Annotated in this window: 49 protein-coding genes and 5 pseudogenes (2 of these 54 only partly in view); 26 read left to right on the top strand and 28 right to left on the bottom strand. The window is 55.8% G+C overall.

Annotated features, from left to right (window positions below; all coding sequences use genetic code 11):
* Positions 1-176: the 5' portion of a hypothetical protein gene (locus ACO07T_RS20100; RefSeq protein WP_422050885.1), read on the bottom strand. 166 nt of this gene lie to the left of the window's left edge; 176 of the gene's 342 nt are visible here — the first part of the coding sequence; it begins with the start codon at positions 174-176; its stop codon lies beyond the left edge, outside the window.
* Between the two features lie 347 nt (positions 177-523).
* Entirely contained in the window at positions 524-853 is a 330-nt protein-coding gene (locus ACO07T_RS20095; RefSeq protein WP_422050884.1) for a hypothetical protein, read from the bottom strand.
* 363 nt (positions 854-1,216) lie between these two features.
* Here ACO07T_RS20095 and ACO07T_RS20090 point away from each other — a divergent pair.
* Positions 1,217-1,924: pseudogene (locus ACO07T_RS20090) on the top strand (IS6 family transposase).
* Positions 1,925-1,983: 59 nt separating this feature from the next.
* Here the strand turns inward: ACO07T_RS20090 and ACO07T_RS20085 are convergent.
* The 5 genes from ACO07T_RS20085 to ACO07T_RS20065 form a co-directional block, all read right to left on the bottom strand.
* A complete protein-coding gene (locus tag ACO07T_RS20085) occupies positions 1,984-3,630 on the bottom strand; it encodes an ABC transporter ATP-binding protein (RefSeq protein ID WP_422050883.1) in 1,647 nt (548 codons plus the stop codon).
* Between the two features lie 3 nt (positions 3,631-3,633).
* Positions 3,634-4,692: an ABC transporter permease gene (locus tag ACO07T_RS20080; RefSeq protein WP_422050882.1), complete on the bottom strand. Its 1,059-nt coding sequence runs from the start codon at positions 4,690-4,692 to the stop codon at positions 3,634-3,636.
* Between the two features lie 12 nt (positions 4,693-4,704).
* Positions 4,705-5,658, bottom strand: a complete 954-nt coding sequence (locus ACO07T_RS20075; protein ID WP_422050881.1) for an ABC transporter permease — start codon at positions 5,656-5,658, stop codon at positions 4,705-4,707.
* Between the two features lie 159 nt (positions 5,659-5,817).
* Complete coding sequence (locus ACO07T_RS20070) at positions 5,818-7,401, bottom strand: ABC transporter substrate-binding protein (RefSeq protein WP_422050880.1); 1,584 nt, start codon at positions 7,399-7,401, stop codon at positions 5,818-5,820.
* A gap of 543 nt (positions 7,402-7,944) precedes the next feature.
* Positions 7,945-8,934, bottom strand: a complete 990-nt coding sequence (locus tag ACO07T_RS20065; protein ID WP_422050879.1) for a GlxA family transcriptional regulator — start codon at positions 8,932-8,934, stop codon at positions 7,945-7,947.
* Between the two features lie 114 nt (positions 8,935-9,048).
* Between ACO07T_RS20065 and ACO07T_RS20060 the strand changes: the two genes are divergently transcribed.
* Genes ACO07T_RS20060 through ACO07T_RS20045 form a run of 4 tightly spaced genes read left to right on the top strand, consistent with a single transcriptional unit; the run spans position 9,049 to position 14,119 of the window.
* Positions 9,049-10,299: a sarcosine oxidase subunit beta family protein gene (locus tag ACO07T_RS20060; protein WP_422050878.1), complete on the top strand. Its 1,251-nt coding sequence runs from the start codon at positions 9,049-9,051 to the stop codon at positions 10,297-10,299.
* Between the two features lie 16 nt (positions 10,300-10,315).
* Complete coding sequence (locus ACO07T_RS20055; protein ID WP_422050877.1) at positions 10,316-10,597, top strand: sarcosine oxidase subunit delta; 282 nt, start codon at positions 10,316-10,318, stop codon at positions 10,595-10,597.
* A complete protein-coding gene (locus ACO07T_RS20050) occupies positions 10,594-13,548 on the top strand; it encodes a sarcosine oxidase subunit alpha family protein (protein ID WP_422050876.1) in 2,955 nt (984 codons plus the stop codon). The genes ACO07T_RS20055 and ACO07T_RS20050 overlap by 4 nt, the downstream gene beginning before the upstream one ends.
* Positions 13,541-14,119, top strand: a complete 579-nt coding sequence (locus ACO07T_RS20045; RefSeq protein WP_422050875.1) for a sarcosine oxidase subunit gamma — start codon at positions 13,541-13,543, stop codon at positions 14,117-14,119. Before ACO07T_RS20050 ends, ACO07T_RS20045 begins: the two co-directional genes overlap by 8 nt.
* A gap of 157 nt (positions 14,120-14,276) precedes the next feature.
* On the opposite strand, the gene ACO07T_RS20040 is transcribed toward ACO07T_RS20045, so the two are convergent.
* Complete coding sequence (locus tag ACO07T_RS20040) at positions 14,277-15,158, bottom strand: LysR family transcriptional regulator (RefSeq protein ID WP_422050874.1); 882 nt, start codon at positions 15,156-15,158, stop codon at positions 14,277-14,279.
* Positions 15,159-15,374: 216 nt separating this feature from the next.
* Here ACO07T_RS20040 and ACO07T_RS20035 point away from each other — a divergent pair, with 216 nt between their 5' ends.
* The 5 genes from ACO07T_RS20035 to thrC all read left to right on the top strand — a co-directional run bounded on the left by ACO07T_RS20035 (position 15,375) and on the right by thrC (position 23,582).
* On the top strand, positions 15,375-16,934 hold the full coding sequence (locus ACO07T_RS20035) for a trimethylamine methyltransferase family protein (RefSeq protein WP_422050873.1): 1,560 nt from the start codon (positions 15,375-15,377) through the stop codon (positions 16,932-16,934).
* A 171-nt stretch (positions 16,935-17,105) separates the two neighbouring features.
* On the top strand, positions 17,106-19,556 hold the full coding sequence (locus tag ACO07T_RS20030; RefSeq protein WP_422050872.1) for a GcvT family protein: 2,451 nt from the start codon (positions 17,106-17,108) through the stop codon (positions 19,554-19,556).
* A gap of 16 nt (positions 19,557-19,572) precedes the next feature.
* Complete coding sequence (locus ACO07T_RS20025; RefSeq protein ID WP_422050871.1) at positions 19,573-20,571, top strand: GlxA family transcriptional regulator; 999 nt, start codon at positions 19,573-19,575, stop codon at positions 20,569-20,571.
* Between the two features lie 195 nt (positions 20,572-20,766).
* The gene (gene dddP, locus ACO07T_RS20020) at positions 20,767-22,110 is read left to right on the top strand and encodes a dimethylsulfonioproprionate lyase DddP (RefSeq protein ID WP_422050870.1); all 1,344 of its coding nucleotides are present in this window, start codon (positions 20,767-20,769) and stop codon (positions 22,108-22,110) included.
* Positions 22,111-22,148: 38 nt separating this feature from the next.
* Positions 22,149-23,582: a threonine synthase gene (gene thrC / locus ACO07T_RS20015; protein WP_422050869.1), complete on the top strand. Its 1,434-nt coding sequence runs from the start codon at positions 22,149-22,151 to the stop codon at positions 23,580-23,582.
* A gap of 67 nt (positions 23,583-23,649) precedes the next feature.
* Here thrC and ACO07T_RS20010 read toward each other — a convergent pair.
* Positions 23,650-23,916 (bottom strand): annotated as a pseudogene (locus tag ACO07T_RS20010) (transposase); the annotation flags it as partial.
* 56 nt (positions 23,917-23,972) lie between these two features.
* On the opposite strand from ACO07T_RS20010, the pseudogene ACO07T_RS20005 reads away from it, so the two are divergent.
* A pseudogene (locus ACO07T_RS20005) lies at positions 23,973-24,686 on the top strand (IS6 family transposase).
* Between the two features lie 218 nt (positions 24,687-24,904).
* On the opposite strand, the gene ACO07T_RS20000 reads toward ACO07T_RS20005, so the two are convergent.
* From ACO07T_RS20000 to ACO07T_RS19965, 8 genes are all read right to left on the bottom strand, one after another.
* Complete coding sequence (locus ACO07T_RS20000) at positions 24,905-25,621, bottom strand: HAD family hydrolase (RefSeq protein WP_422050868.1); 717 nt, start codon at positions 25,619-25,621, stop codon at positions 24,905-24,907.
* On the bottom strand, positions 25,618-26,607 hold the full coding sequence (locus tag ACO07T_RS19995; RefSeq protein WP_422050867.1) for a quinone oxidoreductase family protein: 990 nt from the start codon (positions 26,605-26,607) through the stop codon (positions 25,618-25,620). Before ACO07T_RS19995 ends, ACO07T_RS20000 begins: the two co-directional genes overlap by 4 nt.
* A 30-nt stretch (positions 26,608-26,637) precedes the next feature.
* Complete coding sequence (locus ACO07T_RS19990) at positions 26,638-27,291, bottom strand: DsbA family oxidoreductase (RefSeq protein ID WP_422050866.1); 654 nt, start codon at positions 27,289-27,291, stop codon at positions 26,638-26,640.
* Positions 27,292-27,295: 4 nt separating this feature from the next.
* The gene (locus tag ACO07T_RS19985; RefSeq protein ID WP_422050865.1) at positions 27,296-28,252 is read right to left on the bottom strand and encodes an ion transporter; all 957 of its coding nucleotides are present in this window, start codon (positions 28,250-28,252) and stop codon (positions 27,296-27,298) included.
* A 71-nt stretch (positions 28,253-28,323) separates the two neighbouring features.
* Positions 28,324-29,349, bottom strand: coding sequence for a low temperature requirement protein A (locus ACO07T_RS19980; RefSeq protein WP_422050864.1), 1,026 nt, complete (start codon positions 29,347-29,349; stop codon positions 28,324-28,326).
* Positions 29,350-29,492: 143 nt separating this feature from the next.
* Entirely contained in the window at positions 29,493-30,077 is a 585-nt protein-coding gene (locus tag ACO07T_RS19975) for a carboxymuconolactone decarboxylase family protein (RefSeq protein WP_422050863.1), read from the bottom strand.
* A gap of 3 nt (positions 30,078-30,080) precedes the next feature.
* A complete protein-coding gene (locus ACO07T_RS19970) occupies positions 30,081-30,797 on the bottom strand; it encodes a glutathione S-transferase family protein (RefSeq protein WP_422050862.1) in 717 nt (238 codons plus the stop codon).
* Positions 30,784-31,392, bottom strand: a complete 609-nt coding sequence (locus ACO07T_RS19965; protein ID WP_422050861.1) for an NAD(P)H-dependent oxidoreductase — start codon at positions 31,390-31,392, stop codon at positions 30,784-30,786. The genes ACO07T_RS19970 and ACO07T_RS19965 overlap by 14 nt, the downstream gene beginning before the upstream one ends.
* Positions 31,393-31,522: 130 nt before the next feature.
* Here ACO07T_RS19965 and ACO07T_RS19960 point away from each other — a divergent pair, with 130 nt between their 5' ends.
* Complete coding sequence (locus ACO07T_RS19960) at positions 31,523-31,897, top strand: winged helix-turn-helix transcriptional regulator (protein ID WP_321830648.1); 375 nt, start codon at positions 31,523-31,525, stop codon at positions 31,895-31,897.
* Complete coding sequence (locus tag ACO07T_RS19955) at positions 31,890-32,759, top strand: hypothetical protein (protein WP_422050860.1); 870 nt, start codon at positions 31,890-31,892, stop codon at positions 32,757-32,759. Before ACO07T_RS19960 ends, ACO07T_RS19955 begins: the two co-directional genes overlap by 8 nt.
* Before the next feature lie 570 nt (positions 32,760-33,329).
* Here ACO07T_RS19955 and ACO07T_RS19950 read toward each other — a convergent pair.
* Positions 33,330-33,962: a tyrosine-type recombinase/integrase gene (locus ACO07T_RS19950; protein WP_422050859.1), complete on the bottom strand. Its 633-nt coding sequence runs from the start codon at positions 33,960-33,962 to the stop codon at positions 33,330-33,332.
* A 487-nt stretch (positions 33,963-34,449) separates the two neighbouring features.
* Here ACO07T_RS19950 and ACO07T_RS19945 point away from each other — a divergent pair, with 487 nt between their 5' ends.
* The 6 genes from ACO07T_RS19945 (at position 34,450) to ACO07T_RS19920 (ending at position 40,171) form a co-directional block, all read left to right on the top strand.
* Positions 34,450-34,713: a hypothetical protein gene (locus ACO07T_RS19945; protein ID WP_422050858.1), complete on the top strand. Its 264-nt coding sequence runs from the start codon at positions 34,450-34,452 to the stop codon at positions 34,711-34,713.
* A 436-nt stretch (positions 34,714-35,149) separates the two neighbouring features.
* On the top strand, positions 35,150-35,866 hold the full coding sequence (locus ACO07T_RS19940) for a hypothetical protein (protein ID WP_422050857.1): 717 nt from the start codon (positions 35,150-35,152) through the stop codon (positions 35,864-35,866).
* Positions 35,850-36,203 carry a hypothetical protein gene (locus tag ACO07T_RS19935; protein ID WP_422050856.1) on the top strand — a complete coding sequence of 118 codons (354 nt, stop codon included), beginning with the start codon at positions 35,850-35,852 and terminating at the stop codon, positions 36,201-36,203. Before ACO07T_RS19940 ends, ACO07T_RS19935 begins: the two co-directional genes overlap by 17 nt.
* 155 nt (positions 36,204-36,358) lie before the next feature.
* Positions 36,359-37,360, top strand: a complete 1,002-nt coding sequence (locus tag ACO07T_RS19930) for a hypothetical protein (protein WP_422050855.1) — start codon at positions 36,359-36,361, stop codon at positions 37,358-37,360.
* Positions 37,360-39,762, top strand: a complete 2,403-nt coding sequence (locus ACO07T_RS19925) for a hypothetical protein (protein WP_422050854.1) — start codon at positions 37,360-37,362, stop codon at positions 39,760-39,762. The genes ACO07T_RS19930 and ACO07T_RS19925 overlap by 1 nt, the downstream gene beginning before the upstream one ends.
* A 232-nt stretch (positions 39,763-39,994) precedes the next feature.
* Positions 39,995-40,171 (top strand): hypothetical protein, encoded by a 177-nt coding sequence (locus ACO07T_RS19920; protein WP_422050853.1) that lies wholly within the window; start codon positions 39,995-39,997, stop codon positions 40,169-40,171.
* A gap of 52 nt (positions 40,172-40,223) precedes the next feature.
* On the opposite strand, the gene ACO07T_RS19915 is transcribed toward ACO07T_RS19920, so the two are convergent.
* The 6 genes and pseudogenes from ACO07T_RS19915 to ACO07T_RS19890 all read right to left on the bottom strand — a co-directional run bounded on the left by ACO07T_RS19915 (position 40,224) and on the right by ACO07T_RS19890 (position 47,216).
* Positions 40,224-41,320 (bottom strand): IS3 family transposase gene (locus ACO07T_RS19915; protein WP_422050852.1). Its coding sequence is split into 2 segments (ribosomal slippage): positions 40,224-41,071 and positions 41,071-41,320, totalling 1,098 coding nucleotides; the frame shifts between segments, so codons are not numbered across the junction.
* Between the two features lie 205 nt (positions 41,321-41,525).
* On the bottom strand, positions 41,526-43,079 hold the full coding sequence (locus ACO07T_RS19910; protein WP_422050851.1) for a trimethylamine methyltransferase family protein: 1,554 nt from the start codon (positions 43,077-43,079) through the stop codon (positions 41,526-41,528).
* A 99-nt stretch (positions 43,080-43,178) separates the two neighbouring features.
* On the bottom strand, positions 43,179-44,117 hold the full coding sequence (locus ACO07T_RS19905) for a GlxA family transcriptional regulator (protein ID WP_422050850.1): 939 nt from the start codon (positions 44,115-44,117) through the stop codon (positions 43,179-43,181).
* 97 nt (positions 44,118-44,214) lie between these two features.
* A complete protein-coding gene (gene proX / locus ACO07T_RS19900; protein WP_422050849.1) occupies positions 44,215-45,174 on the bottom strand; it encodes a glycine betaine/L-proline ABC transporter substrate-binding protein ProX in 960 nt (319 codons plus the stop codon).
* 20 nt (positions 45,175-45,194) lie between these two features.
* On the bottom strand, positions 45,195-46,133 hold the full coding sequence (locus ACO07T_RS19895) for an ABC transporter permease (protein WP_422050848.1): 939 nt from the start codon (positions 46,131-46,133) through the stop codon (positions 45,195-45,197).
* Positions 46,134-46,143: 10 nt separating this feature from the next.
* Positions 46,144-47,216, bottom strand: a pseudogene (locus ACO07T_RS19890) (quaternary amine ABC transporter ATP-binding protein).
* 166 nt (positions 47,217-47,382) lie between these two features.
* Here ACO07T_RS19890 and ACO07T_RS19885 point away from each other — a divergent pair.
* From ACO07T_RS19885 to ACO07T_RS19870, 4 genes are read left to right on the top strand one after another with little or no spacing between them, the layout of a single operon-like run.
* Complete coding sequence (locus ACO07T_RS19885) at positions 47,383-48,093, top strand: GntR family transcriptional regulator (protein WP_422050847.1); 711 nt, start codon at positions 47,383-47,385, stop codon at positions 48,091-48,093.
* 7 nt (positions 48,094-48,100) lie between these two features.
* Positions 48,101-49,024, top strand: coding sequence for a dihydrodipicolinate synthase family protein (locus tag ACO07T_RS19880; RefSeq protein WP_422050846.1), 924 nt, complete (start codon positions 48,101-48,103; stop codon positions 49,022-49,024).
* Complete coding sequence (locus tag ACO07T_RS19875) at positions 49,021-50,517, top strand: aldehyde dehydrogenase (protein ID WP_422050845.1); 1,497 nt, start codon at positions 49,021-49,023, stop codon at positions 50,515-50,517. Before ACO07T_RS19880 ends, ACO07T_RS19875 begins: the two co-directional genes overlap by 4 nt.
* Positions 50,514-51,854 (top strand): NAD(P)/FAD-dependent oxidoreductase, encoded by a 1,341-nt coding sequence (locus tag ACO07T_RS19870; RefSeq protein ID WP_422050844.1) that lies wholly within the window; start codon positions 50,514-50,516, stop codon positions 51,852-51,854. The genes ACO07T_RS19875 and ACO07T_RS19870 overlap by 4 nt, the downstream gene beginning before the upstream one ends.
* A gap of 64 nt (positions 51,855-51,918) precedes the next feature.
* Here ACO07T_RS19870 and ACO07T_RS19865 read toward each other — a convergent pair whose 3' ends face one another.
* The 4 genes from ACO07T_RS19865 to ACO07T_RS19850 form a co-directional block, all read right to left on the bottom strand.
* Positions 51,919-52,653, bottom strand: coding sequence for an SDR family NAD(P)-dependent oxidoreductase (locus ACO07T_RS19865; protein WP_422050843.1), 735 nt, complete (start codon positions 52,651-52,653; stop codon positions 51,919-51,921).
* A complete protein-coding gene (locus tag ACO07T_RS19860) occupies positions 52,650-53,384 on the bottom strand; it encodes an SDR family NAD(P)-dependent oxidoreductase (RefSeq protein ID WP_422050842.1) in 735 nt (244 codons plus the stop codon). The genes ACO07T_RS19865 and ACO07T_RS19860 overlap by 4 nt, the downstream gene beginning before the upstream one ends.
* A gap of 13 nt (positions 53,385-53,397) precedes the next feature.
* Positions 53,398-54,537 carry a mandelate racemase/muconate lactonizing enzyme family protein gene (locus ACO07T_RS19855; RefSeq protein ID WP_422050841.1) on the bottom strand — a complete coding sequence of 380 codons (1,140 nt, stop codon included), beginning with the start codon at positions 54,535-54,537 and terminating at the stop codon, positions 53,398-53,400.
* Between the two features lie 225 nt (positions 54,538-54,762).
* A complete protein-coding gene (locus ACO07T_RS19850; protein ID WP_422050840.1) occupies positions 54,763-55,044 on the bottom strand; it encodes a hypothetical protein in 282 nt (93 codons plus the stop codon).
* A 367-nt stretch (positions 55,045-55,411) separates the two neighbouring features.
* Here ACO07T_RS19850 and ACO07T_RS19845 point away from each other — a divergent pair.
* From ACO07T_RS19845 to ACO07T_RS19835, 3 genes and pseudogenes are all read left to right on the top strand, one after another.
* Positions 55,412-55,962, top strand: a pseudogene (locus tag ACO07T_RS19845) (IS3 family transposase); the annotation flags it as partial.
* A gap of 240 nt (positions 55,963-56,202) precedes the next feature.
* Complete coding sequence (locus ACO07T_RS19840; protein WP_422050839.1) at positions 56,203-57,159, top strand: glycosyltransferase family 2 protein; 957 nt, start codon at positions 56,203-56,205, stop codon at positions 57,157-57,159.
* Positions 57,159-57,671 carry the 5' portion of a serine O-acetyltransferase gene (locus tag ACO07T_RS19835; RefSeq protein ID WP_422050838.1) on the top strand. Its footprint extends 30 nt past the window's final position, so only the first 513 of its 543 coding nucleotides appear in the window; it begins with the start codon at positions 57,159-57,161; the stop codon falls past the right edge of the window. Before ACO07T_RS19840 ends, ACO07T_RS19835 begins: the two co-directional genes overlap by 1 nt.

The following is a 57,671-nucleotide window of genomic DNA, read 5'->3' as shown; positions in this document are numbered from 1 at the left end:
ACGGGGCCGAAGCTAACGATGATCTGGTTCAGCACCACATCGTTGAGAACGCGCACGCCCTCGGCCTGATTCAACCGCTCGGCAATGCGCGCGGCGATACCGCAATGGCGCGCCACCTGATCACGCACGCCTTGCCGCCCCAGCGACCGCAGCACTGCCCAAGTGGGTAGTGCCACGCCACTCCCGACGGCCTGTATTGGCATGAACCGGACTTTGCCGACCTTCGATTTCGGCCTCTCGCTGATGCAGCATGATTTTGCCCTCGCGGAACGCCCTTCGCTGCGACACAGCGCATGTCGTCGCAGCAGCCGTTCAAAGGCGTCAATCTGGCCTGTACCGAGACCACACTTCCGCTGCTGGCAGAGCCGACCATCGAGACGCGGACGAAGCTGCCATTCGCTGCAAGCGCTAATTCTTGGCCGCCGACGGGAAGGCTCTGCAAAGGTGGACGGAGAGCAGACGTTCTCTGCAGTTCACGTGAAGGCACGCTTTGTGCGTAAAGTCGACTGAACTAATTCAACTTTCAGTTTTTCTCAGCCAAATTGTCCGTCGCAACAACGGTTTCGAAGTACTCGACCTTCAAGTCAAACGATTTGAGGAGTTTCTGCGTGCTTGGCTTGACCACGGCATCATCAAAATCTCCTTTCTCGAAATGCCCCGCAGAAGCGAGGTCAGACCAAAGGCTCGTAACCACAAGTTCGTTGTGTTGACCGTTCACTTTGACCGCAAGGGCAGCCCCTAAATGTCCTGGAAGCTGCGCCATCTCGGCGAACGTCGTTCGTTTTAAGTGATCAGCATATTGCTCCAAGACGTCATCAGTTCCTGCCACTGCTCGCCACCAACGGATAATCATATTGTCCTCGTTTTATTTTTTCTGTCGCCGCCAACACCGCTGTTGGTTCAAGCCGACGCGTACTTGTCGCCAACTTCAGCGCGCACCGGGTGGGTGTCATAAAAGATCGACAAAGACGCAAACTTGCCACTTTCAGAAAACTTGAAGTAGTCGACGCCCTGAAAGACGATTTGGTCTCCACTTTTGAGCGTCCAGTCATACTCAAAATGAGCTGCGGCACTATCTCCGTTTTCGCCAAGGAGAACGTCAAAAACCGTAAGTTTGTTTGCGAAAGAAGCGCTCCCCAGTTTCGCAAAGAAATCTGCAGGGTCTTGTCAGAAGAACCCGGCTTGAAGCGCGAAGGCGCAAAACTAACGTCGAGCAATGACGAACAAATCCCCATTTCGCTACTTCAAAACCAGCCCTGAGATCATCCGCTTGGCTGTGATGATGTACATTCGGTTTCCTCTGTCGCTCAGGAATGTCGAAGATCTGCTACACGAACGCGGCATCGACGTGAGCTATTAGTCCGTTCGGTTTTGGTGGCAACGGTTCGGTCCCAAATTCGCATCGGAAATTCGCAAGAGATGATCTCAGTCGATGCGTTGCCACTCAAATTGGAAATGGCATCTGGACGAAATGTTCGTGAAGATCAACGGCGAGCGGTACTACCTTTGGCGGGCCGTTGATCATGAGGGTGAGGTCCTAGAAAGCTATGTGACGAAGACGCGAGATAGGAAGGCAGCATTGAAATTTCTCAAGAAATCAATGCGGCGTCACGGTCGGCCAGGCACACTGGTAACCGACAAACTCCGCTCTTACGGTGCCGCGATGAGGGTAATTGGCAACGCGGATAGGCAGGAAACTGGCCGCTGGGTGAACAATCGCGCAGAGAATTCTCATCTGCCATTTCGACGAAGAGAGAGGGCGATGCTGCGCTTCCGACGATTGCGAAGTCTGCAGAAGTTCGCATCTGTCCACGCCTCTGTTCTCAACCTCTTCAATTCGGAGCGCAGTCTCTATTCCAGACAACATTTCAAACTGAACCGCGTCGCCGCTCTGGCCGAGTGGCGCCAACTTTGTGCTGATTAAGGGGCAGAAATTCTGTCCTAGCTGAGGCTAGTTCGAATTCGTCTGACAGCACCGCGGGATCAATTGCCGGACGACAGATCCCCCACATCGCCGCGGGTTTCCAGAAGCTGGGTCAGCCAGTTCGGATCCATCTCGGGCACCGAGCTGAGAAGCAGGTCGGTATAGGGGTGGTGCGGTGGTTTGAACATCTGGGTCTTCGGCCCCTGTTCCACCACTCGGCCCTGTTGCATCACCACCACCTCGTCGGCAATCGACCGCACGGTCGCCAGATCATGGGTGATGAACATGTAGGACAGGTTCAGCTCTTTCTGCAGCTGGTCCAGAAGCCGCAGGATCCCCTCGGCCACCAGTTGGTCCAGCGCCGATGTGACCTCGTCGCAGATGATGAACTCCGGGTTGGCGGCCAGCGCGCGGGCAATGCCGATCCGTTGTTTCTGCCCGCCGGAAAGTTCGCCCGGGAAGCGGTCGTAATATTTCGACGGCTCCAGCTCGATCAGATCGAGCAGCTCATCCACCCGCGCCTTCAGCTTGCCGCCTGACAGGCCGGAATAAAACGCGGCGGGGCGGCCGATGATCTCGGAAATCCGCTGGCGCGGGTTCAGCGCGGTGTCGGCCATCTGATAAATCATCTGCGCATGTTGCAGCTGTTCGCGGTCGCGGTTGCGGAAGCTGGGGGACAGGGGCTCGCCCTTGAACAGGACCTCGCCTGACATCGGTTCCAACAACCCGGTGATCACCCGCGCCGTGGTCGATTTGCCCGATCCGCTTTCGCCCACCACGGCCACGGTCATGCCCTCGTAAATGTCGAAAGACACGTCATGCAGCACCTGCACATTGCCGTATCCCGCATCCACATTCTTGACCGAAATCACCGGTTTGGTGTCATCCGTGGGGCGCGGCCGTTCTTCACGGCGGAAATTGCGCACGGCCCAAAGCGATTTGGTGTACTCCTCTTTCGGATTGGACAGCATCTCCTCGGTCGGCGCTTCCTCGACCTCGTCCCCTTTCAAGAGCACTTTGATCTTATCCGCCATCTGCGCCACCACCGCGAGGTCATGGGTGATGTAGATCGCCGCCGTGTCAAACTGTTCGACAATATCGCGGATCGCCGCCAGCACCTCGATCTGGGTGGTTACATCCAGCGCGGTGGTCGGTTCGTCAAAGATAATCAGATCCGGGCGGCAGGACATGGCCATGGCGGTCATCGCGCGCTGCAACTGCCCGCCTGAGACCTGATGTGGATAGCGAAAGCCGATCTCGTCGGGGTTGGGCAGGCGCAGGCGGTTGTAAAGATCCACCCCATCCGCCATCGCCTCTTCCTTGGTGGCGGTTTTGTAATGCAGCGGGGCCTCGATATGCTGGTCGATCAACTTGTGCGCCGGGTTGAAACTGGCCGCCGCCGATTGCGCCACATAGGCGATCCGCCCGCCGCGCAGAGCGCGCAGGTCGGCGCGCGAAGCATTGGTCAGCTCCATCCCGTCAAATTCGACTGACCCGCCAGAGATCCGGCAGCCAGCGCGGCAGAACCCCATCGCGCCCAGACCCAGAGTGGATTTGCCCGCGCCACTTTCCCCAATCAGGCCAACCACTTCGCCCTTTTTCAGGTCCAGATTCACACCGTGAATGATCTCATGCCATTCGATCCCGTCATGGGCCTCGATGCGCAGGTCGCGGATCTTCAGAAGGTTTCCGTCTTTCTTGCTCATGTCTTACTCCTTCAGACCCGAGGACCGGTGCAGCATCCAGTCGACCACAAAGTTCACCGACACGGTCAGCAGCGAGATCGCGGCGGCCGGAATCAGCGGGGTAAATTCACCAAATGAGATCATGGTGGCGTTTTCGCGCACCATCGACCCCCAGTCGGCAGTGGGCGGTTGGATGCCAAGGCCAAGGAACGAAAGGCCCGCCACCAGCAGGAACACGAAGCAGAACTCCAGTCCAAATTCGGCCACCAAGGGCGCGGTGGTGTTTGGCAGCACGTCACGGCGCACGATATACCAGGGTCGTTCGCCGCGCAGCTTGGACGCTTCGACGTAATCCATCACCACCACATTGCCGGCAACCGCGCGGGTCAGGCGATAGACGCGGGGCGAATAGATCACGGCGATCACCACCACAATCACCAGGATGCCGGTGCCAAAGATCGACAGCATCAGAAGCGAGAAGATCAGCGACGGGATCGACATCAGAAGGTCCGCCGAGCGGCCGAGGATCTGGTCCATATACCCCCCTGATACCGCGGCAAACAGCCCGGCCAGCGCACCGGCCACAAAGGCGAGGATGGTCGCGGCCAGGGCAATGCCCACCGAGTTGCGTGCACCAAACACCAAGCGCGAGAACATGTCGCGGCCCAGTTGGTCTGCGCCCAGCAGCATGTTTTCATCCGCGGGCGCAAAGGCCGAGGCGATCACTTCTGCTTCGCCATAGGGCGCAATCCACGGGGCAAAAATCCCGGCCACGGCATAAAGCAGCACCATCAGCATCCCGAATGACGCGGTCAGCGGCGCCTTGCGGATTTCCCGCGCCCCGTCTTCCGACAGGATCAGGGCCAGGATTTCGCGGAAGGCAAAGGATGCCAGCGCTGCGACGATCAGAATGCCCACAAGCTTGATGAAGAACCAGGCGCCATCCGCCCCGCCAAACAGCAGGAACAGCACAGTGAGCGCGGTCACCAGACCGGCATACATGGTCAGGGTGCGGTGTTTCAGATAGGCCCCGGCGGCGGACGCGGCAACCATGGCGGCGATGATCAGGGTCAGATACAACATGTCATCTCCTCCTTATTTCGGGTGCCGCAGACGCGGGTTGGTCATGATGGTCAGAACATCCGCTGCGAGATTGAGCAGGATGAAGGTGGCCGCGAAGATCAGACAGCTGGCCTGCACAATCGGGAAATCGCGTTTCGACACTGCGTCGACCAGCAGCTGGCCAATGCCCGGATAGACAAACACCACCTCGATCAGCACCACGCCGGTGATCAGATAGGCCAGGTTCAGCGCCACCACGTTGAAGATCGGCGCCAGCGCATTGGGCAGCGCGTGGCGGATCACCACCTTGGCGGGCGGGGCGCCTTTCAGACGAGCCATCTCGATATAAGGCGAGGCCAGCAGGTTGATGATCGCAGCGCGCGTCATCCGCATCATATGCGCGGTCACCACCAGCACCAGCGTCAGCGCGGGCAGGAAGGCGATCCGCAGATATTCCCCGAAGGACACCGTGTCGCTCAGCCGGGCGATGGCCGGGAAATAGGGGTTCTTCACCGCCAGATAGAGGATCAGGATATAGCCCAGAAAAAACTCAGGCGAGGAAATGGTCAAAAGCGTGCCCACATTGGCCAGACGGTCAAACAGCGTGTTGCGCAGCAGCGCCGTGGCCACCCCCAACGCAATCGCCAAAGGCACAGCAATCGCGGCGGCATAAAGCGCCAGGTAAAGCGTCTTGAGGAAGCGTTCGCCAATCGCGGATCCCACGTCCTGTCCCGAGGCAAGCGACTGGCCGAAATCGCCGATCAGCGCCGATCCGAGCCAGTCGAAATAGCGCACGATCGCGGGCCGGTCGAGGCCGAGCTTTTCTTCCAGCGCGGTGACGGTTTCGGGGGTTGCGGCCTGGCCGAGAATGGCCTCGGCAGGGCTGCCGGGCAAAAGCTCCACCGCAAAAAAGATCAGGATGGACACGGCAAGCAGTGTCAGGGCGCCAAGCCCCAACCGTTTGCCGATGATGGTGAATATGGACATGACGCTTCCTTATGCGTTGAAGACATCGGGGTGGCTTGAATGATCACCGGGGCGATCCAGAGCAGGCAGCTGTCGGCTCTGAGACAGGAGACAGAGCGCCCAAATATCCCCCCACGGCACGCGCGGGGGGATAGATTGGCGTTCATCGCGAGGTCGCGATTATGCGAACCACCAGCGGCTCGGACCACGGGCGCCGTCAAGCTCCCAGCTGGCCGCCACATTTTCACCGCGCATGACATTGGCGCGGCGCGCGTAGACGAAGTTGTTGAACATCGGGATGACGGTGCCGCCGTCATCTTTCGCCAGCATCGCCATTTCGCCATACATCTCGGTGCGCAGCCCGTCATCCAACTCGGATTTCGCCTGCAGGAGCAGCTCGTTGAAGCGCTCGTTCTGCCAGCGGCTTTCGTTCCAGGCAGCATCGGACTTGTAGGCCAGCGAGTACATCACATCCGGGGTCGGACGGGCGCCCCAGGACACGGCGCAGAAAGGTTTCTTCAGCCAGACATCCGAGTAGTAGCCATCGTTCGGCTCGCGCACGACTTCCATGTTGATGCCGGCCGCCTTGGCCTGTTCGGCATACAGCACCGCCATGTCCACAGCGCCTGCAAACACCGAATCCGCCGTCGACAGGCTGATGTTCAACCCGTCATGACCGGCCTTTTTCAGCAGCGAACGGGCCTGATCAGGGTCATATTCATGCTGCTCCAGCTCGGTGTAATAGGGCATCGCGGGCGAGACATGGAAGTCATTGCCCTTGGTGGCTGCGCCAAAGGCGATCTTCTCGATGATCTCGTCGCGGTTGATCGCCAGTTTCAGCGCCTTGCGCACGTCGACATTGTCAAACGGTGCGGTGTCGCAATGCATCGGCATGGTGATCGCTGCGGCCGAGGGGATGTTCTCGATCACGATGTTCGGGTTGCGCTGCAGAAGCGCCATGGTCTTGGTCTCAATCAGCGACACCGCGTCCACTTCGCCGGTCATCAGCGCGGTCTGGCGCGCGTTCGGGTCGTTCAGCACCAGCATCTCGATCTTGTCGAAATAGGCGCCTTCGCCGTGCCAGCCATCGTGGCGATCCAGCTTCCAGCCTTCACCAAACTTGCCTTCGGTGATTTTGTACGGGCCGGACCCGTCACCCGATTGCCAATCAATGCCACCATCCTTGGCCGGGCAGATCGCGAAGTGATAGTCGGTCATCAGCCAGGGCAGGTCAGCATTGCCGCTGTCCGTGGTGATTACAACCACATCGTCACCCTGCGCCTCGATATTGGTCACGGTGCTGAGCAGCGATTTCGCGGCTGAAGTGCTGGCCTCACCACGATGGTGGTTCAGTGACGCCACGACGTCATTGGCCGTCACCTTGCCACCCGAGTGGAAGCTGGCGTTCGGGTTCAGTTTGAAGGTCCAGACCGAGGCATCCTCGTTGCCCGACCATTCCAGCGCCAGATCACCGCCCAGCGAACCGCCCGCCTCGATCATGGTCAGATACGACCGGTACTGGTGCGCCAGATAGATCATCTGGCGGGTGGTGTAGGTGCCCGGATCGTGGCTGTCCGAAGTGTTCCCGTCATGAATGCCGAAGCGGAATGTGCCTCCGCGCTTGGGCGTGTTGGCATATGCCGAGCCTGCCATTGCACCAATGCTGGTGCCGGCGATGCCCAATGCGGTTGCGGATTTCAGAAAGCCGCGGCGGCTTACACCACCGGCGCCGATCAGTCCGCCGTTGCTTTTGAGTTCAGTCATGAATTTCCTCCTGTTGAGCGATGTTCTTGGCCTCTTTGGGCCATTATTTTTCGTATTTCTTGTCCCGTTTCGACTGTGTCGATGGATCGGTTCCAGATCCGCGCGCGGCTAATCTGGTTTTGTATGGTCCTCTAACAGCTTCCAGCCTTCCGAGATTTGTGGGATCTAACCAGTCGCTTTCCGACACGAACTTTTCCGTTTGCGACACTCCCTCTCGTTACAACGTGTGCGACATATCGAAATGCCACCGGTAGACGCGTGAAAATGCACTGTACTTTCAAAACCGCACGAGCCTCCCCAGCTTAACCGGTACCCGCTATGTCTAGGATACGGTGGATCGAGATTGGGAAACAAGAGACCGAAGCCTGCAGAGATTGCCTTGAAGTTACGGCAGGCTGAAGTTCCGATGGTGCACGACTGTCATTGACCTTTCGTACCGTTGATAGAATCTTGTTTGGAATCTGCCGCGTAGCTTGAACATCTGATCTTGTTCGCGCGGTGGTTAAGCTGTTCAGGATGTCGTCAAGATTTTTCGGCCCTGCGTCAATTTTCTGACGCTATGGTAGTGGATCGAGATCTCGCAGAAAGACGGCGGGCGGCACTTGGGGATATGCCGTGAGCTCTTTTGTAGGCAGAGCCAAAATGCGCGGCATTTGCAAAACCACAAGTTAGGGCAATATCAGTAAGGGGCAGGCGTGTCTTCTTTAAGAGGTCGTCGGATTTGCCCAAACGCAGACCCAGATAAGCCTGTTTGGGCGTTTTGCCGACGTCATCTATGAAACGCCGATGCAAGTGTCTGTTGCTAATACCAGCAAGGCGCGCAATTTGAGGAATGCTTAGCGGTGCCGCGAGATGGTTTTCCATTAGTTCCAGCGCCGTTCTCACCGAAATATGTAGGCCGCGGTACTCGATTGAAAGCATATCACCGGCATGTGTCCGTTGCTGATCTTCAGCGCGCCTTACGCCAGTGTAGATAAACCACTCGCTAACTTGGCGCGCCAGTTCTGCACCATGTTGAGACCGGATAAGAGCATGCATCATGTCCAATGGCGCGACGCCACCGGCACAGCTAATGCGATCCCGATCGATAACATAAAGCCGCCGCTCCATCAGGAATTCATCTGAAATTGCCTGCAGCTCTTCAAAATGTTCCCAGTGCACAGTGAAGCGCCGGTTTTTCATCAGCCCAGCTTTGGCCAAAAGCACGCTGCCACCGGAAATACCGCCAAGCACCAGGCCGTGTTGCGCGGCGTTTCGTAACAAAGTCAAATAGGCGGGATCATGAACGGAAAAGGGATCGCCACCGGCAACAATAAAGAGCGCGTCGAGAGAACGGATGTGATCACTTGCTGGTTGCGTCTCGAAGCCGCCTCCTACTGAGGACGCGACCCATCCACCCTTCAGCGATAAGTAGGTTACTTGGAACAGAGACTTCTTTGCCAAAAGATTTGCCGCGCGCAGAGGTTCCACCGTGTTGCAGCAGCACATCAACGCAAAATTGTCGATTAATAGAATGCCAATTCTCTCAAGCATGCCGGGAATCTCGCTCGCTTTGGCTAAATTTCGTCCATTTATGGCAAACTATGAAAAGATGGGAGGCGCAAATTGCGCCAATTTACCGGCTAAACGGCGAATTGGAGAAGCGACGTGCGATATTCGGGCCTGCGGATCATCAAAGAAGCACTGACCGGTCACAAAGGGTGGAAGCCAGCCTGGCGCGATGTGGCCCCCCAGGATCAGTATGATTTTGTGATTGTGGGCGGCGGCGGACATGGGCTTGCAACAGCCCACTACCTGTCCAAGGTTTATCGCAAGTCGCGCATCGCTGTGCTTGAGAAGGGTTGGATTGGTGGCGGCAATGTTGGACGAAACACGACCATCGTGCGCTCGAACTACCTGCTGCCTGGCAATGAACCTTTTTATGAGTTTTCGCTGAAGCTCTGGGAAGGTCTGGAGCAGGACCTGAACTACAATGCGATGGTCAGCCAGCGCGGCATTATGAACCTGTTTCACACCGATGAACAACGAGATGCTTATCGGAGACGCGGTAACTCGATCATCCTGCATGGTGCAGATGCTGAGCTGCTTGAGCAGGATCAATTGCGCAAGGAAGCGCCATACCTGAACTTTGATCATGCCCGCTTTCCAATCAAAGGCGCCTTGATACAGCGCAGGGCGGGTACGGTACGACACGATGCTGTTGCCTGGGGCTATGCGCGTTCGGCGGATATGAATGGCGTCGACATTATTCAAAACTGCGAGGTGACTGGTTTCAGAATCGAGGGCGGTAAGATGCAGGGTGTAGAGACCACCCGTGGATATATTGGCGCAGACAAGGTTGGTGTTGCTGTTGCCGGGTCTTCGAGCAAAGTCATGTCTTATGCAGGTATGCGACTGCCCATCGAGAGCCACATGCTTCAGGCCTTTGTTTCAGAAGGTTTGAAGCCGGTTATTCCGGGAGTCATCACCTTTGGCGCAGGTCACTTCTACATTAGCCAGTCCGATAAGGGGGGACTGGTTTTTGGTGGCAGCATTGACGGTTATAATAGCTACGCCCAACGCGGAAACCTGCCTATCGTGGAAGAGGTCTGCGAAGAGGGCGTTGCCATCCTTCCGATGATTGGCCGCGCGCGGATGTTGCGCAGTTGGGGTGGCATTATGGACATGTCGATGGATGGTTCTCCTTTCATCGACAAGACCCATATCGAGGGGCTCTATTTCAATGGCGGCTGGTGCTATGGCGGTTTCAAGGCGACGCCAGCCTCTGGCTATGCATTCGCACACTTGCTTGCGACTGACACTCCTCACGATATTGCGACGGCGTATCGTTTGGACCGTTTCAAAACGGGCCGCCCGATTGACGAAAGCGGTTCCGGCGCCCAGCCGAACCTGCATTGATCGAAGGACCACAGACATGTTGATACCGCATCCTTTGCTTGGTCTGCGCGATGTCCAGGAATTCGTTTACCTTGGCGACGCGTCCTTGATGGATCGCCCCGACTGGCAAGCCGAACATGCTGCCGAAGCTTTCCATGACTATACCTATTTGCGAGACAACCCGGCAGGCGAACACCGCGAACTCTGGTTCCATGAACAGGGGGATCGCTCGTGGCTGGTTGTTACCCGCGATACGCGCACCCATGAAATACTGAAGGCTGAATTGGCTCGCCCGCGCCGCGAAGGAGAACGCGCATGACCCAGAGGAACCGTGTGAATGGCGGCCAACTGGATCGCTCCAAGACACTCAATTTCACCTTTGATGGTAAATCCTATCAGGGTTTTGAAGGCGATACGCTCGCCTCTGCCCTGCTGGCCAACGGTGTGCGTCTGATGGGCCGCAGTTTTAAATACCATCGCCCGCGCGGAGTGATCACATCGGGCTCCGAGGAGCCAAACGCATTGGTGCATCTTCGTAACGGCGCGCATCAGGAACCCAACACGCGCGCCACAGTGGCCGAACTTTATAATGGTCTGACCGCTACCTCACAAAACCGATTTCCTTCGTTGGCTTTCGACGCTCTGGGGGTGAATGACTGGTTCTCTAGTTTCCTAACCGCAGGATTTTATTATAAAACCTTCATGTGGCCTGCGGCGTTCTGGGAAAAGATTTATGAGCCGATCATCCGAAATGCGGCCGGGTTGGGCGCATTGTCGAAAGAAGCCGACCCAGATGCTTATGACAAAGGCACTCGCTATTGCGATCTATTGATCATTGGCGCAGGTCCTGCAGGGCTGGCAGCCGCACTGACAGCCGGCCGGGCGGGATCCCGGGTTATTCTGGCGGATGAAGATTTTGCCATGGGTGGTCGTCTGAACTCGGAAACGGGTTTGCTGACAGAGGTGTCGGGGCAGGAGTGGGTTGCTGCCACTCTGGCAGAGCTGCAAAGCTTGCCAAACGTGCGACTGATGACCCGCACCACAGTTTACGGGGCCTATGATCACGGGGTTTACGGCGCAGTTCAGCGTAATGGCGATCATCTTGCCGCCCCTCATGCGGATCTACCGCGTCAGACCCTATGGCGGATCTATTCCAAAAAAGCCATTGTTTGCGCAGGTGCTACCGAGCGTCCGATCGCTTTTGAAAACAACGACCGTCCGGGCATCATGCTGGCGGGGGCGTTGCGCGCCTATGCGAACCGATGGGCTGTTCTCGCAGACAAAACAGTGGCGGTGTTTACAAACAACGATGATGGTCACCGGACAGCTGTTGACCTAATGGCCATAGGCGCCAATGTCGTGGCGGTTGTTGATACAAGATCTGAGGCGCCAAAACTGGGCGAATATCCGCTCTTTGCTGGTGCTCGGGTGATCAACACCAAGGGGCGTCTTGGGTTGAAATCCATCGATATCCGTCAGTCCGACGGCACCGTTATATCCATCGCTTGCGGCGCATTGGGCGTGTCGGGTGGCTGGAACCCGACTTTGGGCCTGACATGCCATCAGCGCGGCCGCCCGGAATGGCGAGAAGATATCGCGAGTTTTGTTCCCGCAGGCGACTTGCCCGTTGGGCAGTCAGTTGCTGGCGCTGCAAATGGTCAGTTTTCAACCCATGGTGCGCTTATGACCGGGGCTGAAGCAGCTGTGAAAGCGCTTTCTGATCTCGACATCGTTGCCAAGCCAGCCGGACTGCCTAAGGCTGAAGACGCGCCGATTACGCTGCAGCCATTCTGGTATGTAGGGAAAGGCAATGGGCGTGGCTGGCTTGATTTTCAGAACGACGTAACCGTGAAGGATGTGAAACTGGCCCACCAAGAGGGGTTCCGGTCAGTTGAACATCTCAAGCGCTACACAACACTTGGTATGGCAACTGATCAGGGCAAATTGTCCAACTTGGGCGGTCTTGCAGTCATGGCGGAACTCACCGGCAAAACCATTCCGGAAACCGGCACAACGATCTTCCGTCCACCCTATACTCCAGTTCCCATTGGTGCCCTCGCAGGACGGCATCGTGATGAAGAGTTTCGTCCTACTCGCCTTACACCAAGCCACGATTGGGCCACTGAACAAGGCGCGGTTTTTGTCGAAGCAGGTGCGTGGTTGCGTGCGCAGTACTTCCTGCGCGAAGGTGAAACGCATTGGCGTCAAGCCACGGACAGGGAAGCGCTGGCCGTGCGTAAATCCGTCGGGGTTTGCGATGTGACGACGCTGGGCAAAGTGGATGTGCAGGGTAAGGATGCCGCCGAGTTCCTGAACCTGATCTATTGCAATGGTTTTGCCAAATTACCGGTGGGAAAATGCCGGTACGGATTGATGCTGCGCGAAGATGGGTATGCCATGGACGACGGCACTGCAGCACGTCTTGCGGATGGGCATTTCGTTGTGACCACCACAACGGCAAATGCGGTAAGTGTTTACCGCCACATGGAATTTGTCCGCCAATGCCTGCGGCCAGATCTGGATGTGCATTTGATATCCACGACCGATGCCTGGGCGCAATTTGCGGTAGCGGGGCCAAACTCCCGCAAGCTGTTGCAGAAGATTGTTGATGCAGATGTAGACATCAGCAACGAGGCTTTCCCATTCATGGCCTGTGCAAAAATTACCATCTGTGGTGGCATTCCTGCGCGATTGTTCCGGATCTCATTCTCGGGCGAATTGGCATATGAAATTGCCGTTCCGACGCCTTATGGCGACAGTTTGGTGCGGGTTCTGATGGAAGCGGGCGAAGAATTTGACGTCACTCCATATGGCACCGAGGCGCTGGGTGTGCTGCGGATCGAAAAGGGTCACGGGACCGGCAATGAGTTGAACGGTCAGACGTCCGCGCATCACCTTGGCATGGGGCGCATGATCTCGTCTAAGAAGGACAGCATCGGCACTGTGCTTAGCCGCCGCGAAGGACTTTCAGAAGACAATGGTATCCGCCTTGTCGGTCTCGAAGTGATGGGCCCAGAAGACCTGGAAGCGGGCAGTCATTTGTTCACGTCGGTGGCAGAACAGATTGTCGCAAATGATCAGGGTTGGATCTCGTCCGTCTGCTATTCGCCCCATTTGGAAAAATCCATTGGGCTAGGCTTTTTGACAGAAGGCTCTGCCCGCATGGGCGAAATCATCGACGTAGCGAACCCGCTGCAGGGCAGCACCCTGCGCGCCAAAGTCGTCAGTGCACATTTCATCGATCCAGAGGGGGAACGTCTCCGTGCCTGATTTCCAATTGATTGCCAAACCGGCCTGTTCACCAGACGCCGACAGCCAGTTCGGCGAATATGCGGTACTTGAAGTTCCGCTGGCCATCGTTTCTGTTGCCGCGTTCGACCTTAGCAATGGGGAAGCATTGCTTTCCAAGTTTCTGGGGGTCGAGCTGCCTGAAGTTGCCAAATGGGTCGAAAACGGGTCTCGGAGTGCCTTATGGGTAGGGCCGGGCCAATGGTTTGTCACAAGCGACGAGAGCGAGCATGCAACATTGTTCAATAGCCTCTCAAATGCAGTCGGCGAGGAAGCAGCGGTCACGGATCAATCCGGCGGATGGGTATGCTTCGACGTAGCGGGGCCAAAGCTGGCTGACGTGCTGGAAAAACTCGTCGGCTTTGACATCGCGAGTTCGGGCGCCGGCGACGCACAGCGCACTACGATTGAGCACATTGGCTGCTTTGTTCTTTGCAAATCTCAGACCGCAGCGCGTGTTTTCTGCCCCCGATCTTACGCCCGATCACTTCAGCATTCATTGGTTCAAGCCATTCGGTCGCAACTGGCTTTTGAGAAAACATCGGCTTCGTGAGTTTTGAATGAACGTCATGTTTTTTCTGGCATCTATCGACAGTGTCTGTCTTGCAAAGGTTTACTTGCGAAGAGGTTGATCACTTTAGTGAGCGCTCATGTGCTCGCTATTCCGGCAATAAAAGTTCACGAATAAAAAGGCGCGGAAACTGCGGTTTTTAAATCGCGTTCGTTGCCGAGCGTGCGACACTTCTTAGCCACCGAAAAAACTGTACCGAGCGTCCCTTCGCTTGCTGCTCGATTGATATCTCAAGCCAATAACCGTTCGGGCCAACGACAGTCGTGGGCGAAATCTGGACAAGGCTTCCTGCATTAAGTTCATATTCAATCATATTGCGGTCTACCACGGCCACACCAACCGAGTTTTTGGCCGCCTGAATGGCAAGTTCGAGCGATGCAAACTCCATGGATGCCTCGGAGGGTAAATCTGGATAGTCAGGTTCGATTGAAAGCCAATCCTCCCATAGTGGAAACCGCACTCCGTTATCGAAGACGTGCAACAGGCTGCCGGCACGCATGGCTTCGCGGTCTTCAAAAAGCTTACGCGAGCAAACGGCGATATGTTGCTCCAAAAACAAATGTAGGTGCTCTGATCCGGCTGTCGGATGGGTGCCAAAGTGAATGACGCAATCCATTCGGATTTCGGGTCTTGCGACTGTGTGAATTACTAGATCGGTATCCGGAAATCGTTGAGAATAAGATGACAGGCGCCTTGTCAACCAACGTGCTGCCAATGTCGGAGGGGCTAGAAGGTTGATCTTGTACCGCTGCGCAGAGCCGGTCGCGTCGTTCACAGCATCTTCCAACAGGCCGAAGGTCTCAAAAACTCTCCGATGCAAGATCTGACCGTCTGGGGTTAGTGAAACGCTATTGCCCACGCGGTCAAATAGATCGAGGTCAAGCGCTTGCTCAAGCGACTTGATCTGTCTGCTGACGGCGCTCTGCGTGACGCCAAGCTGCTTCGCGGCCTCGGTAAAGCTCAAACATTTTCCGACAACCGAAAACGCGCGTAGGGAGGTCAGACTGGGAATATTCTTCATAGCGCTGTGAATCCTAGTCGGGGGGAGCTCTGGTTAGCAGAATTTATTCTGATGTACTGCCTGAGTCATTACAAAATTGAATGACCCTTCCATTTTGTAATTTGCCTGAACTCCGGCATTTCATCAAAATTTCGCTATGGCAGCTCGACGCGAGGGAGGCGACTTGCCCAATCCACGCGTTCTCAGGCTCAACTCCGGCAATGAAGGTGCACTCGGATGACAATTGATCAACTGGCCTCCAAGGCGCGTGGACGTCGTGGGCGTCGCCGTGAAGGCGGGGCAACTTCCCCGGCAATCGTACAACGCCCGTTCGCGCAGCTAAAGCGTACCTATCCGGCCGTCGCGCTTATTTCGGATGATCAGGTTGAGGCGATCCATCAGGCATCTCTGAAACTGCTTTCGGAAACCGGCCTGGACGTGTTGCATGAAGACGCGCGCGCCGTGATGAAAAAGGCGGGGGCCGATGTTCGGGATGGTGAAGAGCGTGTGCGCTTTGATCCCGATCTGATCAACGAAGCCATTGCAGGCGTGCCGTCGGAATTCACGCTACACGCGCGAAACGCCCAGCACAATGTGACCATGGGCGGAAACAACATTGTTTTCAACATGATGGCAAGCGCGCCGAACTGTTCGGATACGGATCGGGGCCGGCGCGCGGGCAATCAGGAAGATTTCCGCAACTTCCTGCGATTGGCCCAAATGCACAATGTTCTGCACGTGACAGGTGGATATCCGGTAGAACCCGTCGATATTCACGCGTCTATTCGCCATCTTGATTGTATTCAAGATTACATCACGCTGACCGACAAGGCCTATTGTGTCTACTCGCTTGGTGAGGAGCGTGTCTCCGATGCGATCGAGATGACGCGGATTGCCCATGGTCTGACCCATGACCAGTTGCGTGATCAGGCCTGCATGTTCTCGATCATCAACACGAACTCTCCGCTGCAGCTCGATATTCCGATGATGCAGGGCGTGATGGCGTTGTCCGAGATGGGCCAGCCTGTTGTGATCACACCCTTCACGCTTGCAGGGGCGATGGCCCCGGTCACGATTGCCGGTGCCGTGACGCTGCAAAATGCCGAGGCTTTGGCAGGTGTAGCCTTTAGCCAGATGGTGCGGCCAGGTGCGCCGGTGATGTATGGCGGCTTCACGTCGAACGTGGATATGAAGACCGGCTCGCCCGCGTTTGGTACGCCGGAATACATGAAGGCGCAGCATATCGGCGGACAGCTGGCGCGGCGCTACGGTATTCCGTATCGCTCTTCGAATGTGTGCGCGGCCAATACCGTTGATTCACAAGCAGCATACGAGGCGGTCTTCTCGCTTTGGGGGGGCATTAATGGCGGAGCCAACATGCTGATGCACGGGGCGGGGTGGCTCGAAGGAGGGCTGTGCTGCTCGTATGAGAAGGTGATGCTTGATATTGACCTGCTGCAAATGGTCACGGAATTCCTGCAGCCGGTTTCGACCAGCCCGGAAGACCTGGCGCTGGACGCCATCAACGAGGTTGGGCCAGCTGGTCACTTCTTTGGCACTGAGCACACACAGGTGAGGTATCGCGACGCCTTTTATTCGCCAATCCTAAGCGACTGGCGCAACTTTGAGACCTGGCAAGAGGCGGGATCGCCGATTGCGATCGAACGTGCCAACGCAGAGTGGAAAAAGCGCCTTGCCGCCTATGAAGCCCCGGCCTTGGATCCGGCGATCCGGGACGAGCTTGACGCCTTTGTCGCCAAACGTAAGGCCGAGGGTGGCGCCGCCACGGATTTCTAATTTTTACAGGCTTGGTAGGGCGATCGCGATGGTCGGGATCGTTCTGCCCTCCAGCAACCCACAGCGAAGAAGAGCCCCTTTTTCACTGAGATAGATGCTTTGGGTCAGAACGACAAGCGCGCACCCAGACGCAGTCAAAGTGAAAGCTGAATTCCTAAGGAAGAACGAAACATGCCTACTATTCAAACCGACGAGTTCACAGGCGGAAAGAAACTGCCATCCCACGCCAAAGTTGTTGTTATTGGCGGCGGCGTTGTTGGTTGCTCGATCCTTTTTCACCTTGCCAAATTCGGGTGGAAAGATGCAGTCCTGCTTGAACGCGACGAGCTGACCTCGGGTTCTTCTTGGCACGCTGCCGGTGGTATCCACACCATCAGCTCGGATCCCAACATCTCGCGCCTGCAATCATATACGATCAATCTGTATAAAGAGATCGAAGAACTGTCCGGCCAATCAGTTGGTTTGCATCAGACCGGTGGCTTCTATGCCGCCTCCACCAAGGAATGGTATGATTACCTTAAAGGCGAGCGCTCGAAGGCGCGTTACATGGGTCTGGATCAGGAATTCATCTCGCCCAAGGAACTGGCTGAGCGTCACCCGCTGATTGATCCGGACCATTATCACGCGGTCCTGTGGGACGCTCAGGATGGCCATCTGGACCCGTCCGGCACGACCTATGCTTTTGCCAAGGCAGCCAAGGCGCATGGCGCGCAGTATTTCACCCACTGTGGCGCTACAGACATGACGCAGCGCCCCGACGGAAGCTGGGACATCGTCACGCCCAAAGGCACGATCAATGCAGAGCACGTCGTGAACTGCGGTGGTCTGTGGGCGCGCGAAGTGGGCCATATGGCAGGCATCCATCTGCCTGTTCAGCCGATGGAGCACCATTACCTAATCACCGAGCGCATGGACGAAGTTGTTAACTTCGGTCAGCAATTGCCGCACGGCATCGATTTTGAGGCCAACGTGTACTGCCGCCAGGAAGGTCAGGGCATGCTGCTGGGCACCTACGAGGCCCAGGCGACCCCGTGGAAAGTCGGTGGGACACCCTGGGACTTCGGCCATGAACTGCTGCCACCGGATCTGGATCGCGTGGCAGACCGCCTGGAAACCGCATTCGAACGTCTCCCGGCGATGGCCAATGCCGGCATCAAGGATGTAATCAACGGCCCGTTCACGTTTGGTCCCGACGGCAATCCGCTGATAGGTCCCGTTCCGGGCATGAAGAACTACTGGGTGGCTGTCGGTGTCATGGCGGGCTTCTGCCAGGGCGGCGGCGTGGGCCTGACGCTGGCTGAGTGGATGATCGACGGCGAACCATCCATTGATGTCTGGGCGATGGACGTGGCACGTTTTGGTGAATTCGCAACACCTGACTGGGGCACAATCAAGTCGTCGGAAAACTACGAACGCCGGTTTGTGATGACGTTCCCGAATGAAACCCTGCCTAAGGGCCGTAAGCAAAAGACAACCGCTCTCTATGATCGCATGATCGCCAAAGGTGCGGTGATGGATCAGGGTTTCGGCCTCGAACACGTGCTCTGGTTTGCCGATGGCCCGGAAGATGCGCATGAGGTTCCAACCTTTGAACGCAACCGGTCACACGACTATGTCGCCCGGGAAATCAAGGCTGTGCGCGAAGCTGTCGGTGGCATTGAGATCGCCAACTTTGCTAAGCATGAGTTCAAGGGCGAGGGTGTTCGCGAATACCTGAACCATATCCTTGCCGGCTTCGTTCCCAAGCCGGGACGCTTGGCGCTGACGCCGATGCTGACACCCAAGGGCAAGCTTTACGGCGATCTAACAGTGGCTTGCCTGGCCGAGGATCACTTTATGCTGTTCGGCTCGGGCGCGATGCAGGAAGCACACCGCCGCTGGTTCGAAAAAGACCTGCCCGCGGGCATTTCCTACACCAACGTATCGGACGACTGGCACGGCATCGCCCTGTCCGGCCCGAAATCGCGGGACCTGTTGGCCCGAATCACGCGCGACGACGTTTCTGCGGAAGCCTTCAAGTTCCGCGACCTGCGCCAGACCTTTGTCGGCGGCGTGCCGGTGATCATCAACAGGATCAGCTTCTCTGGCGAATTGGGCTACGAGATCTATTGCAAACCGCAATACCTGATGCGCCTAGCAGACGCCATTGAAGAGGCCGGTGCCGCTCTGGGCTATCGCTGGTATGGCGCGCGTGCGCTGCTGTCGATGCGGCTTGAAAAGGGCTGGGGCGTCTGGACGATGGAGTATCGTCCAGACTTTGACGCGGTCGAATCTGGGATGGATTTGTTCATCAACTGGAAGAAGGATTTCGTCGGCAAGGAAGCCACGTTGAAGGCACGCGATGAAGGTGTCTCGCAGAAACTGGTAACCATGACCATCGACGTCGAGGGGATCGACGTCGCCCATGACGAGGCGATCCTGAAAGATGGTGAACCGGTCGGTTATGTCAGCTCTGGCGGCTATGCGCACCATGTCGGCAAGTCGATGGCGATGGGGTATGTCGCAACCGAATTCGCAACGCCGGGCACCACGCTCCAGGTGGAAATTCTGGGCGACTTCTATGACGCGCATGTCCTCGCAGGACCAATCTATGACGCCAACGGCGCAAACATGCGTGCTTGAGGAAGAGTAAGAAATCATGGGTCGGCCAGAGAAAGATTTAGAAGCGGTTGTAAGTGAGCGTGTCGAAGTGAACCGCTTCATATTCTTATTGATGCCCGGGTTCTCAGCATTGGAACTGGGATCCGGTATCGACTCTCTGGCCGCTGCAAACGCGGCCATGGATCAGGACTTTTTTCAATGGAAAACAGTTAGTGAGAAAGGTGATAGCGTTGTATCGTCTTCGGGGCTTACGGTGGCAGTCGATAGTGTGCTGCCTTATGTACAGCGTCGAGACTGTATCGTTGTCTGCTGCGACTTCAATTCCCAAAACCACCCAAAATCCGGAGTGATTGCAACTTGGCTACGGCAAGCCGCTAGGCTAGGAGCACGACTTTATGGACTGGGAGGCGGCGCACTGTTTCTCGCCCAAATCGGCATAGCGAACGAGGGGCGCATCAGCACACACTGGAGAATGAAGCCTATCTTTGAGGAAGGCTATCTGAATCTGGAGCCTGCCTGCACAATTTTTGAAGAGACTTCAAACATCGTCTCCTGTGGGGGGGGCGCTGCTACTCTGGACCTTTTTTCTGCGTTGATCCGTAAAAAGGCGGGTTCGGAAACCTCCAGCCAGGTCGCTGACCAACTCCTTTGTGGCTCTATGCGTGATGGAAATTGCCGTCAGAGTATTTCCAGTCTCTACGGCCCGAAATACAGGAACGAAAAGCTATCCACGGCGATAACATACATGCTGGAAACCTTGGAAGAACCTGTTTCACCATCGGTAATCTCTCGTCAGGTCGGGATATCGACCAGGCAACTTGAAAGGTTGTTTAATCGATATTTGGGGACAAGCCCAAAGGCCTACATGATGGCTCTAAGGCTCGAGAGGGCACGCGCATTGTTGCAGCAAACCCAAATGCGCGTGATTGATGTTGCTACGGCCTGCGGGTTCTCATCACATAGCACATTTGCCAAACACTACAAAAAGCACTTCGGGATACTGCCTCGTGACGAAAAGGTAGTGCTCGCGCATTAACTTCGGGCTTGGCAATGGGATCTACCAAGAAAACACAGTTCACAACGGAACAGAACTGCGCTCGCTGCGAAGCAGAGCGCGGAAAAATCGCTCCTGCACCTGATGTTCTGATCAACAACGACACTGCAGAAAACCGCACCCCGATAGCCGTAAATGGGGAAATTGCGGGTCAAGCTTCTGAAAGGGATGCACAGAATGAAAACGCATTACAGGGATAACCGGAAGATCGACCCAAGCCAGGGTGTGCGTCTTGGCGACGGGACGATAAATGATGGTGACCGGGTCGAGATTGGACCAACGGCACTGGCCCACGCGGAATGGCGTGAGGCGGGGTTGGAACTGCCCGATCTTGTCGAGATGCGCAAAGCCCGGCATCAGCGCCTGACCGATGCCATTGTGGCGCGCGGCTATGGGGGTCTTCTGATGTTCGATCCTTTGAATATCCGCTACGCGACTGACACGACGAACATGCAGCTGTGGAACACCCACAACCCGTTCCGGGCCTGCCTGCTGTGCGCCGATGGCTATATGGTGCTTTGGGACTACAAAAATGCGCCGTTCCTAGCCGAGTATAACCCGTTGGTTCGCGAAAGCCGATCCGGCGCGGATATGTTCTATTTCGCGCGCGGCGACCGGATCGGGCCGGCGGCTGACGCCTTCGCCGCCGAGGTGGCAGACCTGCTGGCCACCCACGCTCCTGGTCATACACAGATTGGTATTGACAAGATCCAACCTGCGGGACTGGACGCAATCCGTCGTGCAGGACTTGAGTTTCGCGATGGCGAGGAAGTCACCGAACGCACGCGGGGCATCAAGACCGAACACGAGCTGCGGGCCATGCGCTGCGCCATCCATTCCTGTGAGCGTTCGATGGCCGCAATGGAAGACTTCGCCCGCACCGAGATTCCGAACGGTGGCGTGACCGAGGACGACGTCTGGGCCGTCCTTCATGCCGAGAACATCAAGCGCGGCGGCGAGTGGATCGAGACAAGGCTGCTCACCTCGGGACCGCGCACCAACCCCTGGTTCCAGGAATGCGGGCCGCGGGTCATCTCTGAGAACGAGATCCTCGCCTTCGACACCGATCTGATCGGGCCCTATGGCATCTGCGCGGACCTTAGCCGTACCTGGTGGATCGGCGACGATCTGGCCCCAGCCCATATGCGCGAGAGCTACGCCGAGGCCGTCGAACACATTCGCTATAACACGGCGCTTCTGAAACCAGGTCTTCACATGGAAGACCTGACACGCTCACTCCATGTGCTTCAGGACAAATATGATGAGCTCAAATACTCCTCTCCGATGCACGGTGTGGGCCTGTGTGACGAATGGCCATTGATCGCCTATCCAGACCGTCTGGTGGACGGGGCCTTTGACGCCACTCTCGAACCCGGTCTGACGCTGTGCGTCGAAGCGCTGGTGGGCGAGGTCGGCGGCGACCACATGGTCAAGCTGGAGGACCAGGGCGTTGTGACCGAAAGCGGGTTCGAGACGATCTCGACCTATCCGCTCGACGAACGCCTGTTCCCCTGCGGCTGACAAGACATCCGACGCAATCGAACGCAGGGGATGGATCCATGCGATACCTATCAACACGCGGCCAGGCCGCAGCACTTTCATTCAAAGAGGCCCTGCTGGTGGGGCTAGCAAGCGACGGCGGACTTTACGTGCCTGAAGCATGGCCGCATCTGAGCAGTGATGAAATCAGAGCATTGCGGGGCAAGCCATACCCCGAAGTTGCCTTTGCGGTGATGTCGCCTTTTGTTGGCGGCGAAATCGAAGATGCCACGCTTAGAAATATGATCGAAGAAGCATATGCGACATTCCATCATCCCGCAGTGACACCACTGGTGCAGATGGGGCCAAACGACTGGCTGCTGGAGTTGTTTCACGGGCCAACATTGGCGTTCAAGGACGTGGCCATGCAAATCCTTGCGCGCCTCATGGATCATGTGCTCACAGAGCGCGGGGAACGGCTGACAATTGTCGGGGCGACATCTGGCGACACAGGTGGTGCGGCACTTGAAGCATTCAAAACCTGCGACGGCATCGACACATTTTTTATGTTCCCCAATGGCAAGGTCTCTGACTTCCAGCGCCGGCAAATGACCACGGTGGGTGCTGATAACTGCCATGCTTTGGCACTCGATGGCAGCTTCGATGACTGCCAGTCGATGGTGAAAGAAATGTTTGGTCACCAGGCCTTTGCCAGCCGGGTCAGGTTGTCGGCGGTGAACTCGATCAACTGGGGGCGGGTGATGGCGCAGGTCGTGTACTATTTCACGGCGGCAACTGCGCTTGGCGCACCGGAGCAGAAAGTAAGCTTCACCGTACCGACCGGGAATTTCGGTGACATCTATGCCGGTTACGTCGCCAAGCAGATGGGCCTGCCGATCGACCGATTGGTGATCGCGACCAATGAAAACGACATTCTTGCCCGTACCCTTGCGACTGGGGATCATAAGCTTGGGACCGTTAAGCCTACGATCACGCCCTCGATGGACATTCAGATCTCATCGAACTTCGAGCGTTTGCTGTTCGAGGCAGCAGGGCGAGATTCAAACGTGGTGCGCGAACTGATGGCGGCATTGAAGGATAACCGCAATTACAAGCTACCAGATGAGATGTTGAGTTTCATCCGCGAGAGCTTTGACGCCGGTGCAGTTTCCGAAGTCGAAACGCTGGAAGAAGTTGGGCGAATTCGGCGAGATACAGGCTATCTGGCCGACCCGCACACCGCCGTTGCCGTCAAAGTCGCACAAGATCATGCCGATGCAGATGTGCCGATGGTGACGCTCTCGACTGCGCATCCTGCCAAGTTCCCCGACGCGGTATTTGATGCTACGCAAGAGAAGGCGCTTCCCCCGGCTTGGGGCGATGTTCCCGCAGAACGGACCGAAAGCCTTACCAAACTGGCGGGTGACCGGACCCAGGTTGAAGAATTCATTTTGAAACACGCTCGCCTCGCGCGTGGATCGTTTCAAAGTCTCACCTCTGAAGGAGTGACGTAATGACCAAAGAATTTCTGGTGTGAGCGATACCAGAACTGTGACTCTTGTTGGCTTCAGGGTAGGGTGGTCATCTCAATTCTTCCATCATCTTTTCATGGAACACTTCGGCCGGCGTCTTCCATCCGAGGCATTTACGAGGCGTGTTGTTGAGGCGGTCACAGATCATTTTCATGTCGTGATCAGTCATCGGTCTGATGTCGCGTTTTCGCGGTAACCATCTTCGAAGACGGCGATTGGTGTTTTCGACAGTGCCTTTCTGCCAGGGAGAGGAGGGGTCGCAGAACCAGGTTTGTGTGCCAATCTCAGCCTGCAGATGTGGCCAGCTGACAAACTGGCCTTGTCAGAGGAAACCGGCTTGAAGCGAGCAGGGCGCACAATTAGCGTCCAGCGATGACGAACAAATCCCCATTTCGCTACTTCAAAACCAGCCCTGAGATCATCCGCTTGGCTGTGATGATGTACATTCGGTTTCCTCTGTCGCTCAGGAATGTCGAAGATCTGCTACACGAACGCGGCATCGACGTGAGCTATTAGTCCGTTCGGTTTTGGTGGCAACGGTTCGGTCCCAAATTCGCATCGGAAATTCGCAAGAGATGATCTCAGTCGATGCGTTGCCACTCAAATTGGAAATGGCATCTGGACGAAATGTTCGTGAAGATCAACGGCGAGCGGTACTACCTTTGGCGGGCCGTTGATCATGAGGGTGAGGTCCTAGAAAGCTATGTGACGAAGACGCGAGATAGGAAGGCAGCATTGAAATTTCTCAAGAAATCAATGCGGCGTTACGGTCGGCCAGGCACACTGGTAACCGACAAACTCCGCTCTTACGGTGCCGCGATGAGAGTAATTGGCAACGCGGATAGGCAGGAAACTGGCCGCTGGGTGAACAATCGCGCAGAGAATTCTCATCTGCCATTTCGACGAAGAGAGAGAGAGAGAGCGATGCTTCGCTTCCGACGATTGCGAAGTCTGCAGAAGTTCGCATCTGTCCACGCCTCTGTTCTCAACCTCTTCAATTCGGAGCGCAGTCTCTTTTCCAGACAACATTTCAAACTGAACCGCGTCGCCGCTCTGGCCGAGTGGCGCCAACTTTGTGCTGATTAAGGGGCAGAAATCCTGTCCTAGCTGAGACTAGTTCGAATTCGTCTGACAGCACCGAAGTTCTCTCTGCTGGTGGCGATGACCATGAGTTCATCGTTCTCCCAAAATAGCCTCGAAGCGTCTGGACGGTTTCCCCGCCACTATACGGGTGGCGTGGAAGGCCTACATTGGGCGAACGATGTCAGCATCCTTTGTCTCGGTCGTAGCAAATTGGGTCAGTTTCAGATTGCACTCAATACAATCGCGAGGTCGGTGAAACTGTTCACCTCCAGATCATAACCGCCTTCGCCCGCGACCTCTGAACCGGTCTCGCCCCATTCCTCTGGTCGGCGGATAAGGGCTGTCCGGAACCCGACATCGCGGGCGGCGTCCAAGTCGAAGGGATGGCAGGCGACCATCAGGCATTCGGGCGGATCCAGTTGCAGCAAGGTGGCAGCACGGGCGTAGGACTCAGGCAAGAGCTTGTAGACACCGAAACCTTCGCAGGACAGAACCGCATCCCATATCAGATCGTTCAGGCGTGAGCTATCGATGACCAGCCGGTAGGACAGGAGCGTGAAGGACGCCACAATATAGCGGTTTCGCAGGGCGGTCAGGCCGGGTTGGACATCCGGCCATGCGGTGAAGCTGTGCGGCGCATCCCAGGCGATCGCGCGGCGGTCAGTATCGTCGAAGATGTCCAACCTCTCATCGGCGAGCAGTGTGTCCAGACAGAACCGATGTGCCTCGTCAAAATTATAGGCCGGCGGGCCGACGCGCCCGAGATCAAGCATGGCTTCCATGCTGCGACGCCGCAGCTCGTTGGTCAGCGCGCTCCAGTCCCGGGTGATCCCATGGCGCGCGCCGGCCGCCGCAAATGCCTCACGAAAGCCGGTGTGCCAGTCGAGCACGGTGCCACCGGTGTCGAAGGTCAGAGCTTTGATACCTGACAGGCTCATGGGATCAGCACCGTCGCGCCCAAGGTCTTGCCGGACTCGATGGCTTCATGTGCCTTGACCGCATCCTTCAGCGAGTATTCGTAGTTGATGTTGGCATCCAGAATGCCGTCACCGATGGCCTTGAACAGATCGCGTGCCGTCCACTCCAGATCAGAACGTTTGGCGACGTAATGCATGATCGCAGGACGAGTGATGAACAGGGACCCCCGGCGGCCTAAATCCTGGATCACGTCAATGGGATCGGGCGGACCCGACACATGGCCATAGGCCGCGCAGACGCCCATCAGGCGCAAACTGTCGAGGCTGTCCTGCAACGTGTCCTTTCCGATCGCCTCGTAGACCACGGCGCAGCCCTCGCCGTCGGTCACGTCGCGCACGACGTCAACGAAACTTTGCTGTGAGCGGACGACAGGGTAGTTACAGCCTGCCGCGCGGGCGACCTCAGCTTTCTCTTCAGTCGAGACCGTACCCACTACGGTTGCCCCAAGCGCCTTGGCCCATTGGCAAAGGATCAACCCCATGCCGCCTGCAGCCGCGTGGACAAGGATCGTGTCACCTGGCTGCACGGCGTATGTGCGGTGCAGCAGGTAATGTGCCGTCATACCCTTCATCAGCAGCGCGGCAACCTGCTTGTCGTCTAACCCCTCGGGCAGATGCAGCAGCTTGTCGGCGGGATAGTTGCGCACCTCGGAATAAGACCCCAGCGGCGGGATGCCATAAGCAACACGATCCCCGGTCTTAAAGCCGGTCACGCCGTCGCCCACGCCCTCCACAATGCCCACGCCTTCAAAGCCGATCACCACCGGTTCATCCGGAACCGGCCACGGATGAGATATACCGCTGCGGTGATAGGTGTCAGCATAGTTCACGCCCACCGCCGTGTGACGCATTCGCACTTCACCCGGTGCCGGATCAGGCACGTGCCAGTCTTCCCAGTTCATGCAACTGGGCGGACCCTTCTTGTGGATCACTTGTGCTTTTGACATGGTATCTCCTCCCTTGGTTTGTGCTTGTCCTCAGACGGCTTGCGCTGGCTGCAGCTGATTCAGGATATTGGTATAGGTCTCTTCGCCCTGCGCGCCGGTGACGAGATGTTGGTGGTTGAAGATCATCGCGGGCACGCCGGTGACGCCGCGAGACGTCCAGAACCGCTCTTTCTTTCGGACGGATTCAGCGCGCTCGCCACTTTCCAACATTGCACGGACCGTGTCGCGATCGAGACCAATGCTGGCGGCGACATCGGCGAGAACATCCACATTGTTGAGATCTTCTCGCTGGGTGAAGAACGCCGCGAACAGCGCCAGTTTCATGTCATGTGCACGGCCCTGATCTTCAGCCCAGTCAATCAGTTGGTGGGCGCGGAAAGTGTTCACCATCCGCATGTCGTCGGCATAGTTGAACTCGAACCCAAGTGCTGCGCCCATCTCGGTCAGGCGCGCCCGCGCCTTGATCGAGCCTTCCAGCGTGGTGCCGTATTTCGCGGCCAGATGTTCCCGCAGGTTTTCGCCTTCTTGCACCATATTGGGGTTCAGCTCAAACGGGTGCCAATGCAGGTCAATGGCCACACCGGTTGCATTGGCGGCATGTGCCAACTGGTGATAACCAATGACGCACCAGGGGCAGACGACATCAGACACGATGTCTACACGAAGGGGGGTAAAGGCGCTCATCTATTCACTCCATAGATTTGGAAACTTGAAGAGACCGACCGCAGGCTGGACACACGCCCTGACGTGCCTGTGTTTCGGTTCGAACTTGTTTGTGAATGTGGCTGGCTGCCCGACGGGAAAGGCCCAAATCCTTGCGCAGGGCTTCTATTGATGTCTGCTCCTCTGCACAAATCGTGCCATCCTCCAGCGCAAGGCGAAACTGGGCTTCCAGGCTGGCACGGCGGCGGTGAAGTTGGTCGTTCAGGCCGCTTGCAATGATCCCGGCAGGCAACGCGGCCATGCCGATCCCGACGATGGTGATGATCGCGCCGAAGATCCTGCCTGCCACCGTCACCGGCGTCACGTCGCCGTAACCGACCGTCGTCAGCGTGGCCACCGCCCACCACATGGCGGCAGGGATAGAGCCGAAAGCCTCTGGTTGCGCCTCATGTTCAGCCAGCCAGGCCCCGCTGGAGGCAAAGATCAGCATCAGAACAAGGATGAAGAAACCGGCCAGAAAAGCCCCGGCTTCTTCCTCGAACACCGCCAGCAACATGCCCAAAGCGGGTGAATATCGGGTGAGCTTAAGAAGGCGTAGCATCCGAAGCGTGCGCAGTATCCGCAGATCCAGAGGAAATAGCATACCCAGCACCGCCGGCAGGATCGCCAATAGATCAACGACAGCCAGCGGGCTGGTGGCCCAGTCCCGTCGCGACCGAACCTCAGGGTTTTCGGGGGCCACCCACAACCGGGCCAAGTATTCGGCAGTGAACACCAGCAGCGACACCGTCTCGAACAGGTCGAGCGCAAGCTTCCAGCGCGCATAGATCGGCGCGACCGTCTCGAGGATCACTGCACCGACGTTCAGCGAAATGAGTGCGATCAGCGCGATCTCCAGCAGCAGCGGGCCGTCAGCGTTTCGGTCGGGCCGCTCGAGCCACCAATAGACCCGGGCCCGTAGGGTGGGATTGGCTTCAATCATTGCGGAAGGTCATCCAGGCTCGGCTGACGGGGACCACGATCTGCGAAAACAGCGCTGTGCCCCACAGCAAGTTAGCCACCAGAGACGGCACATGAGGCACCGCAAAGTAAGTGCCGATTGCGCAAAGGATTCCGAACAGGCGCACGTCCCCTCGGCCAAATCTGGACGCGACGCGATCCTCGATGATCTGCCGTAATACCCAAAGCATGGCGATGTATCCGGCCAACCCGAAACAACCGATGGCGGCGTATTTGACCGGGTATGGATCCCAGAAACCGACCTTGACCTCTGCCGCAAGCGCCACGCCCACCATCACCCCGCAGAGCATCAGCACCAGATGTGCCAGCCACCAGATTGACAATGGTTGCGGGCTTGTTGTCCTTGGGTTTGGCATTGCCGACAAAGTCGAAATAGATCCAGCACATCACGAACATCGACACGCCGCCGATCACGAAATTGACCAGCACGTCGGGCGTGACCTTGTATATACCTTTCTCGGACAAGGTTACGACCAGCTTGAAAAAACCCTCTCCCAGAACGATCAGCGTCAACAACGCAAACCGCTCGGACATGTGTCCAAGGCGCGGGGCAAAACGATCAAACCGCAGTACGCTGATCCGTGGAATCATGTAGACCAATTGGGTGGTCACCATGGCCGCCGCAAAAACCCAGTAGGCCAGGGGTTTGGGCAAAAATGCCGTTGCCGCGAAAATCGCGGCAAAGATCAGAAAATTGCGAATGTGTTCGTTGCAGAACGATTTGCTCGCGGCGTTGGTGCGACGCGCTCGGAAATACAGGGCGGCCATCAACAGGCGATTGGCCGCGAAGCCCAGTGCAAAGAACGTCCAGCCTTTGCCATCGATGGCCGGGATCGCGGCGGCCATGAACATAACGGTACAGATCATCAGTGACATGATGATCCGGTGCCAGAAATCGGTGCTGACATAGATGGAGTTGAAGATGCTTAGCTCACCCCAGGCATACCAAAGGGCAATGAAAACACCGGCAAAGGTCAAAAACCCTTGCAGGTCCAGATGATCCGACAGGTAGTTCCCCAAAAGGAAGATCGTCACCACATGGATCAGATCATAGAACAACTCGACCCAGTGGACGTGGTCATGGGTGTTCTCAAGATCGTGGTGATGCTGTGGTTTCCGCCACATCGGATGATCATTCAGGGCCATGTCGGGGTCTTTCTGCTATTGGATGGCCCGCCCCAACCGGGGCGGGGTAAAAGAGATCAACGATCGTCGGGATGCACCCAGGTGTATTTTTCCATGCCGCGATCCAGTCGCGTGTGGGCCAGTGCATTGGTGAAGTTCGAGATCAGCTTGGCAGCCAGTCCCGTCAGCACGTCCAGCGCCGCCTTGCGGTCATAGCCCGCATCCAGAAACGCCTGCAGGCGGTCGTCGCCGATATGGCCGCGCTTCTCAAGCAACTCTCGGGCAAAGCTTTGCAAAGCCGCCAGCTTGGGGTCGGCCAGCGTTCGGCCTTCGCGCAGATCGTCGATGACGTCATCGGGCATCTTGGCCCGTTTCATCATCATCGTGTGCCCGGCCATGCAGTAATGGCAGCGATTGATGAAGTTCGAAGTCATGAAGACCACCTGCGCCTCGAGCAACGTGAACGAGCTGTGCTTGAGGAACAGGTCGAACGCTTTTTGATAGGTCTCGTAAGTCACCGGGCTTTCGGCAAACAGCGCGTGCAGGCTGATCAGACCGCCAAATTCGGCCACGGTCCGATCAATCAGAAGTTTCGAATCTTCGGGAGCGGTGTCCTTGGTGTGATAGGTAAAGGTGGTGACATTAGCGTCTGTATCGAGCATGATTCAATCTTTGTTCACATCGGAAGAAAAACGAGCGGCATTCGCCTTGGCCGCCGCATCAATATCACCCTTGCCGAAGGCCGAAGGACGTGGCTCGGGCAATTGCAGAGCCTCCTGCACTCTCGGCATCGCATCGAGCCGGGCGAACCAAGCCTGAAGGTTGGGCAAGCCTTCGATATCCACGGTCGCCCAGAAATAGCTGCGCGCCCAAGGATAGGTGGCGATATCGGCAATCGACATCTCGCCGCCGACCAGCCAGTCGCGACCCTTGAGCCGCGTATCCAGCACTTCCAGCAAGCGGCGGCTTTCGGCCACGTAGCGGTCGATGGCATAAGGCACCTCATCGCCATTGGGCTTGGCGATGCGCTGAAAATACATCGCCTGCCCCATGATCGGACCTATATGGCCGACCTGAAAGAACAGCCATTGCAGCGTCTCGGACTGCTCCACCGGGTCGGAGGACAGGAACCGCCCATATTTTTCGGCCAGGTGCCACAGGATTGCCCCGCTTTCAAAGATCGCGCGCCCTTCGGCCCGATCCCAGATCGTCGGGATCTTGCCGTTCGGGTTCATCTTCACGTAGTCGGGAGCGTGCTGTTCCTTCTTCGAGAAGTCGACATTGACCAGCTCGTAGTCGATCTCGGCCTCGTGCAGGAAGATGAGCGGCTTCCACCCGTTCATCGTGTTCGCGGTGTAGAGAACGATATCAGGCCGCGGCATGCTCGGCCTCCGAGAAGACGGCACCCAGATGGGCATCGAAGCGAGCGAAGTCAGCCTCGATTTCCGGATTCTTCATCACGTCGAAAGCGGCAAAGGTCGGCAACGGCGTCATGTCAAAGAATTGAGCGTTCAGGTGCAGAGGGCGTAGAAGATCGTCGACGCTACCACCTTGGAAGAAGGGCTCTGATGGATCGTCGAAAGCCTCGCGCGGGGCGTTGAAAGTGACTGACAGCATGTATTTGGTGCCGGTCAGCGTGCCGCCCATGCCATAGTTTTCCTTGGGTGCCTCTGGGGTGCGACCGTCGCCGTTGGTCAGTCGACCGTCCATACCGACGGTGTAGACCTCGTCCATGTATTTCTTGAACGACCACGGCGCGCCCATCCAGTTGATCGGGAATTGCATGACTACCGTGTCGGCCCAGATGTGGCTGTCGACTTCGGCATTGGCGTCGTAGCCTTCGGCCACGGTGGTCACACGCACGATGTGCCCCTGCGCCTCCAGGAAGGCGCGCGCGCGGTCCACCAGTGTGGCGTTCAGCGTGCCGGGTGCGAATTCATAGGGCTGTGCTCCGTTCAGAATCAGGATGTTGCTCATGGTCGGTTCCTTTGTGTTTCGGCGGGCCTCACTTGACTCGCGGCCCGTTCGAGGGGAAATTGCGATTGCAAGGAACTAAAATCAACCAGTATACTTTTGGTAACCTTAAAATTAGAAGTGAGGGCACCACATGCGTGCAAGAGTCGAAGACGACCCCCAGGGCAGGCGGCAGGTCTATGAGGCCTGTTTTGAACCTTGCGCGATCGAAAAGGGCATGAGGATCATCGGCGGAAAATGGACCGGGTCGATCCTGTGGCACCTCAAGGACGGTCCGGTCAGGTTCAACGATCTGGCTCGGATGGTTGGTGGCGCATCCAAGAAGATGATCACCGAACGTCTGCGCCAACTGGAAACGCAGGGGCTGGTCCGGCGCGAAGTCATGGATACAGCCCCGGTGTCCGTTCACTACGAGATCACCGAGTTCGGGCGCAGTGCGCTGGGCTTCCTCAACGAGCTTCGTAAATGGAGCGAAGGTTTACCGCAGGAAATCCACGCCGATGGCTGAACTCCCCCGGCTGAAGCCCGACCCTATTCCCGTGATCCATCCAGTCCAAGAATTCGCCGTCAGCGGCGCGCGCGCGGCGGTTTACGAGCGCACCAAGAAGGGCCTCGGCGTCCCCTGGATGGGCGTGGTTGCCATGGCCTTCGCGCATTACCCCCGGTTCTATGACACCCTGTGGTCGGCCATGGAGCCAATCACGGGAACCAAGGTGTTTAGACAGGCCTGCCAGTCCATGCGTGATGTCGCCGAGCGGGAGGCAGAAGCCATGGAGCCTGCGCCCTTGGTGTCGCGGCTCATTTCGCAGGGCTATGGCGTGCAGGAGATCGACGACATCCGCGCCTGCAACGAAGTCTTTTCCGCCGGCAACATGCCTTACGTCCTGATGGCGACGCTGGCGCGGCTGCTGCTGGAAGGAAACTCATGGCAAGGCGCTGGAGATCTTGGCCGCGCTACGTCCCCAACTCCAGCCATGCCCAAGCCGCCTCTGATGGAACCGCATCACGCCTCAGGCGATCTGGCGGCCCTCTACGGTGAACTCCGCGAGGTGCTCGGGCTGCCCTTCGTCAACACCGACTATCGCGCCTTTGCACGCTGGCCCAGCTATTTCACCTTGGCCTGGAGCGATCTTAAACATCGATTGTCCGAGGCCGGGTATGCCACCAGAGTGGAGTGTGTCCATCAAGCGGCCATCGACCTTGCAGTCTCGCTGCCGAATGCGTCTGGAATAACCCCTGACGCTCTGCGTGACGCAGCCACATCCGATGCATCGTTGGAAGAGATCCTATCAGTGGTGAGGTTGTTCCAGTGGCTTTTGCCGGGTCTGGCGGTGAACGTGGCGTTTTTTCGAAGCCAATTGCAACGTTAATCCGCTGGATTGCCTCAAACGTCGAGCCGATTGCATCGGCATCTTTCAATGGAATAATGCGACCCTGCTTGCTTCGTCCCGCAAGACGTCAATACGCCCACACCACAAATTCGCTGCCAAAACGAAATCCGGCAATGACGGACAACACCGCTGCTTTTGGTTGCCTGGGCTGATGGCTGGTTGAGGACAAGTGTGAACCTGGCGCGGTCGAGTGAAAGACTGAGTTGTCCCGCATTTCGAATGTCGCAAGTTGCGGACGCAAGAACTACCGCTGATTCCGCCGCTCTGCATCATGAGGAATTTCGCCATCGCAGCGAAGGAAATGATACGAGCGCTTGCAGCGAGAACCTTGGGCTTCCGAATTCGGTTCCAAGCTGCCGTTTGATGCCCTATCCGCAAAAGTCCGCTCTGGGCCGTTCGCGCAACTTTGCAAAGTCTGCTTTCTGCGCATTGCTGCCGTTTGTACCATGCGCAGCGTCAGTCAAAATGGGCTCACCACCGACAAACGCCGCATGAGGGATCGACCTCCGCTTCGGAATGGCGAACGGCAGGACCGTTCGCCAAAGTTTCTCAGATGTCGATACGCTCGGCGATGCTCAGCGCATCCTCAAGTTCAACGCCAAGGTAACGCACTGTGCTGTCGACCTTGGTGTGACCAAGCAGCAGTTGGACCGCGCGGAGGTTGCCGGTCTTTCGGTAGATTTCCGCTGCCTTGGTCCTGCGGAGCGAATGGGTGCCATATCCGCTTGGTTCTAACCCAATCGCCGTGACCCAATCACGAACAAGCCGTCCATACTGGCGGGTTGAAATGTGGGGCCGGTCATGAAAGCGGCTTGGAAACATAAACCGACACGCAAACATCTCGGGAGATTTGACCCAGGCGAGGACACTTTCACGCGTGTTTTTAGTCAGTTCGAACTGGACCGGCCGCTTGGTTTTGCTCTGGATAACCGAGACGCGTTCTCGCACACGATCATCCTTGACCAGGTCAGAAACGGCCAGTTTCACAAGATCACAGCCGCGAAGCTTACTGTCGATAGCGACGTTGAAAAGCGACAAATCGCGCAGATAGCCTGCCAGTTCGAGTCTTGCCCGGATTGCCCAGACCTGTTTGGGAAGCAAAGGCCGCTTTTGACCGATAATCCGCCCCTTATTCCAGGCTCTGCGTTTCGGGGTAGTTGCGGGAAGTTGGACTTTTGGCATAATTTGCCCTCCGGTCCTCCCTCCAAGCCCAATCATCAGCACCGCGCCGACGTGACAAATCTACATTCTCATTGAATGACCGGTGTCAGAGACGCACGATGTCCGTCCTTGCCGCACAAGCATTGGGCGGCAAAGAGTCCACTTTGACCGTTGGTGCACATCGCACCAACGTCCATTCGATTCGAAGACGGCCAAAAACGTGAAAATATCAAAGGCGGTTTCGCCAAGGGTTTGAGGCACAAGAATATTCAATGATTTCTTGGAGCAGGCCATCTGGGACAAAAACGACCGTTATTGGCACAGCCTCCCTTGTCACCAAACGAAATGCTGCAGCGATGCCGACGGAAAGGGCGGTTGGATGCCAGCTCAGGCGATGGGGTCGATTTTCAGGCGATAGACCCTCGTGCTCCCAGGCGAGCCGAGATGGCAAGAAAGGTCATCGAGCGCACGGGATGACCCCGGGCAGAACAAATCAGGAGTAGGAACCATGTTATTCTCAGCACCTCGTCAACATCGCCATCATCACCGCCGTGCGGTTCTCACTGACGGGACGGCCAAGCGTATCCTGCGGCAGTCCAATCTCATGTGGAACGATGGTGGGTACCGCGTCCAAGGCAAGATCATCGGCTGGAAGCGGACCGACAACAACACCCTCGGTGCCGTTGTCGCTTACCCCTACACGGGCGCGCGCCACCTCTGGCGCGTGAACATGAAGACGGGCGGCGCAAAGCACCTTTGCCGTTTGTCGTGAAGGACCGGGGGCGGCGCAAGCTGCCCCCCTTTTTCCACAATCTTGAACTGGGGAAATTCATATGGCTCACCAAGTTGGAAAATGCATCTGCGGACGTACGCGGCATTGGCCGCGCAACGCCAGGGTCGGCGATACTTGGACGTGTCGTGGCTGCGGTACCGTGACCACGCTGGTCCCTGACGGCACGCCGGGTGCTCAATCGACCATCACCGCTCCGTCCTGGGGCGACAACAAGAAGCGCAAGGCAGGGCGGCATCGCCATCCGACCCATTCCCGGCGGGCTGCACCGCCGTCGCGTAAGGCTCCAAGCCGTGCGCGGCCGCAGGCCAAAGGGTCGTCAGGTGGTCTTGGTATCGGGCTGGCACTCGGCCTGGCCGGGTTGGCGGCTCTCGCCGGCCTTTCCCGTAAGTAGTCAATCCACGAAAGGACATATGATATGCAAATTCTTTCACTGCCGTGGCTTGCGGCTCCAAAACCGAAGGCTCCCCCCCGGCTCAGCTTGTCTGGGCCGGGAGGCCGCAAGCGGTCTGCGATCGTCGCATCGACGACCGGTCCACTTGCCCCGCTCTCAGGAAAGCGGGCACTTCTTCTCGCCGACGTCGAGAACTTGAGCATCAGCGCCTCTGATTTGGGACGGTCGCTCTGCTTCCGCTCGCTCGACCGTGTCCTCCGAAGGCATTCGACAAATATCTCGTGCCATGCGTTTTTCAGCCGGAAGGCGGAGGATAACGAGCTCGTCGACGCTTTCATGGCCATCGGCTGGCGCGCCCACCCGCGCGATATCCAGATCGCACGGACGACCCGAGGGATCGAGAAGTTCGCCAACAGCGATCACACGATCTGTTTCGGAGCCGGCATGCTGCTCTCGCGGTCGACCTACGACGTCGTTGTGATTGCCACTGGTGATGGCGCGCTCGGCTGCGATCTGGCCAAGGCAATCAGGGAGCATAGCGCACCCGGTGTTTCCATCATCACGATGTCGCTGGCGGGCTCCACATCGCACCGGCTGAACGCGGCGAACAATGCTGATTTCGACAGCAACATCGAGATAGGGTCAGATTGCCTTAACCCGATCGTTAAATCTGTTGGGCAGTACCGAAACACGCGGCCCGATACCTCCGGCCGAGATAGTCGCCATGCGATCGCATGGTAATGTCACCGGCTATCGGCCACGTCGCCGGCGGCACCGACCGAAAGGCCGGCGTCGTCATCACGGTCCGCATCCCTACGGCCTGCTGGACTTCATCGTCGCCTATATGATGGGAATAATTGGTCTTGGTGCCGCGTTGGCAATCTCGCCGATGCTGGCGTTCTTCGCCTACTTTGCCATTGGCATCATCCTGTCCCGCTACATCGGCAAACGCGTGCGATGGCGTGAGATGACGGCCAGCATAAGAAATGTCGCAGCCGTGAAGCTGCACACGATCTACACATGGCCTGTTTCCATGCCCGTGTTCATCTTCCAGCTCTTCGTCGTGAAGTTCCTGTAGGCTAAATTTCTGGTGTGGAGCCGGCGTGTGTGAATTTCTTCGCGATCAAGAAGAAAGACCGCGAGTTGAACCAGGACAATGACGCGGAACTATACAATAGCAAGGATGGAACACAGGAACTAAGGTTAAACAACAGCTTCTATGGGTAGAGAAAAATGGTTGGGGAGAATACAGGCGGTATACGCGACAATGAGCAACCTGGTTCTTCCGAAGAGTTGATCGATTTCGATGTCACAGAGTTCCTCGCTTTCTACTATGATCGATTGCCCAGCGGTCAGGGTGGCGCCAGCCCCGCCCGCATCAAGAATTTGGAAGCAGGCCTCAAGAAGTATCTAGGGCGACCACCTCCCAACAAGGACGGCGATCCGGGTCATTGGATCGCACCGCGCGGAACTATCGAGAGTTGGCGAAGGTCTGAATCGCAAGGCAAGCCACTGCCGCGGAAGAAATTCCCGCGGAAGGTCCTCGAAGCTTGCTGGGAGGAATGGGGCGAGGACTTCTCAGCGGACCAAAGCATTGGCAACCGCCTCACCGTTCGCACTGGGGCAGAAGAGCTTCTGGAGGTCGGTCCAGCTGGGGTAGAACCAATACCATCGTCTGGGCGCTATCTCCTGCGGGCAGACCTCATACGATTGACGCCCTGCTGCAAGCCTTGGCGATACAAGGGTCAGCATGTTGCCGAGGTCAATCTCGGCTTTCGGGATGCATGGATCGAAGCAGATTTTCCCGATCCAGAGCCAACCGTGCTACTCAGGCATTTGAATTCCAAGGAGCCGCCGACGCAGTTCGGCGAGGCGATCGCCACAACAATCCAATGGCAATGGCCGAGCATGCAATGGCGCATGATCAAACCTGACACTGATGCCCGCCATACTGGCCAGTTAATGAGGGCACAGCTTGCCGAGTTTGGTGCCGAATCCGACCAAGAGGTCATCCTGAATGTCACGGTAACGACTGAGGATTTCTGGCCCACTGTCGAGATGCTGAAACCGAGTGGTTACAAACAGATGCCACCGTCACAGCGAGAGAGTGCTGACAAAGCAGTGGAAACCGAGCGGGCACGAATTGAAAGACAGCTGATCAATCAGGTTTTGCGCCAGAGAGTCGGCAAGAAGGAACGTCATGTGCTGGCGTCTGGGAAATTTAGGATAACGTGATGGATTGGCTGTTTACGAACGACCCCATTGAGATGACTGACCGTGAAGCCGACGCGATCGGCAAGATAAGAGCGTCCAAATTGGACGACATTGTCGGGCTGATCGCGTCAACAGGCTACGACAAGAGGTCCTTCTTCGAACACGGTGACTGCCGTGGGATGGATTTCCGGGATTCGGACGTCAAAGGTGTGTCCTTTGAAGGCGCCGACCTGACCGGTGCCATCATGTATCGCGATCAGTACAAAGCGATCAGGAACACCGGGCCGCGTTCGCTTGACAAGGTGCGAGTGCAAGAAAGCCGTGCCAGAGGCAAGCGCGACGAGTTCACCGTCATCGCGAGCAAGCCGATGGACCCGGGCGATGCTCGGCAGAATTTCCGATCGGAACTGGAGGCCATGCTGGAGGATCATCGTGAGACCAAGCGGTACGACTGGAATCGGCTTGTTCCATTGATGCGACGGCTCGACGCACCATTAGGGCGAATCTGGGGGCTCCAGATGGCCTTGGATCGAAGCACAGGGACAACCAGTGCGGCCCTTCTTGCGGCTTGCGCCGATGGCTTGGAAGAAATTTCCGATAACGCCGCTCCTGATGAGATACTCGCCCTTCGCGTGATCCGGTTGATCCAAAAAACGTCTCTAGAAGATCGGTTGGAGACCTTGCGCGGATCGATTGCGGCCGGTGAGCGGCTGGATTATCAGCTACAACTCAAACTGCCTGAATTTGCCACAAGGATAGACGACCTAAAGCGAGTTCTCGATACGATTTTGGAACGACGTTGGAAGATCGATTCAGCTCTCTTTGTTGCGGCTGCGCGAAAGGCGCCAAGCTCGATGTCCGACATCGCGGCCTTCCTGGAGATGATGTCGGAGGCCGGCGTGCGGCCCGACAACGCGGTATTCAGCACCTTGTCGCAGCGGACGAAAGACGTGTCCGACATCGCGCCCTTCCTGGAGATGATGTCGGAGGCCGGCGTGCGGCCCGACAACGCGGTATTCAGCAAACTAGCGGAGCGGACGAAAGACATGTCCGACATCGCGGCCTTCCTGGAGATGATGTCGGAGGCCGGCGTGCGGCCCGACAACGCGGTATTCAGCAAACTAGCGGAGCGGACGAAAGACATGTCCGACATCGCGGCCTTCCTGGAGATGATGTCGGAGGCCGGCGTGCGGCCCGACAACGCGGTATTCAGCACCTTGTCGCAGCGGACGAAAGACATGTCCGACATCGCGGCCTTCCTGGAGATGATGTCGGAGGCCGGCGTGCGGCCCGACAACGCGGTATTCAGCACCTTGTCGCAGCGGACGAAAGACATGTCCGACATCGCGCCCTTCCTGGAGATGATGTCGGAGGCCGGCGTGCGGCCCGACAACGCGGTATTCGGGCAATTGTCGCAGCGGACGAAAGACATGTCCGACATCGCGGCCTTCCTGGAGATGATGTCGGAGGCCGGCGTGCGGCCCGACAACGCGGTATTCGGGCAATTGTCGCAGCGGACGAAAGACATGTCCGACATCGCGCCCTTCCTGGAGATGATGTCGGAGGCCGGCGTGCGGCCCGACAACGCGGTATTCAGCAAACTAGCGGAGCGGACGAAAGACATGTCCGACATCGCGGCCTTCCTGGAGATGATGTCGGAGGCCGGCGTGCGGCCCGACAACGCGGTATTCGGGCAATTGTCGCAGCGGACGAAAGACATGTCCGACATCGCGGCCTTCCTGGAGATGATGTCGGAGGCCGGCGTGCGGCCCGACAACGCGGTATTCGGGCAATTGTCGCAGCGGACGAAAGACATGTCCGACATCGCGCCCTTCCTGGAGATGATGTCGGAGGCCGGCGTGCGGCCGCGTGCCTCCGAGTATTCCGCATTCGTAGGAGCTTGCAGCAATGCAATGGAGGCAGAGCCATTTCTCGCTGAACTCGAGGCATTGAATGCCAAGCCGAGTGTCGTAAGCCTTTCGAGCCTGCTTGCGCATACGAAAGGGGCGGAAGAAGCAGAAGCCGTCTGGCAAATATTCGGTCGCTTCGGTTTGTCGCCAAACCAATATGCCTTCAACGCTCTGCTCAACAAGCAGCCCGGCTGGGATGAAGCTTGGCATGTACTCACAAAACGCCGACCGGACCGGGTGCGCCCCGACAGCTACACGTTCGGCCACCTGCTCTCCAAGGCACTTACGCGCGAACACATCCGCACCACTCTGTCCGAAGTCCGCAAGGCGCGCGTTCCGTACAGCACAGCTCTCGTGCGCGAGGTAATTCGAGCTGAATTGTCAGACAGCGATGTCTTGTGGTTCTTCAACCAGCTGCACCGTTCCGGGTTTGATCCGCGTGCCTGCGATCCGTCAGAAATGGGCGATATTGTCGAACGGTTTGAGACACTGATCCGGCGCTTTAAGACTTGATCATGCGCTCCATCCAAGTGTGATGATCTTGGACAAAAACGACCGTTTTTGACGCATAGGTTTTGGCAGGGGATTTTTGTGCTTGGTATGGAACACTCTTTCGTCCCGCTCGAATGCGTTCAACGGACGGGAACTTTGAAATCAACCTACGTACTGAGAAATGCTACGCTTCTGCAAGAGTTGATCGGAATCCAAAACACACCTACGCTTATGAGACATTGTGGGAGTTATTATGGCACGTTCTCTACACTCGGTTTTTGCAATTCTAACGGTGATGTTGGGTCTGTCCGATATGGCGAAAGCTCAGAACCTCATGTCAGGTGATCAGCTTTTTGATGGGTTCAACATCCAACAAGACAATGGAAACATAACCATTGAAGGCTACGGTAGAGTATTCCCATTGACCTGAGCCCCAAGTTTCCTCCACCTCGCGGAGAGTCCTTGGGTTTGGTTTGATGACCTTATACGGCCAGTTTGTCCATGTTCATTTTTTCTGCAAATTCCATCGGTGTCAGGTTGCCTAACGCGGAATGTGGTCTTTGGTAATTGTAATCCTCCTGCCATGCTTCCAGCGTTTCACGGGCCTCGGCCAGTGAGCTGAAGAGGGTTTCATTCAGGCATTCGTCACGCAGCTTTCCGTTGAAGCTTTCGATGAATGCGTTTTGGGTTGGTTTTCCCGGCGTGATGTAGTGCCAGTCGATCCCGGTCTCCTGAACCCACCGCAGGATGGCCATGCTGGTGAACTCGGTGCCATTGTCAGAGACAATCGTTCCCGGCATTCCGCGTTCAGCGATGACCCGGTTCAGCTCCCGCGTGACGCGCAGACCTGATAGGGAAGTGTCGGCTACCAGCGCCAAGTTCTCGCGGGTGTGATCATCCACAATCGCAAGAATGCGGAACCTTCGCCCATCGGTGAAGGCATCTGACACGAAGTCGAGAGACCAGCGTTGGTTGAGGCCATCCGGAACTGCCATCGGTCTTCTGGTGCCCAAAGCGCACTTCCGGCCGCCCCTGCGGCGCACTTGGAGCTTCTCTTCACGATAGATACGTCTCAGCTTCTTGTGGTTCACCTCGAAGCCTTCACGCTGGACCATGACATGGATGCGGCGATACCCGAACCGGCGGCGCTCTTGCGAAACCCGCTTGATCGCATCACGCAAATCCGCGTCTTCGGCCCGACGGGACTTATACCGCACCGTCGACCGATCCACATCCAGAGCAGAACACGCCCGACGCTGGCTCACCTGATGAACCTCCACCAGATGGGCAACCGCCTTCCGCTTGGCATCGGGCGTCACCACTTTTTTGAGTTCACATCCCGCAGCATTGCATTGTCGAGCATCTGTTCAGCCAACAGCTTCTTCAGCTTTGCGTTCTCGGCTTCCAGCGCACGCAGCTTCTTGGCATCTGACGGCTCCATGCCGCCATACTTCGACTTGTATTTGTAGAAGGTGCCTTGGCTGATCCCATAGCGCCTGCACACGTCAGCCGTCTTCTCGCCTGCTTCCTGTTCCTTGATCATCTGAATAATCTGCTCGTCAGTGAATCTCGTCTTCATTTGTCCGTCCTTAAGTTGGGCGGACTCTACACTAAACTGGAGGAGATCCAGGGGCTCAGGTCAACTTAAGTAACCCGACCGCCAAGCAGACATTCATAGCGTGACGCAAAACGCCTACTCAGCTACTGCGCAATTCTAGCAATTTGAGATGCTACATGGCGCCACGGATAAACCTGACGCAGTTCAGAAATTTCAGACGTCGGGTCTAGAACTCCTGATTCAACTCAGCCGCGGCCGGTATTTCCCGTTCACGTCTAGCGATATAGTCCAGAAGCTCTTCATTTTTTCCGGGATCCAACTGCGGTTCTTGGTACTCACCTAGCAACCTTCGAGCATGCTGCAATGCCCGTTCGGTGATTTCCACCGATCCTTCTGCTGCCCATTGCTCGATAGAATTGTTATCAAAAAGCTCCGGCATAAAGAATGCCGTTTGGAAATTCTCTTGTGTGTGTTCATGGCCAAGATAGTGACCACCGGGTCCCACGTCAGACACAGCTGCCACAGCTTGATCAAAGTCATGCCATTTCGGACCTTCAGCCATACGATAAGCCATCGCGCATTGTTCTGCGTCGACAACAAACTTTGCGATTGAACAGTGCATGCCAGCTTCGTTCCAGCCCGCCGAATGCCAAATATAGTTTGCCCCGGCGTGCATGACAGCCGAAAGCGTTGTGCTGCTTTCGTAACCAGCCTGCGCGTCGAAGGTTTTCGCGCCGCCCAGTGTATTGGATGTTCGCCAAGGCACCTCGTAAAAGCGTGCCATTTGACCAATCATGAAGTTCATCAGGCTGATTTCTGGGGTGCCAGCCATTGGAGCTCCGGATTTCATGCTGACGGTGGACAAATAGTGACCATAAATTGCAGGAGCACCCTCACGGATAACCTGAGTGTAAGCCAGAGCGCTAAGAGCTTCTGCGTTCAGTTGAGCAACGGTGGCAGGTACAGAAGCTGGAGTATTTGCACCACCTAAAACAAAAGGCGAGCACAAAACAGGTTGTTTGCGTTTACAAAAAGCGCGCATCGCTCCCAGCATGGTTTCGTCCCAAACCAGAGGTGAATTACCGTTGCAATTACCGGTCGTGACGGCGTGCTCTTCCATGAAGTCCTCACCGAACAAGATCGCGCACATGTCCATGACGTCTTCGGCATTCTTTGGGCTTGTCGTCATGCCCATGAACATTTTGTCTGAATACTTCATTGAAGAATAGGTTATACGCAGATGACGCTGGCTGATCGGATGGTCATAAGGCTCCACGATATGGTGCGCTGAGCTGTTCAGCGCGGGCATCATGTGGCTAAGTTTATGGAAGGTCGCCAGATCATCCAGAGTTGGATTACGGCGCACGTCGCCAAGGTCACGGATGAACGGTGCGCCAGTCATTGGCACAAAAACCGAGCTCCGACCACCGAGCTTAACGTTGTTTTGCGGATTCCTGGCGTGGTAGGTGAATTCGGACGGAATGGTCGCGATCAGGTCCATCACTAGGTTGCGATCCAGATACACCATCTCATCGACAACTTTGGCGCCGGCCTTTTTCCAGTCTTCCAGCGCAATCGGATCGCGGAATTGGATGCCGACGTTTTCCAAAATGTCCATTGAGGCATTGTGGATGCGTTCAACCTGCGTACCATCCATGACTTCACAAAGAGGCAGCCTATTGGTCAGTCCGGGAAGCATGTCAAAATTCATGGCGGTGCGGACGGCTCGGCGAGCGGAGCGACCACCGGCACGAGTGCGCATAGCTGTTTTCTGGGTCATTCATGGTCTCCTTTAGAGGGAGAGTCGCGGATTTCCCCCTCTTGTTCGTGCTGAAGGGCGAAGAGTCCTTGCAGAAACCGACACTATCGAGGAGAGGGCTTACTTGTAGCGTTGCATCGACGGGCTGACACCGTAGGCTATGCGATAGACCCGAGAGAAATGTCCTGGGCTTTCAAAACCGCAAGCCAACGCCACATCAATCACAGAGGCTTCGGTTTGCATCAGTAAATGCCGCGCGCGCTCAAGCCGCATTTCCAGATGATACCGCTTGGGGGATGAGTTTAGATAGCGACCAAAGAGCCGTTCCAGCTGACGCGAGGATATCCCAAGGTCCTTTGCAATATCTGCAGGTGATATGGGGTTTTCCAGGGTGTCCTGCATGATTTGTAGGGCTTTGGCCAGATGGCGGTTGCGCATACCGTTGCGGGCCTGAAGCGAAACACGTTGCTCCGCAGACGCATTCCGTGCGCCAGAATAAACCATTTGGTCCGCCACATCCATCGCAAGACCGCTGCCATGGTCCGTTTCCACTTTATGTAACATGAGATCGGCAGTGGCCGTGCCTCCTGACGCAGTGATGTATTTTTCGTCCGCCACAAAGACGTTGCGCACCAGGTTCACTTCGGGAAATTTCTCCATAAATGCGTCATGAAAGTCCCAATGTATGGCTGCCTGCATCCCGTCCAGAAACCCAGCCTCCGCGAGTATCCAAGCGCCAGAGCATAAGGCGCCAATCGGATGGCCCTTCGCGCGCTGCTCACGGAGTGCTTTTATCAAGTTTGTGGAGGTATGTTTCTGCATGTTGGAGCCCGATAGCACAAAAACCTGATCACACTTCGGAGCGTGATCAAAGCCACCGTCAACTTGCATAACTATGCCACCAGAGCATGTAACGGTTTTTCCGTTTTCAGATAGGAGCGTCCAGTTGTAGAGGTCTTTGCCACTTATCATATTCGCAATGCGTAGCGGTTCTACAGCACATGAGAACGCAAGATTTGCAAAGTCTTCGACCATCAAGAAAACAATGTGTTTCGTCATCGTTGCTTGTCCGCAAGTCAAAGGGCGAAGAGGCAAGCGCCACTTCGCACTTCAGATTTGAGAAAGTTCAATTTGCCGCCGCGCGTGCCGCCTCGAGTCAAGAATCATAGTCCGCTTGGTTGTCAGAAATCCACTGACCCACGTGCGCGTCGATATCATCAGAGCTATCTTGGCCTTCTGAGATAAACTTGTTCTGAGCGGAGATATCATTGATGGAAATCTTCGCCAGTTCGAACAGTTTCGCGGCTGCTGGATTCGCGTTTAGAAAGTCGTCAGTTGCCACGACGCGAATACTGTCCACAGCAAACCCAAGGTCCTTGCCTTCGAATTCCGTGTTTGCCGTCGCGCCATCAGGCAGGGAGCTGTAGGGCACCGCCAGCCATTCAACGTCTACGCCTGGCACCAACGCACCGGATACCCAGTAAGGTGTCCATGTGTAATACAGGATGTTTTCTCCAGCGCTGCTGCGCGCAATAGTGTCGGCGATAATAGCGTTATATGCTCCTTGGTTATGTGAAACCGTATCGCGCGGGCCGAATTCCGTAAGTTGGTGCTCAATGACGCGTTCACAGCCCCAACCCGGAACACAGCCAGCAAGATCGGCGGTTCCGTCGCCATCAGCGTCAAACAATTTCGCGATTTCCGGATCCTTCAGGTCACCAAGGTTTTGAACGCCCGCGTCATAGGCCGACTTGTTGATCAGATAGCCTTGCAATGCCCCGTCAACCAGGGTGCCGACTTTCTCCAGAACCGCGTCTCCGCCAGATTCTTCAAAGAAGTTATGGTGCAGTGCGTTCCAGTGAACGGCCGTAAAATCGCCATCCCCAGTACCCAGTGCAAGGTGAATGGTTTGATATTCAACCTCTTGTGGTTCAGCCACCTTGTACCCAAGGTCCTCAAGCGCACGGAATAAAATGCGGTGCTGGAAGGTTTCCTCCAGAGATGGTGCCATAATCGGGCGAACGTCGACGCCTTTTCCTGGCATACTATCCGCAATTGCTGCGCCGCCCACTAGGGTCGCTGCAAGCAATGAGGCGATTGCTGTTGTTTTTTTCATGGAGTTGCTCCTCTGTTGGATTATTTTATCTTTCCTGTGGTTCGCAATATCAGTCCGACTGGGCCGCCTTGCCACCAGTGACGATGCCCGCGTTCGCGGCCAGATTGCCCCATTCCTTGGGTGATCCGGTCCAAAACGATTGCAAGAATGACGATGCCGAGCCCCCCAACGAGAGCCTTTCCCGCGTCTAACCGCCCCATCGCTCGGAGAACTTCGTTACCGAGCCCCTTCACGGAGATCATAGAGGCAATCACAACCATCGAAAGTGAGAGCATGATTGTTTGGTTCACACCGGCCAGAATGGTCGGTGTGGCGAGCGGCAGCTCAACTTTAAGCAAGATTTGCCTTGGGTTGGCACCAAAAGCCTTCGCCGCTTCGACAACAGACGGGTTCACACCGCGAATGCCCAGCGAGGTCAGGCGCACGAGTGGCGGCAATGCGAAAATAATTGTTACAATCACGCCTGAAACGTTGCCGATACCGATCAGCATCACTACGGGAACCAAATACACAAAGGCCGGTATGGTCTGCATCGTATCAAGTACGGGGCGAATGGTGGCTTCAAATCGGTCATTTTTGCCCGCCAAGACCCCAAGGGGCAGACCGATCAAAAAACACAGCAGCACTGAGCTCACCACGATTGCCAATGTGGTCATCGCAAGGCCCCATGCATTTGGCGCAAGGAATCCGAGGCAGAACATGCTGACTCCAACCAAAATAGCCACACGGTGACCAGCTGCTTGCCAGGCAATTAATACCATCAAAACCAACATGATCGTTGGAGGCACCGCGTTCAGCGTGGTATCGATGCCAACGATCATTTCATTGAAGATGTTTTTAATAGGCTGGATGATGCCGCGATTTGCAATCGCCCATTGTTTGACGCCATCGGCGGATTCCGCAATGCCCAGATCAACTGAGGAAAACGGATCAAGGATGCTGAAGCTTTTCTCTTCCATAATGATCTCCTCAGTGCTTTATGGCGCTCTGATCATCGACATCGCCTTGGATGCCACGCAGCAGAGCGTTTTTGGTCACGACGCCAATCGGACGGCCGTCAACTTTGACCATGATGGGGTTTTGGGTCGCGATGGAGAGGTTTACGAGGTCATCTAGGGAATGGTCTGGATGCGCTTCGGGCCAGGTTTTTGTATCGCCAATCGGGCCACGGCGACCTTCGTAGGCTTCAACAGATTCCATGATTTTCCCGGCTGAAACCAGATCTAGCTTGGAGATGCCCGCCACAAAGTCCGCCACATAGTCATCCACCGGATTGGTCACGATATCCTCTGGTGTACCCACCTGAACCAACGCGCCGTCTTTCATGATCGCGATACGATCCCCGATGCGGATCGCCTCATCCAGATCATGGGTGATGAACAACGTTGTTTTGTTCATGTCAGCCGAAAGCGACATAAATTTATCCTGCAACTGACGACGGATAAGTGGGTCCAGCGCCGAGAATGGCTCGTCCATCAACAGGATTGAAGGATCGGCCGCAATGGCACGGGCCAGTCCTACCCGCTGCTGCATACCCCCGGAAAGCTCGTCGGGGTACTTCTGATCCCAACCATTCAAATCCACTGCATCGATGGCGCGCATGGCGTTTTCCTTGCGGCTTTCCAGATCGTATCCGCGCACTTCTTGGTTGAACGCAACGTTGTCGATGACGGTCCGATGAGGCATTAGCGCCATGTTTTGAAAAACCATGCCAATTTTCTCGGCGCGCAATTCACGCAGGTCGCGCGGTGACAGTGCGTTAACGTCTTCTCCTTCAATAAACAGCTGACCTGTCGTGGTTCGATCAGGCGGTTTACGTGTCGAATCAAAGTGGATTTGCCGGAGCCAGACAGGCCCATAATGCAAAAGATTTCACCTCGTCCGACTGTGAATGACGCGTCTTGAACGCCCACTACGCAATCGTATTGGTCCCTGACCTCGAGCTTTCCAAGTCCTTGTTCTTGAATGGCCTTCATCGCGGCGTCGGTGCGTCTCCCGAAAATCTTCCAAAGATTTCGACAGTCAATCACCGGGGCTGCCAAAGCATCTGTCACGTCAATCTCCCTGAACTTTTTATTGTATGCTGCATGTTTTATTGTTGTACACAAGTTGTATTTTTGAAAAGATTGTTGAGGACACGCAGCCGGGCCGTCGTTAGACGCTCCCGCTGAAGGTGAAAAAAAACTGAGCAAAAACAGAGGAAATGGGATGAAAGAAGAGGCGCGTCGACGCAAAAAAGAGTTGTTCGATCACCTGAAGGTATCGATTCTCACCCAGCGTCTGCGTCCAGGTTCTGACCTGGATGAAGCGGAACTGTCTGCCGCTTTTGGTCTTTCCCGCACTCCTCTCAGGGAGGTCTTCCGCGAAATGAGCGGTGCGGGCTATCTGGATCTACGCGCTAATAAAGGCGCGCGGGTGTCAGATATGTCCTATCGAACACTACGTGACTTCTTCCTCGCCGCTCCCATGATCTACGGAGCGATCCTTCGGTTAGCCGCTTTGAACGCGTCCAAAAGCCAGATTGAGCGGCTTAAGGGTGCCCAGCAGGAGTTCAAGGCAGCCCTTCGTGACGGTTCCGCAGGGGACCGCGCTTTGGCGAACAACCATTTCCATGAAGTGACTGGTGATATGGCGGGCAACATTTACCTCCAGCCTTCCTTCCAACGTTTGCTGATCGACCATGCACGTATCGGCACGACGTTCTACCAACCAAAGAATTCCGAAATGGTCGGCAACCTCACCAAGGCCAGCGAACAGCACGATCAGATCATTTCGGCAATTGAATCGAGAGATGAACAACTTGCCGGAACTTTGGCGGACGAGCATTGGAGTCTGTCTCGAGGACAGATCGAAATTTTCGTTATGCCCGATGCTCTGGAAGTGCCTCTAGGGACGTTTTCGAAACCAACTTCTGCATGAGGAATAAATGACGCCGATTTTTAATTTCGACGGGATATATACGCCTGTCGTAACGCCATTTCATGAAGATGGCGCCTGCAACTGGGACACTTTGGCGGACGTGATTGAGTACCTAATTGAAAAGGGTGTTCATGGTCTGATTTCTGGTGGCTCTACGGGTGAAAACTACGCTCAAACCGTCGAAGAACGCATCGACATCGCAAAATTCACAAAGGAACGTATCAACGGACGTATTCCACTGGTGGTTGGTACTGGCGCGATGATGACCAACGACTCCGTCTCTTTGGCAAAGGGAGCTAAGGACATTGGTGCGGACGCTTTGCTTTTAGCATCGCCAGCTTATTCTGTGCCAACGGACCGTGAAAACGCACTTAACGCGCTTGCGATAGACAAGGCTGCGGATTTACCGATCATGCTTTACAATTACCCTCATCGAACGGGCACGATGATGGGCGAAGAGTTCCTCGACCGTGTTGGCCGCAGCCGGAACTTCTGTGGCATCAAAGAAAGCTCTGGAGACATCAACCGCGTTCATCTTTTGGCGCGAGACTACCCGCATATTCAAATGGGCTGCGGCATGGATGATCAGGCGCTGGAATTCTTTGCCTGGGGTGCCCCGTTCTGGGTCTGCGGCGGTTCAAACTTCCTGCCCCAAGAACATGTTGCACTTTACGACGCCTGTGTGATTGAGGGGGACTTTGTGAAAGGTCGCAAAATCATGTCGGCTATGCTGCCACTGATGCGCGTGCTGGAACAAGGCGGTAAGTTCATCCAGACCATCAAGCATGGCGTTGCTATGAATGGCTTTGAAACCGGAGGCATGCGACCGCCGCTAAAAGGACTGAACAAAGACGACAAGCGCGCTTTGGAACAGGTCGTGCGTGTTCTTAAAGCAACCATTGCTGAAATCACATCGGAGGGCGCAAAATGAGCCTGCTGACACAAGACGAATACCGTGCGATTGCCGCCGGTTTGACCCTGCCGACCAGCGCTTTCATTGATGGCGGGTACCGCCCGGCGATCTCCGGAAGCACCTTTGCATCGATCAATCCAGCCACCGGAGAACACCTGGCCGAGATTTCAGCATGCGGCCAGGAGGATGTTGATTTTGCGGTGGAAAAAGCGCGCGAAGCGTTTGACGATGGTCGTTGGAGCAAGTTGCACCCCAGCGAACGCAAAGACGTGCTAATCCGGTTTTGCAAGCTGCTAACTCGAAATGCGCGGGAGCTTGCGGTTATGGAAAGTCTCGACAGTGGCAAGACTATTTACGACTGTGAAACAGTCGATGTGCCTGAAACCATTCACTGTCTAAAGTGGCACGCTGAAGCCATAGATAAGATCTACGATCAAGTGTCTCCAGCATCTGACGATCACATCGCGATGGTTGTGCGCGAGCCTATTGGCGTGGTCGGATTGGTTCTTCCCTGGAACTTCCCCCTGCTCATGCTCGCTTGGAAAATCGGTCCGGCGTTGGCTGCGGGCTGTTCCGTCGTGGTGAAGCCGGCTTTAGAGACAACACTGACGGCATTGCGAGTAGCTGAACTGGCATCAGAAGCCGGGCTCCCGAAGGGAGTTCTTAACGTTGTACCTGGCGGCGGCACAGAGGTAGGCGAACCCATAGGTCGCCATATGGGCATCGACATGGTGTCCTTCACCGGCTCGACCGTGACTGGAAAACGATTTTTGACGTACTCCGCTGAGAGCAATGCCAAAGAAGTCGTTCTGGAAATGGGCGGGAAAAACCCTGCGGTTGTCATGGATGACGCGGAGAACCTTGACCGTGTCGCACAGCATATTGTGAACGGGGCTTTTTGGAACATGGGTGAAAACTGCTCTGCAAGCTCCCGTTTGATCGTTCATAAAGATGTGAAAGAGCATTTGCTGGAACGCATCGCTTTGCATGCAAAAGAGTGGAACGTCGGCGACCCTCTGGACCCCAAAACCCGGCTGGGCGCGCTTGTTTCCCAAGCGCATTTCGACAAAGTTGCCAGCTATGTGTCACAAGCCAACGACGTTGTTATAGGCGGCAATGCTAAAGATGGATTTGTGGATGCAACTGTTGTGAATGTACCAGGGAACGACGATACGTTGGCGCGTGAAGAGATCTTCGGTCCTGTTTTGTCGGTGATTGAAGTCGCTGGCCTTGATGAAGCAATCCGGCTTGCGAATGACACGGAATATGGGCTGTGCGCATCGATCTTCACTGCAAATACCAAGCGGGCAATACGAGGCGCACGAGCGCTGCGGGCTGGGACTGTGACGGTCAATAGCTTTGGAGAAGGGGATATCTCAACACCTTTCGGCGGCTACAAGCAGTCTGGATTTGGAGGCCGCGACAACTCGCTGCATGCGCACGATCAGTACAGCCAATTAAAGACCATATGGATTGATCTCGCAGATGATGCGGATGAGGCCGTGGATTGACGGGTTTCAAAGCAAAACGCCAACCTGTGCATCGAGGCCCCGCAGGATGGAATACCATTCTGGGGCCGCAAGCTGCGCCGGAGCAACTGACGCATGACACAACTGCAGACTTTGTTGTCATTGGCGCGGGGTTTGCGGGTATGGCCGCGGCTCGGCGTCTGGTGGAACTGACACCAGACAGCCGTATCGTAGTGCTGGACGCTGGCCGCGTGGCAGAAGGGGCATCAGGGCGCAATTCTGGCTTCATGATCGATTTGCCACACGAGTTGACATCGGAAGACTATGCCGGTGCGGGCGACGACAAAAAAATGATCGCTTTGAACCGTGAAGCGATCAAGTTTCTAGGCAAAGCGGTCGAGCGTTATCAAATTGATCTGAACTACTTTGATCCTGCAGGAAAGGTAAACGGTGCAGCAAGCGATGCCGCCCTTCGTCACAACGCAACTTATGCTGAACACTTGCGACTACTGGGCGAGAACTGCGAGCTCCTAGACGCAAAGCAAATGCAGGAGTTGACCGGTAGTCCTCACTATTTGGGGGGACTCTTCACACCAGGCACTGTAATGCTGCAGCCCGCTGGGCTCATTCGGGGCATGGCGGAAGGCTTGACGCGAGACGGAGTAGCGTTGTTCGAAAACAGTCCGGCGACCGAGATCCGAAGAAATGGCGCGGGGTGGCATGTCAAAACAACCAAGGCGACAATATCGACGGCTAATGTAATTCTGACAGTCAACGGCCATCTTGAAAGCTTTGGCGTCGAACGTGGAAAGCTTATGCAGCTCTTCCTATTCGCCACAATGACGCCGGAACTTGATGCAAACACTACGAAGACTTTAGGTGGACAAAGCCGATGGGGTATTACTCCATCTGATCCGATGGGCACCACGATGCGCCGGATTGATGCTGGACAAGGCGGCAATCGCATTGTGACTCGAACCTGCGCCGTTGTTCGCCCAAATATGCAGACGCGTGAAAGCGATCTGAAGCGCGCTAATGCTGTGATGCAGCGCAAGTTTGATCAACGCTTCCCACAGCTCGCAGGCATGAAGATGGAGCATAGTTGGGCCGGGCATCTTTGCCTCAGCTTAAACGGTGTATCCGTCGCGCGTGAGATCGATACAGGGGTCTACTCCGGTTGCGTTCAAAATGGCTTAGGCACAGCACGGGGAACACTCACAGGCATCACAGCCGCTGAACTGGCGGCAGGCACGAGCTCAAATATTTCCGACCATTTTACGGCCGAATGCCGCCCGAAACAGCTACTGCCAGAACCCATTTTTTCAATCGGTGCCAATGCGGTCCTGAGGTATCGTGAGCTTAAAGCAAGCAGCGATTGAAACACCGCTTCATGCAACGCGAAGAAAGATCATTTTCTGATTTTCGGCGAACTTCCTGGTTTCTTTACGGTAAGCTCAGCTTTGCCATTCGCCCGCCATCCACGGTGTAGACCTGCCCAGTAATAAATCCCGCGTCGTCGGAGGCAAGGAATGCCACGAGGCTTGCAACTTCTTCGGGCTTCCCTGTTCTCTGAATAGGGTGAATAGCGCCGATGCTATTCCGAAACCCTTCGGGGTCTGGCATCTTTTCTACAAACTGTAAATTAAGATCGGTATCGATCCAGCCGGGGGCAACTGCGTTACATCGAATGCCATCATTTCCATGATCAATCGCCACAGCTCGCGTCAAACCATGGATTCCAGCCTTTGAGGCACAATAGGCAGCGTGATTGGGATTGGATCCGATTCCTTCTATCGAACCAGTGTTTACGATGCATCCTCTGGTCTTGCGCAGATAAGGTAAGGCCGCCTTTATCATCAAGAATGGCGCTGTGAGGTTCACGGCTATATTTTGGTTCCAGTCTTCAAGACTCATTTGCTCCACACCAGCTTCTTGCATCATACCGGCGTTGTTCACCAGAATATCCAGCTGACCAGCACGGCCAATAACGTAATTCACTACGTGTTCCGCAGAGGAGGGATCGAAAAAATCTGCCGAGATCGCTTCGAAATTGTCATCGGATCCCCGCTGCGCGGTGAACACTCTCGCTCCGTCGTCCTGCAATCTTTGTGCGATCGCGCGGCCAATGCCTGAACGGCCACCTGTTACAAGTGCGATCTTTCCTGCGAAACGCATCATGAGACAGGTTTCCCACCGTTCACTTCCACAAGTGCGCCACACATGTAGCGGGCGGCATCGGAGGCCAGAAACAGTATAACATCTGATACTTCTTGGGGTTCAGCAACGTGCCCTATCGGGACGCTTTTCCCAAGTTCGGCAATGGCTCTGTCAGGATCAAAACCGCGTTTTTCAAACCCGGACCGCAACATGGGCGTATTTACTTCATTTGGGCAGACCGCATTGATGCGGATGCCCTGATGAGCGTGATCCATTCCCATACATTGGGTAAGTGAGGCTATAGCGGCCTTGGTCATGCAATAGAGAGCGTGATTGGGACCCGGTGCCTTCCCCCCCCAGCATGAAGCTGTGTTTACAATGGCACCGCCACCCGTTTCCGCCATTAGAGGAATGGCTGAGCGACAGATGCGGAAGGGTGCCTCAACATTTACGCCCATCGACAATTTCCAGTCGGCATCCGTGGTACCGGTCACAGCCCCACGCGTAATGACGCCGGCATTGTTGATAACAATATCGAGCCCACCTAGGCTTTTCATCGCGCGTTGCGGCAGCTCGTCACAATACTGGGGGTCCAGTAAGTCTCCGGGCAAATAGGCTTCTGCGTCAATATCGCTAACAACTTTGTCGGCCACAGCCACACGCGCCCCTTGCGCCCGCAAACTTTCGACAATTGCCGCTCCAATTCCGCCAGCGGCTCCAGTAACAAGTGCGCATTTTCCAATAAATGTCATCTTGAGAACCTGCCTAAAAGCTCGCGAAAGTAGAGCCGAACTGGCTGCGGTCAGGGACCACCCCCAGGCCTGGTCCTGTGGGGCGCGAAATGTGACCTCCTTTTATGCGAAGACCATTCTTTATATCGTAGTTTCCATCAATGTACGGAGCGGCAAGCCAAGCGCCTTCGTTGAGATCCGAACGAACAGTAGAAGCAATCTGCACACAAGCGGACGCGATGATGTCGCCACCCCATGCGTCGTCGCAGGTGTGCGGCAGATTTCGAGCTTCGCATATATCCCGAAAAGCTCTCATTTTTTGAAGACCGCCAATTCTAGTGACTTTCATTCCGAAACCATCGACGAGTCCGGTGCCTGCGGCAGTTATTACCGTGTTCAAATCTGTCCCATTTTCGTCCATGTAAATTGCGTGATTCACCAAGGGCCGAATTTTTTGCAAGTCTTCGTAGGTATTGCATGGCTGCTCCATTACGAAGGGTATGTGAGGGCATTCTCGACTAACGCGCAGCGCATCTCGTGTCGTCCATCCACGGTTAGCATCCACGGCCAGTCGCATGCCTGATCCAGAGATCGCCTCCCATACCTTGTGGATCGTTTCGATGTCCAACTCCACAGGTCGCCCGCCAAGTTTCACCTGTAGTCGTGGATAGCCTTCCCCCTGCTTTTCTTTAGCCACTTTCGCAATTTCATCCGGAACGCCGACGCCCGTGGCAAAATATGACGGGACCCGATCTGTTACGGCTCCCCCCAAAAGCTCCGCAACAGAAACACCGAGCCTTTTGCCCAAAAGATCGTGAACAGCTATGTCTACGGCTGCTTTAGCGTAGTTATGCCCGTTCAATAGCTGTTCCATACGTCGGTTCACAAGACCTGGCCAGGTTTCACAGCCGATGAGGCCTGGTGCTATTGCGATCAAAGCAGCCTGAGCCCCAGCCGCATGAGCTTCGGCGTAAGTTGGCCCAACTGGACAAGTTTCGCCCCAACCTTCTGTGCCGTCTTCGGCAACCAACCGTACTAGAGTAGTTTCCAACTCCCAAACCTTGGCCTTTGCCATGGTGTAGGGAGGGTTTTTAACGGGTAATGAATGGCTGTAGAGGTGGACTTCCGCGATCTGCGTTCCACTGCGTATTATTGAAGGAGAAGAGTTTGGCATCCTTTTGCTCTCGTTTTCCTGCGGTAATTTACGCCTGACAGGGAACGACAATAGAGTGATATTTGAATCGGACTTCGCAGCTACCGTCCTATTGAAGATTCGGAGCGACTCTTTTGCTAGTATCGAACCATCCAAGGCAATTTAAATCTGGATAACTCGGGGCCTTGCAGGCCTCGACCATAGCATTTGGTCGAGTGTAATTGACTTTCTGCACGCCCACGAACCTCAGTAGGTTTTCTTTCGCGAAGTAAAAACTCCTGTTTGTGAAGCGGCATCAAAAACGCGCATTTCCACTTCGGCACAGGGGTGTCTGGCCGCCACCAATTTGGCGGGTTCTCCAGCACAGGCTTCGTAAACACGCCCGGGAACCAACCGGGCGATCTGGCCTCGATTGACGTGAAAAACGGCGTTTGCGTGATCGACGGTGACTATCTGAATGTTGTCGATCTGAGCCTGAAAAATGCGACCACCCGAAATCTGGTGGGTCTGTTGGAAGGATTGCGGCATGGAGATGCGACCGCTGGGCGCGGGAGCACCAGGTCCGACATTACCGCTGACAATGGTAACTAGTCTAGTGTCTGTGGCTATTCGCGTCGACGGCTTCACCAGCGAAGCCAGAGGCCGTTCATGAGGCGAAGGAGAGGCTATGGTTGGCTCTCGATTGGTCAACTCCGTTCCGCGCTGCGTCGGTCAAGTGAGGGGAGAGCCGCACTGAGCTTCGATTGGCGGCGGACTTTCCTGCACGAAGACTTAAAGCTGTGATGTTGCAGGTTGAGCGGGAAGGGTGAAAGGCAATTTTGCCCTTTATATTACAGTACGCGGCAAACGTAGCATATTTCTGCTTTCAGTTTCCGCTCTTTTCTCCAGGGCTGCATCCGTCGTGGTCGACCATACGCTGGACCGTCAGTTCACGGTCGACGCCCCAGATCGCGCGTGGGTGACAGACATTACTTACCTGCGCAGGCACGAAGGATTTGCGTATCTTTGTGTCGCTGTTGATCTTTTCTCGCGGCGTGTCGTGGGGTGGGCCATCCAGTCTCGCCAGACTTCAGAACTGGCGGTGCAAGCATTGCAGATGGCAATTTGGCGACGAAAGCCCGGATCAGGCCTGTTGATCCATTCGGACCAATGGGTCCAGTTCACCAACCGTGAATGGGCTGCCTTCCTGCCGGAACTCAAATTTGAACACTCCATGAGCCGCCGGGGAATTGCCACGACAATGCGGTGGCTGAGAGCTTCTTTCAGCTATTGAAGCGGGAAAAGATCAGACGCCGGAAATAACGAACGCGCAAGGAAGCGCGGCCAGACGTCTTTGAATACATCGAGCTGTTCTACAACCCAAAGCGCAAGCATACAAACAACGGCATGCTGTCAAACGTTGACTTCGAAGAAAGACAGCTCAAACTCAAAAAGGCAGGTGTCTAAGAAGCTGGGGGCACCTCACCAACAAGTTTGCTGTCCATGGACCCACAGGCGCTGACGTCAGACAGAAGATAGTTAGCGGATTAAGGGGGGCATCACGAAGCAAAGATGAATTTGGCAGTGAATATTGCAGTAGCGCCCAGAAATTTACAGAAGTGGTTTTGTAGGTTTCAATTCTTAGAGCGTGTCGACAAAAGTTGACAAGACTATCCCGGTATATACCATAGGGATAGTTTGTTTTTTATGTTATTGGTTTCTATTGGCTTGGTTGATATTGTCACCGTTGATGTGTGTATTTGCACGTACAAAAGAGATACTGTGACCAACGCAATTTTAAGTGTTGGCGAAGTAGACCATAATCCAAAGGTTGAAATTGGCATAATCGTTGTTGATAACGACAGCGAAATGTCTGCCCTCCCAAAAGTCTCTATTGCAGCGTTGTCGTGCACTCATCCTGTGCGTTACCATCATGCGCCATCGGGCAATATCTCTATTGCGAGAAATGCTTGTTTGAATATTTCTAACGCGGATTGGCTGGCGTTCTTGGACGACGACACCATCGCAATGCCGGGTTGGATAGAAGAGTTGTATCGAGTAGCGAATAGAAGTGGTGCGGATGTTGTTTTCGGGCCCGCAGTCGCGGAGTACCCTGCAAAGACCCCGCCTTGGCTTTTGGAAAATGATTTCCATTCAAGCATACCGCAGCGCAAGAAAAATTTGCTCCGAAACGGGCACACATGCAACGTTCTGATGCGGCGAACGAACACAAAAATAAGAAACCAGAGGTTTCTAGTTTCTCTTGGTCAGACCAGCGGTGAAGACACAGAATTTTTTGCTAGGTTGGCGCGCAGTGGCGTGAATGCCGAGATTGCTGAAAAGGCCATTGTAAAAGAAATTGTCCCACCTGAAAGGATCGGTTTGGCTTGGTTGATAAGGCGCAAGTTTGCCAATGGCTGGGCGTTTGCTTTCTCTAGCGTTGGCAAAACAAAATTAGAGCGGTTGGCCAGATCGCTCTACAGCGCCGCAGTGTTTTCTTGGTGTCTCTCAATGGCGCTCTTTACGCTGACATCATTTAAGCGATGCGCATTCTGGCTCGTTCGGGGCGCATTTCATCTGGGAGTGGTCCGTGGCTGCATTTCGATGCCTTCGATGCAGCTTTATGGTGGTGGTAATGCTAGCAGAGATACTGGGGAGGCTTAATGCGCGCTGTTTTCCGCGAAGATGTGGAGTATTGGGCATCCGTTAATTCTGGTAGCCCAAAAAGTGGTTTGAGCAGAAGGGCGGTTCTCAGCTTGTTTATAAAGAACATGTCTGTGAGGGCGGTTTTTTGGTTCAGATTGTCACATTTTTTTGTGTCGACACCTGTCCCATTTGTTGCCGGCTATCTGCGGAGAATGTTGATCCGAAAGTTTGGGCTGGATATCCCGCCCGATACTGAGATTGGTGGGGGCCTCTATATTGCACACCCGGTTGGTGTAACGGTCCTAGCTGAACGCATTGGCAAGCGTTGCACAATAGTCGGAAACGTAACAATTGGAAAACGCATTGGCGACCAAGGGCCAATAATTGGAGATGATGTCTATATCGGTGCGGGCGCTCGTGTCATCGGCCCTGTCCTGGTGGGAGACATGGCGAAGATTGGTGCCAATGCAGTAGTTGTCAAAGACGTGCCAATGGATGTGACAGTTGTTGGCGTACCGGCCACCCCTGCA

The sequence above is a fragment of the Shimia sp. genome (assembly GCF_965227725.1).
Taxonomy (GTDB): domain Bacteria; phylum Pseudomonadota; class Alphaproteobacteria; order Rhodobacterales; family Rhodobacteraceae; genus Shimia.
The sequence above is the reverse complement of the archived record's forward strand: the minus strand, read 5'-3'. Positions and strand labels throughout refer to the sequence as shown.

Excerpts from the sequence above, each read along its gene's own strand:
- ACO07T_RS20095 (WP_422050884.1), bottom strand. The coding sequence starts at position 853 with ATGATTATCCGTTGGTGGCGAGCAGTGGCAGGAACTGATGACGTCTTG.
- ACO07T_RS20085 (WP_422050883.1), bottom strand. The coding sequence starts at position 3,630 with ATGAGCAAGAAAGACGGAAACCTTCTGAAGATCCGCGACCTGCGCATC.
- ACO07T_RS20080 (WP_422050882.1), bottom strand. The coding sequence starts at position 4,692 with ATGTTGTATCTGACCCTGATCATCGCCGCCATGGTTGCCGCGTCCGCC.
- ACO07T_RS20075 (WP_422050881.1), bottom strand. The coding sequence starts at position 5,658 with ATGTCCATATTCACCATCATCGGCAAACGGTTGGGGCTTGGCGCCCTG.
- ACO07T_RS20070 (WP_422050880.1), bottom strand. The coding sequence starts at position 7,401 with ATGACTGAACTCAAAAGCAACGGCGGACTGATCGGCGCCGGTGGTGTA.
- ACO07T_RS20065 (WP_422050879.1), bottom strand. The coding sequence starts at position 8,934 with ATGCTTGAGAGAATTGGCATTCTATTAATCGACAATTTTGCGTTGATG.
- ACO07T_RS20055 (WP_422050877.1), top strand. The coding sequence starts at position 10,316 with ATGTTGATACCGCATCCTTTGCTTGGTCTGCGCGATGTCCAGGAATTC.
- ACO07T_RS20050 (WP_422050876.1), top strand. The coding sequence starts at position 10,594 with ATGACCCAGAGGAACCGTGTGAATGGCGGCCAACTGGATCGCTCCAAG.
- ACO07T_RS20040 (WP_422050874.1), bottom strand. The coding sequence starts at position 15,158 with ATGAAGAATATTCCCAGTCTGACCTCCCTACGCGCGTTTTCGGTTGTC.
- ACO07T_RS20035 (WP_422050873.1), top strand. The coding sequence starts at position 15,375 with ATGACAATTGATCAACTGGCCTCCAAGGCGCGTGGACGTCGTGGGCGT.
- ACO07T_RS20030 (WP_422050872.1), top strand. The coding sequence starts at position 17,106 with ATGCCTACTATTCAAACCGACGAGTTCACAGGCGGAAAGAAACTGCCA.
- ACO07T_RS20025 (WP_422050871.1), top strand. The coding sequence starts at position 19,573 with ATGGGTCGGCCAGAGAAAGATTTAGAAGCGGTTGTAAGTGAGCGTGTC.
- dddP (WP_422050870.1), top strand. The coding sequence starts at position 20,767 with ATGAAAACGCATTACAGGGATAACCGGAAGATCGACCCAAGCCAGGGT.
- thrC (WP_422050869.1), top strand. The coding sequence starts at position 22,149 with ATGCGATACCTATCAACACGCGGCCAGGCCGCAGCACTTTCATTCAAA.
- ACO07T_RS20000 (WP_422050868.1), bottom strand. The coding sequence starts at position 25,621 with ATGAGCCTGTCAGGTATCAAAGCTCTGACCTTCGACACCGGTGGCACC.
- ACO07T_RS19995 (WP_422050867.1), bottom strand. The coding sequence starts at position 26,607 with ATGTCAAAAGCACAAGTGATCCACAAGAAGGGTCCGCCCAGTTGCATG.
- ACO07T_RS19990 (WP_422050866.1), bottom strand. The coding sequence starts at position 27,291 with ATGAGCGCCTTTACCCCCCTTCGTGTAGACATCGTGTCTGATGTCGTC.
- ACO07T_RS19985 (WP_422050865.1), bottom strand. The coding sequence starts at position 28,252 with ATGATTGAAGCCAATCCCACCCTACGGGCCCGGGTCTATTGGTGGCTC.
- ACO07T_RS19975 (WP_422050863.1), bottom strand. The coding sequence starts at position 30,077 with ATGCTCGATACAGACGCTAATGTCACCACCTTTACCTATCACACCAAG.
- ACO07T_RS19970 (WP_422050862.1), bottom strand. The coding sequence starts at position 30,797 with ATGCCGCGGCCTGATATCGTTCTCTACACCGCGAACACGATGAACGGG.
- ACO07T_RS19965 (WP_422050861.1), bottom strand. The coding sequence starts at position 31,392 with ATGAGCAACATCCTGATTCTGAACGGAGCACAGCCCTATGAATTCGCA.
- ACO07T_RS19960 (WP_321830648.1), top strand. The coding sequence starts at position 31,523 with ATGCGTGCAAGAGTCGAAGACGACCCCCAGGGCAGGCGGCAGGTCTAT.
- ACO07T_RS19955 (WP_422050860.1), top strand. The coding sequence starts at position 31,890 with ATGGCTGAACTCCCCCGGCTGAAGCCCGACCCTATTCCCGTGATCCAT.
- ACO07T_RS19950 (WP_422050859.1), bottom strand. The coding sequence starts at position 33,962 with ATGCCAAAAGTCCAACTTCCCGCAACTACCCCGAAACGCAGAGCCTGG.
- ACO07T_RS19945 (WP_422050858.1), top strand. The coding sequence starts at position 34,450 with ATGTTATTCTCAGCACCTCGTCAACATCGCCATCATCACCGCCGTGCG.
- ACO07T_RS19940 (WP_422050857.1), top strand. The coding sequence starts at position 35,150 with ATGCAAATTCTTTCACTGCCGTGGCTTGCGGCTCCAAAACCGAAGGCT.
- ACO07T_RS19935 (WP_422050856.1), top strand. The coding sequence starts at position 35,850 with ATGCGATCGCATGGTAATGTCACCGGCTATCGGCCACGTCGCCGGCGG.
- ACO07T_RS19930 (WP_422050855.1), top strand. The coding sequence starts at position 36,359 with ATGGTTGGGGAGAATACAGGCGGTATACGCGACAATGAGCAACCTGGT.
- ACO07T_RS19925 (WP_422050854.1), top strand. The coding sequence starts at position 37,360 with ATGGATTGGCTGTTTACGAACGACCCCATTGAGATGACTGACCGTGAA.
- ACO07T_RS19920 (WP_422050853.1), top strand. The coding sequence starts at position 39,995 with ATGGCACGTTCTCTACACTCGGTTTTTGCAATTCTAACGGTGATGTTG.
- ACO07T_RS19910 (WP_422050851.1), bottom strand. The coding sequence starts at position 43,079 with ATGACCCAGAAAACAGCTATGCGCACTCGTGCCGGTGGTCGCTCCGCT.
- ACO07T_RS19905 (WP_422050850.1), bottom strand. The coding sequence starts at position 44,117 with ATGACGAAACACATTGTTTTCTTGATGGTCGAAGACTTTGCAAATCTT.
- proX (WP_422050849.1), bottom strand. The coding sequence starts at position 45,174 with ATGAAAAAAACAACAGCAATCGCCTCATTGCTTGCAGCGACCCTAGTG.
- ACO07T_RS19895 (WP_422050848.1), bottom strand. The coding sequence starts at position 46,133 with ATGGAAGAGAAAAGCTTCAGCATCCTTGATCCGTTTTCCTCAGTTGAT.
- ACO07T_RS19885 (WP_422050847.1), top strand. The coding sequence starts at position 47,383 with ATGAAAGAAGAGGCGCGTCGACGCAAAAAAGAGTTGTTCGATCACCTG.
- ACO07T_RS19880 (WP_422050846.1), top strand. The coding sequence starts at position 48,101 with ATGACGCCGATTTTTAATTTCGACGGGATATATACGCCTGTCGTAACG.
- ACO07T_RS19875 (WP_422050845.1), top strand. The coding sequence starts at position 49,021 with ATGAGCCTGCTGACACAAGACGAATACCGTGCGATTGCCGCCGGTTTG.
- ACO07T_RS19865 (WP_422050843.1), bottom strand. The coding sequence starts at position 52,653 with ATGATGCGTTTCGCAGGAAAGATCGCACTTGTAACAGGTGGCCGTTCA.
- ACO07T_RS19860 (WP_422050842.1), bottom strand. The coding sequence starts at position 53,384 with ATGACATTTATTGGAAAATGCGCACTTGTTACTGGAGCCGCTGGCGGA.
- ACO07T_RS19855 (WP_422050841.1), bottom strand. The coding sequence starts at position 54,537 with ATGCCAAACTCTTCTCCTTCAATAATACGCAGTGGAACGCAGATCGCG.
- ACO07T_RS19850 (WP_422050840.1), bottom strand. The coding sequence starts at position 55,044 with ATGCCGCAATCCTTCCAACAGACCCACCAGATTTCGGGTGGTCGCATT.
- ACO07T_RS19840 (WP_422050839.1), top strand. The coding sequence starts at position 56,203 with ATGTTATTGGTTTCTATTGGCTTGGTTGATATTGTCACCGTTGATGTG.